This window comes from Amycolatopsis sp. NPDC005003 (genome assembly GCF_053600695.1).
Genome location: NZ_JBSGAI010000031.1, coordinates 57,332 through 112,475 on the forward strand (window position 1 = coordinate 57,332; position 55,144 = coordinate 112,475).

Here is a 55,144-nt window from a genome sequence, read left to right on the forward strand (position 1 = left end):
GACAGCACGCCGATCCGCGGCCACGACTGGCTCAGCCCGCGGGCGCGGGTCAGGTTCACCACCACGCCCATGCCGGCGATGACCTGCACCACCGGCACCCCGCCGGTCATCTGGTAATCGCCGGAGCGCAGGTCCAGGAACGGCGTGACCACCGCGGACACCAGCATGATCCCGGCGAGGCCGAGGAGCGCGTCCGCGGGCCGCCGCGGCGACAGCACCGCGATGACGGCCGCGACTATCGAGCAGAACAGGATCGGGAACCCGCGGGCGGTGTTCGAGTACGTGTAGCCGAACTCGAACAGCAGCGCGAAGGCGAGCAGCCCCATCAGCGGCCACTGGCCCATCGCCAGCTCGTTCGCCCGGCGGAGCAGCCGCGTGCGCGGTGCGCCCTGGGGGCTGCGGTCGCGGGCCGCGATGGCGGGCACCAGCGGGCCGACGAGCAGCAGCAGGCCGAAGAGCAGCGCCTGGAAGCCCGTGCCGCTGTCGATGTCGGCGACACTCCCGTACCGGCCGAAGACGGCGACGAGGCCCGCGAAGACCAGGAAGCCGACCACGCAGAACGCCACGCCCGCCCGCGCCCGGCGGGCCACGAAGTAGACCATCAGCACCCCGGCCACGACCTCGGTGATGGTCACCTTCGGCAGCACGCTGGAGTACGGCGGGATGCGGGCCGCGTGGACGAAGAGGGTGGAGACGATCAGCACCCCGCCGCCGGCCACCCCGGCGACCGCCGCCCGCCTTTGAGCCCAGAGCCCACAGGCGGCCATCGCGAAGATGCCTGGCAGCAGGCCGAAGTCGACGAGGCGCGGGCCGAGCTCGTCGAGCGCCGCCTGCGTCGTGTAGACGATGTCGAAAACCAGCGCGGCGTACAGGACGGCGGAGGGCACGCCGATGCGCCGCACCAGGGCGGCGGCGCGGGTGTAGAGCGTTTTCGGCAGAGGCGCGGCGGGCACAACGTGACGTTACGTGATTCCCCCGCACCCGCACCTTGGCCGAGTGGCCCGCGCTCCCTCGGCCGATCGGCCGAGGCGGGCCCGGGCGTGACTGGCCGTCTGCCCGAAGTGGACGCCCCCTGCTCTCGGCGAGGCTCGTCGGCATCAAGATCCGAACTGAACCGCAGGGGAGATCCTCGTGGACCCGAACACTCCACACGCGACGAACGGCCCGGTGCTCTCCGGCCGCGGGCTGGTGAAGCGCTACGGCAGCCAGTACGCCTTGGCCGGCATCGACATCGACATCCAGCCGCGGGACGCCGTCGCCATCGTCGGGCCGTCCGGCTCGGGCAAGACGTCGCTGCTGCACGTCCTGGCCGGCATCCTCCGCGCCGACGACGGGCAGATCTTCCTGGGCGGGCAGCGGATCGACCACCTCGGCGAGAAGAAGCGCAGCGAGCTGCGCCGCACCGAGTTCGGGTTCGTCTTCCAGTCGGGGATGCTGGTGGCCGAGCTGTCCGCCGAAGAGAACGTGGCGCTGCCGTCGCTGCTCGCCGGGCTCGGGCGCAAGGAGGCCATCGACGCCGGCCGCGTCTGGCTGTCGCGCCTCGGCCTGGCCGGCAAGGAGAGCCGCCGCCCCGGCGAGCTGTCCGGCGGTGAGGCCCAGCGCGTCGCCATCGCGCGGGCGCTGACCCACCGGCCGAAGGTCATCTTCGCCGACGAGCCGACCGGCGCGCTCGACACGCGCACCGGCCGCGAGACGATGGACGCCCTGCTCGGCGCCGCCCACGAGACCGGGGCCGCGGTGATCGTGGTGACGCACGACCGCGAGCTGGCCGAGTCGATGCCGAAGACCGTCGCCATCCGCGACGGCCTGATCGCGACGAGGCTGGCGGCGTGAACTCCCTCCAGATCGCCCTGCGGGTGCTGCGGGTCGACCGGCGGACCCGGACGTCGGCGATCCTCACCGCGATCGGGGTGGCCGTCGCGACCGGGCTGGTGCTGCTGCTGGCGACGCTGCCGTTCGCCACCCAGAACCGGGAGCAGCGCGCCCTCTGGCAGGGCGAGAACTTCTACAGCCACGGCGCCGACGGCCCGGTCAACCTGCTCTTCAACGCGTCGCGGGACTACTTCGACGGCAAGCAGATCGTCCGCGTCGACGTCGCGCTGGCCCCGGGGGCCACGCCCGGGTCGATCCAGCTGCCGCCGGGCGTGCCGCAGCTGCCCGGCCCCGGCGAAACCGTCGTGTCGCCCGCGCTCGGCCGGCTCCTGCAGGCCAACCCGGCCGCGCAGCTCGGCGACCGGTTCGGCAAGCCCGTCGGCGCGCTCGGCGAGGAGGGCCTCCGGTTCCCGGAACAGCTCGTCGCGCTGAGCGGGCACACGCCGGACACGATGCCGGAGCGGGCCGACAAGGTGGCGGGCTTCCCGAGCGGGAAGGCGAGCCCGGACCCGCTGCTGATGCTGCTGTCCTGGGTCGGGATCATCGTGCTGCTGGTGCCGAGCCTGGTGCTCGTCGCGTCGTCGGCGCGGCTGACCGCGGCCCGGCGGGAACGGCGGCTCGCCGCGATCCGGCTGGCCGGGGCGACGCCGGGGCAGGTCACGAACATGGTGGCCGCCGAGACGACGTTGTCGGCCGGGATCGGCGCGCTGCTCGGGCTGCTGATCAGCCCGGCGCTGCACGGCCTCGCGTCGTTCGTGCCGTGGGCCGGCGGCACCTGGCTGGCGGCCGATTTCGCACTGCCGATCGGGCTGACGGTGTTCATCGTCCTGGCCATCCCGGTGCTCGTGGTGCTGGCCGGCGTGCTCGGTCTGCGCCGGGTCCTGAAGAACCCGCTGTTCGCGACCGGTGGGCACACGAAGAAGCCACTGCACTGGTGGCGGCTGCTGGCACTGCCCGCGGCCGGCGCGTTCTTCCTCATCGCCGTGACGACGGTGAAGGAGACCGGCGGCATCGGGCTGGTCATGGCGGGCCTGTTCTTTCTGGTCGGCTCGGCCGCGATCGTCGGGCCGTGGGTGACGTCGGCGGTCGGCGGCACGTTCGTCCGGATCTGGCGTCGCCCGTCCGCGCTGCTCGCCGGCCGTCGCCTGCGTGACGACCCGAAGGGCGCCTACCGCGCGTCCGCCGGGATCGTGCTGGCGGTCTTCGCCGGGTCGATGGCGCTGACCCTGCTGCCGACGTTCGAATCGATGGCCGGCGGCGGCCGGTCCTACGTCGACTCCGTGCTCTACGTCGACGCCAGCGACCAGAACGCGGGCCGGCTCGTCGACCAGACCAACGCGGCCCTGCAGAAGTACGGCCAGCACGAAAAGGCGGTCGCGGTCGGCGAGGTCTACCTGGTCAAGGGCCAGGCACCCAACCGGTACGGCCACCGCGCGCTGGTGATGACCTGCGCCGACGCCGTCAAGCTGACCCGCTACGGGCTCACCCCGGAGAACTGCGCGGGCGGCCCGGCCGTTTTCGGTGACTCGGCGATCGACCTGGCCCAGTACCGGTTCGCCACGAACTGGGAGGGGCAGGCGGTGACCGCGAAGTCCGGGACGCGGGTGGAAGTCGTCCATCCCCGTGACGAGGACCTGACGGACACGCTGATCGTCGATCCGGCCACGTTGCCGGACGGCCTCACGCTGACGGACTACACCGTCGTCGCGCCGACCACCGACGCGAACCGCGAGATCGTCCGGACGGCACTGGCCGGCCCGGCGGCGGGCGCGGAGATCGGCAGCCGCGACCAGTACCTGTACAACCAGCAGACCGAGCTCGGCGACCTGCGCCGGGTCACGGTGATCGGGCTGGTCGCGGCCGGGATCCTGGCCGGCTGCAGTGCCGCGGTCGCGACCGCGGGCTCGGTGATGGACCGGCGCCGCACGTTCGGCGCGCTGATGGCCGCGGGCACGCCGGTGCGGGTGCTGGCCAGGGCGTTGCGGATGGAGGCCGCGCTGCCGGCGCTGGTCGCCACCATCGGGGCGGGAATCGTCGGGGTACTGGTTGGCGTTGGGCTCTACAGCATGGTCGACGAGCGGGGCATCGTGCTCAGCCCGTGGCTGCTGGCGCCGGTGGTGCTCGGGGTCGGGGTGGCCCTGCTCGGTGCGTCGGTCTGCACACCCGCGCTCAAGCGGGTCCAGGCCGAGCCGCTGGCCGACGAATAGGTTTTCGCCCCTCTGTCGGGGGAGGGGCGGATACCGGGGGTAGTGAGCTGAAGGGGACTTTCTCCGCAGGGGATCCGGAGAGAGTCCCCTTCAGCGTCAGCGCTTCTCGAAGATGAGGTCGTGCGAGACGCGGCCTTCGACGTCCGCGCGCTGCTCGAACTTGGTCACCGGCCGCCACCCGGGCCGGGGTGCCCAGCCGTCGTACCGGTTCTTCAACGCCGGCTCCGCCGAGCAGACCTCGAGCATCTGCTCGGCGTAGTTCTCCCAGTCGGTCGCCATGTGGAAGGTGCCGCCGGGCGCGAGCCGCGACGCCACGAGCGCGGCGAACGACGGCGACACGATCCGCCGCTTGTGGTGCTTCTTCTTCGGCCACGGGTCGGGGAAGAACAGCCGCACGCCGTGCAGCGAGTCCGGCTCGACGTGCTCGGTGAGCAGCACGACGGCGTCGCCGTGCAGCAGCCGCAGGTTCTCGACGCCCAGCTTTTCGGCGCGCAGCATCAGCTGGCCGAGGCCCGGGTCGTAGACCTCGGCCGCGACGTAGTTGAGCTCCGGCGCCGCGGCGGCCAGCTGCGACGTCGTCTCGCCCATGCCGGAGCCGATCTCCAGCATCACCGGGGCCTCGCGGCCGAACCACGCGGTGAAGTCGAGCGGCCCCTCGGGCAGCTCGCTCACCGTGCGGCCCAGCCGCGGCCAGTGTTCTTCCCATGCCCGCTGCTGCCCGACGGTCATCCGGCCACCGCGCTTGACGTAACTGACCACGCTGCGCAGCCGACGTCCGTCCTCGTTTTGCACGGACAGAATGTAGCCGGGCGCGCAGCGCCTCCGTTGAGGGTGGTGGCGGGGGCATGGATGGATTAACGAATGGCTTCGATCACCCCGAGACGCGACCGCAGTCCGGCCAGCCCGGCGATGGGGATCGGATCCGGCGTCGGCCCGGTGTGCGCGGGCAGGACGTCGATCCAGCCCGGGTGCCGGTCGGTGTTCATCACCGTCGTGGGAATCGCGTGTCCCGATTTGCCGCGTTCGGACGGCATGAACTCCCAGTAGCCGGATTCGCCGTCCGCGGCCCACGGGACGAATTCCCATCCCGGGCGCCTGCCGAGCAGTTGCGCGATCCGGTCCTCGACGCGGAAACCCTGTTCCCGGGAATCGAGCCTGCCGTCGGCGACCGCGCGCAGCCACCACGGCGCGGGGATCGGGCCCGCCATCCCGGCCGAAGCGCGGTACAGGGCCAGCACGCTGTCTTCGGGCGCGCGGTGCACCCACGCGCGTCTGAGTTCGGACGGCGTCGCTGCCGTCATCGCGGCCTGCGGGAGTTCGATCGCCCGCGACCATTCGAGGTCCAACATGGGTTCGAGCCGGGGAGCGTCGTCTTCGACGCGGGCTCGGGGAATCGTGCCACCCAATTCTTGTCCGGTGTCCACCGTCAAGATTCACCTCCTGGGGGGAGTTCAGACGGGTCCGGCGCTCTCACTTATGAATCTTGCCTGGTCGTAGCAGTATGTCCGGTGCCTGTGATGGAAGCCACAGCTGTTTCACCTTTTGTTAACAAGCTTTTTTGCGGTAATGAGACCGCGGTCACGCTCAGGCGTCGCGCCGTGCCGTGACGAGCACGCCTGCCACGTACAGGGCAACAGCGATCGCCGCGAAGTAACCGAGGTAGCCCCACGGGCCGAGCGGCGGGGACGGCAGCCCGAGCGGTCCCGCGGCGAACCCGCCCGCCCCGACGAACTCGTCGGCGGCGTGGAACGGCATCCACTGGTAGGCGTACTTGCCGAAGCCCGGGATGAAGATCAAGATCCCTTCGAGCACCTGGGTCCAGACGATGACCACCGTCAGCGAGAAGGCGACGCTGCGCAGCAGGAGCGCGACGCCGACCCCCGCCACCGCGGTGAACAGGAAGACCAGGCTCTGGCCGAGCACCGAGCGCCAGTCGGCGCCCGTGTGCAGCGCGAGGTCGGCGTCCGGCCGCACCAGCGTCGCCAGCCCCCAGGAACCGAAGCCGATGACCAGCCCGAGCACGGCGCCCAGCGCGCCGACGACCACGACCTTGGCCAGCAGCGCGGGCACCCGGCTCGGCACCGCCTGGAAGGTCAGGCGCATGGTGCCCCAGTTGAACTCCGACGCGGTCGCCAGCACGGCCAGGACGAGCAGCACGGTCCGGCCGTTGCCGGTCACGAGCTGGGTGTTGCCGACGGTCGGCGGGACCTCCGGGCCGGCCAGCCCGAAGAACACCGCGGTCAAGGCGAGCGACGCGACGATCGCGATGGCCAGGCACCACAGCGGCGCGCGGGTGCTGAAGAGCTTGATGCGCTCGGCGCGGACGAGGTCGTTGGTGATCATCGGGAGGCCTCCGGAGACGGCACCGCGAACTCGACGGCGTCGCGGGTGAGGTCGAGATAGGCCTGCTCGAGCGAGCCGGTGATCGGGCTCAGCTCGTGCAGCGTCGCGCCGGCGTCGAAGGCGAGCTGCCCGATCCGGTCACTGTCCAACCCGGACACCAGGAAGGCGCCGTCGGCTTCGGTGAACTCGGCCTGCCCGGTCAGCGCCGCGCGCAGCTCGTCGGCGTGCGGGGTGCGGACGCGGACGCCGTGTTCACTCGTCTGTGCGATGAAGTCGTCCATGGTGCCCTGGTAGATCAGCCGGCCGCGGCCGATCACCACGAGGTCCTGCGCGGTCTGCGCCATTTCGGGCAGCAGGTGGCTGGACACGAACACGGTCCGGCCGTCGGCGGCCAGCGAGTGCAGCAGCTGGCGGATCCACGCCATGCCCTCGGGGTCGAGGCCGTTCACCGGCTCGTCGAACAGCAACACGCGCGGGTCGCCGAGCAGCGCGGCGGCGATCCCGAGCCGCTGCTGCATGCCCAGCGAGTACTGCAGCACGCGCGTCTTGCCGACGCTGGTCAGGCCGACCAGCGCGAGCACCTCTTCGACCCGCTTGTCCGGGATGCCGTTGGTCGCGGCCAGCCAGCGCAGGTGGTCGCGCCCGTTGCGGCCGGGGTGGCGCCAGGTGGCGTCCAGCATCGCGCCGACCGTCCTCAGTGGATCTTTCAGCTCGCGGTACGGGACGCCGTCGACGAGCACCCGGCCCCGGTCGGGGCTGTCGAGGCCGACGATCAGCCGCATGGTGGTGGACTTGCCCGCCCCGTTCGGGCCGAGGAAGCCGGTGACCCGCCCCGACTTCGCGGTGAACGTCAGTTCGTCGACCGCGGTGGTGGCGCCGTACCGCTTGGTCAGTGCTGTTGCTTCGATCATGGGCTCCCCCGTCCGTCCAGGCGAGCCTACTGCGAAACACCGGATCCGGGTCGCCCCCCGACAGCGCGACCCGGATCCGGTGTTCCCCTGTTTCCCCTCAGGCGTCCCGCTTCTTCGCGACCCCGAGCGCGACGAGCAGGAACACGAGCGCGATGCCGGCGAAGTACGCCAGCGCCCAGCCGGGGCTCAGCGGCGAGTCCGACGGCGCTGGGCCGTCGCCCCCGGCGGCGGCGCCGCGCAGGAACTTGTTCGCCACGTTGAACGGCAGCCACTCGTGGATGTGGTGCCCGACCTTCGGGATGAGCTGCACCAGCTCTTCGACGGCCAAGTAGTAGATCAGCAGCAGGGCGATGGCCCCGGCGCTGTGCCGGACGAGGATGCCGAGCGCCACCGCGAGCACGGCGCTGACCGCGAACACCGGGCCGAGTCCGGCGACGTTCAGCCAGTCCTGCGTCGTGTGCAGGCTGAGGTTGTCCTTCGGGCGCATGAGCACGCCCAGGCCCCAGGCCCCGAACGCGGCGATCTCGCCGAGCACGAGCGCCAGCAGGGCCACGACGACCGCCTTGGCGACCAGTGCCGGCGAGCGGTGCGGCACGGCCTGGAACGTGGTGCGGATGGTGTTGAAGCGGTACTCGGTGGTCACCGCGAGGGCGGCGAGCACCATGACGACGGCGATGCCGAACTGCGAGGCGCCGAACTGGGTGGCGGCGACCGACAGCGATTCGGCCGAATCGGTCGCGCCGGCCACGATGGCGGCGAAGCCGATGGCCAGCGCCAGGGTGATGAGCGCGCACCACCACGGCGAGCGGGTGCTGAACAGTTTGATGCGTTCGACCGCGAGCAGGTTCATGATCTTGGTTTCCCCGGTTACTTGGCGGACTCGAGCACGTGCTGCGCCTCGGCGTCGAGGCCGGTGTGGTACTCGACGGAGTCGCCGGTGATCGACATGAAGGCCTGCTCGAGCGAGCCGGTCTGCGGGCTCAGCTCGTGCAGCACGATCCGGTTGGCGGCGGCGATCTCGCCGATCTTGTCGCTGTCCATCCCGGACACCACGAGCGCGTTCGCTTCCTCGGTGACGCCGGCGCTGGCGCGCTGCAGGACGTCCCGGAGTTCGGCGAGCTGTGGCGAGCGCACCTTGACCGTGTTCTCGGCCGCGCGGGCGACGAACTCTTCGGTGGTCGACTGCGAAATCAGCTGCCCGCGGCCGATCACCACGAGGTTGCTCGCGGTCAGCGCCATCTCCGAAAGCAGATGGCTCGACACGAAAACGGTGCGGCCGTCGTCGGCCAGCCGGTGCATGAACTTCCGGATCCAGAGGATGCCCTCGGGGTCGAGGCCGTTCACCGGCTCGTCGAACAACAGCACCTCGGGGTCGCCGAGCAGGGCGGCCGCGATGCCGAGGCGCTGCGACATGCCGAGGGAGAACCCGCCGGCGCGCTTGTTCGCGACGCTGGTCAGGCCGACCGTCTCGAGCACCTCGTCGACGCGGGTGGCCGGGATGCGGTTGGACTTCGCCATCCACAGCAGGTGGGCCCGCGCCGAGCGGTTCGGGTGCACCCACTTCGCGTCGAGCAGCGCGCCGACGGTGCGCAGCGGCTCCTTGAGGTCGTGGTACTTCTTGCCCCCGATGGTGACCTGGCCGCCCGTCGGGTTGTCCAGGCCCAGGATCATCCGCATGGTGGTGGACTTGCCCGCCCCGTTCGGACCGAGGAAGCCGGTGACCTGCCCCGCGGACACGGAGAAGGACAGGTTGTTCACCGCCAGTGTCTTTCCGTACCGTTTGGTGAGGCCGGTTGCCTCGATCATGACTGCTCCTCTTCCGCCCCTCGCTTACGACGCGTTCATCGTCGCGGGTCGGGGATGGTTTGCGCGTCACCCTGGAGGCCGAACCGCTCCCCCTACCTGAGTAGTACCTTGCTGGCTCTTCGGCCGATGCGCGATCCGTGATGACCCTGAGTCAACCCTGATTCGACGCCATTAATGAACTGTGGTTCAATAATTGAGTGGCCCGGCCGAGGAGCATCACCGACGAGCGGCTGCTGGGCGCGGCGGAGACCGTGATCGGCCGCTGCGGCCCGGGTTTCACGCTCGCGCAGGTGGCCGCGGAGGCCGGGGTTTCGGTCGGCACGGTCGCGCAGCGGTTCGGCTCGAAGAGCGGCCTGCTGCAGGCGATGAGCCGGCGGGCCACGCGGCAGGCGGTCGAGCAGATGCGGGAGTGCGCCGAGCGAGCGGACGACCCGGTCGACGGCCTGCGCGCCGCGGCGGTGGCGGTCTACGCGGTGCTCGGTGACGCCGAAGAGGCGGCGAACCACCTGGGCCAGCTCGGCGTGGACATCGGCGACCCGGTGCTGCGGTCGCTGCTGGGCGAGCACTTCACGGCGGTGGAAGAAGAACTGCGGCGGCTGGTGCGGGCGGCGGCTTCGTCGCTGCCGCACGCGCCGAGCGTGCCGCGGGCGGCCCGGGTCGTGCTCGACGTGATCAACGGAGTGTCGATCGACTGGTCGATCCGGCCGCACGGGCGGCTGGCCGACCGGCTGGCGGAGGACGTCGACGCGGTGCTGTCCGCGTGGCGGGGACGGGAGGATCCATGAGCTTGCAGGGCAAGGTGGCGGTCGTGACCGGGGCGACCCGGGGCTGTGGCCGCGCGATCGCGGTGGAGCTCGGCCGCGCGGGCGCGACGGTGTACGTCACCGGCCGCACGACGCGCGAAACGGTGTCGCCGATGAAGCGCCCGGAGACGATCGAAGAGACGGGCGAACTGGTCGAGGCGGCCGGCGGCAAGGCGGTCGTCGTCCGCTGCGACTTCACCTCCGTGTCCGATGTGGACGCAGTGAAGGCCCGCATCGAGTCCGAAGTGGACGGAATCGACATCCTGGTCGACGACGTCTGGGGCGGCGACATGTACTTCCACTTCGACGCGCCCTTCTGGGAGACGCCACTGGAAGACGCGCTCCACCTGACGCACAACGCGCTGGACACGCACCTCATCGCGCTCCACAAGCTCCTGCCGCTGGTGGTCGCCCGGCGCGGGCTCGTCCTCGAGGTGACCGACGGCGACAACGACGACTACGTCGGCGCGGGCCTCCCCTACTACCTGGCCAAGTGCGGCATCCGCGCGCTCGGCCGGGCGCTGGGTGTGGAGCTGAAGAAGAACGACTGCGTCGGCCTCGCCGTCACGCCGGGGTTCCTGCGCTCGGAGTCGATGCTCGACCACTTCGAAGTCACCGAAGACAACTGGCGCGACGCGGTCGGCAAGCTCGCCCCGGTCGACTTCAAGATCTCCGAGACGCCGTACCTGCTGGCCCGCGGTGTCGCGGCCCTGGCACAGGATCCCGAGGTCGCCCGCTTCGCGGGGCAGACGCTGGCGTCCTGGACGCTGATGAAGGAGTACGGCTACACGGACATCGACGGCGACCGCCCGGACTTCGGCCGCTGGCTCACCGAAGTCCGCAACGCGGGCAAGGACCCGGCCACCACCCCGCCGGACGACTTCCGCTGATTCGTCACCAGGGCACCTGCCCGGCGTCGTCGAACAGCCCGCCGGTCGGGCCGTCGTCGGGCAGGGTGGCGAGCCGGACGGCGATCTTGGCGCCGTCGGCGGGGGTGCTGGTGCCGTGGAAGCCGTTCAGGTCGGTCGCGACGTAGCCGGGGCAGGCGTTGTAGTCCGCAACCTGACCCAGCTCTTCCAGCTGATCGGGCTCGGCCGGACCACCGTCGTGATGCCCGAGTCCAGCCGCGCGAACCTGCAGGAGGGCCTGGCCGCCGTGCCGGTTCCGGACGCGCCGGCCGTCACGACGGTCATCGCCTGGCCGCCCGACAGCCGCTCCCGCGCACTCGCCGATCTGGTCCGCGTGGCCACCCGGCGGTGAGGGGCGCGGCTCAGGCGAGGCCGGGGCGCGCGAGACCGGTTTCGTAGGCCAGCACCACGGCCTGCACCCGGTCCCGCAGCTCCAGCTTCGCCAGGATCCGCCCGACGTGCGTCTTCACCGTCGCCTCGGAGAGGAACAGCGCTTCGGCGATCTCCAGGTTCGACATGCCCTTGGCGATCAGCACGAGCACCTCGCGCTCGCGTTCGGTGAGCACGTCCAGCTCGGCGGTGTCCCGCATCGGCGGGCCGCCGGTGCCGACGAACCGGTCCAGGAGCCGGCGGGTCACCGACGGCGACACCACCGCATCACCCGAGGCGACCGCGCGCAGCGCCGACACCAGGTGATCGGGCTGGGTGTCCTTGAGCAGGAACCCGCTCGCCCCGCCCTGCAGCGCCGCGTAGACGTACTCGTCGAGGTCGAACGTCGTCATCACCAGCACGCGCGCGGTGCCGGCGGCGACGATCCGCTTCGTCGCCTCGACGCCGTCGAGCACCGGCATCCGGACGTCCATCAGCACGACGTCGGGACGCAGCCGCTCGGCCAGCTCGATCGCCTGCGCGCCGTCACCGGCCTCGCCGACGACGTCGATGTCGGCCTGCGCACCCAGCACCATCCGGAACCCGACGCGCATCAGTTCCTGGTCGTCGACGACCACCACCCGGATCACTTGTCCAACCTAACCGGCAGGGCCGCACGGACCTGCCATCCACCGGCCGGAGCCGGGCCCACGTCCAACGTTCCGCCGTACACGTGCGCGCGCTCGCGCATGCCGATCAAGCCGTTGCCGCCCGGCAGCCGGGGGTTGCGCCCGCCGGCCGGGACCAGCTGCCCGGCGCCGGCGCCGTCGTCGGACACCAGCACCTCCACCAGGTCGCCGGTGCGGTGCACCCGCACCGAAGCGGTCGCGCCGCGCCCGGCGTGCTTGAGCGTGTTCGTCAGCGACTCCTGCACGATCCGGTAAATGCCCAGCGAGACGCCGGCCGGCAGGTCGCCGAGCTCGCCGAGCTCCAGGTCCACCGGCACCCCGGCGGTGCGCATCCGGTCGGCCAGCTCGGCGAGCGCGTGCGCGTCCGGCTGCGGCACCCGGGGTTCACCGTCCGCGTCGTCGCTGCGGAGCACGTCGAGCAGGCGCCGTAGTTCGCCCAGCGCACCGCGGCCGGTTTCGGAAATCGTCTGCAGCGCCCGCTGGGCGAGCTCGGGGTTGGTCCGGAGCGCGTAGGACGCGCCGTCGGCCTGCACGACCATGACGCTCACCGCGTGCGCGACGACGTCGTGCAGCTCGCGCGCGATCCGGCCGCGCTCCTCGGCCACCGCGATCCGGGTGGCCTGGTCGCGTTCGGTCTCGAGCAGGTGCAACCTGGCCTCCACTTCCACGTCGTAGGCGCGCCGGGCCCCGACGAATTCGCCGAGGGTCCAGCACAGGGCGATCCCGAACGCGAGGAACAGCGCCGAGAGGATGACCTCGGACGCCGGGCCCAGCGCCAGCATCAGAGCCGAGCCGGCCACGACCGCGCCGACGTACACCAGGCCCTGCCGCCGCCCGGCGTAGACGACGACCGAGTAGATGCTCATCGCGAGGCCGGCGATGCTCGCGATGCCCAGCTCCAGCGTCGCGTGCACGACGCCGATCACCAGCACGACGTAGGCCGACCACAGCGGTGACTTCCGCCGGAACACCAGCGGCAGGACCATCGCGAGTTCCACCGGCAGGGTGACGTACCAGGGCGGCAGCCCGGTGGCCTCGTCCAGGCCGCCGGCGGCGAACACCAGCAGGTCGAACAGGCCGAGCAGGACGGCGAGCACCGAGTCGCCCGCCATGGGGTGGGCACGCATCCAGAGGCTCAGCCGTCGCACCACACAACACTAGGTCGCGTGGCGGGGGCCGCGCGTCGGTCGCCGGTAGCACCTTCGGTGCGACCTGCGGATGACCTACATGGCACGATTCAGGGGTTGTCCGTATGACGGGGAGGGGGGCCGTGACGTCACCGGAGCAGGGCCGGCTCGCGGGTCCGCTGTCGATGTCGGTGGCCAACCTGTGCCACCGCCTGCAGCCGCAGGTCTCCGCGCGCACCGCGGCCGGGTTCGCCGAGGTGCTGCGCCGGCTCGGGGCGCCGCTGCAGGTGGCCGTGGCCGGCCGGATCAAGTCGGGCAAGTCCACGCTGGTCAACGCGCTGATCGGGCGCCGGGTCGCGCCGACCGACATCGGTGAGTGCACCCGGCTGGTGACCCGGTTCCAGTACGGCACGGTCGACCGCGTCGAGATCGTCTTCACCGACGGCCGCAAGCAGGTGCTCCCGTTCGCCTCCGACGGCATGATCCCCGCCGAGCTGGGCGTCGACATCGAACAGGTGTCGCACATCGAGGCGTACCTGACCAACGCCGTCCTCCAGGGCATGACGGTGATCGACACCCCGGGCCTCGGCTCGCTCGACGCCGCCTCGGTGTCCCGCACCGAGCAGCTGCTGGGCGCGGCGAAGCACCGCAAAGAAGAGGACGAAGAGGGCTCGGACGAGCTCGACGACACCTCGCGCAACGCGGTCGCCGGCGCGGAAGCCGTGCTGTACGTCGTCACCCAAGGCGTACGCGCGGACGACCAGCAGGCCCTCGCCGCCTTCACCGCGGCCACCGCGAGCCGCGAAGCCGGCCCGGTCAACGCGATCGCCGTGCTCAACAAGGCCGACACCATCGCGCCGGAGTCCGTCGAAGGTTCCGGCGGCGACGTCTGGAAGGCCGCGACGCTGCTCGCCGAGAAGCAGGCTTCGACGTTGAAGCCGCGGGTCGCCGACGTGCTGCCGGTGATCGGGCTGATCGCCGAGTCCGCCGAGTCCGGCGGGTTCACCTCCGCCGATGCCGAGGCGTTGCGGCAGCTCGCCGAGCTCGACGACGACGTCCTGCAGACCATGCTGATCTCGGCCGACATCTTCACCAGCTGGGAGTGCGACGTCCCGGCCGGCACCCGGCTGCGGCTGCTGGAGAAGCTCGACCTGTTCGGCATCTCGCACGCCGTCGAAGCCATCCGCAAGGATCCGGAGCTCACGGCGGGCGCGCTGCGGCGGACGCTGCTCGACGCGTCCGGCCTCGAAGCCGTCCGGCAGCGGCTTTCGATCGTGTTCGCCGCCCGCGCCGACGGCATCAAGGCGGCCGCGGCACTGGCCTCGGTGACCGCGCTCGCGCACGCCTCGGCCGATCCGGCGGAGCGCCAGCGCGTCCACGACGCCATCGAGGTGCTGCTCGCCAAGCCCGAGGCCCACCAGCTGCGGCTGCTCGAGGCGCTGACGCTGGTCGCCTCCGGCGCGGTCGACATGCCGGAGGACCTGTCCGAAGAGGTGCTGCGGGTCGGCAGCAACGCCGACATCGGCGCCCAGCTCGGCAAGCCCGGCGCCCCGCGGCCGGAGCTGGCCGCGCACGCCCTCGAGCGCGCGGGCTGGTGGCGGTCGTTCGCGTCCTTCGGCGCGACGCCGGCGCAGAGCCGCGTGGCGCACGTCGTCCACCGCGCGTACTTCTTGATCTGGCAACAGGTCCGCGAAGCGTGAGTTTGTTTCTGCTTGCCGACTTCCGCTGGTAGGGCCCCTTCTTCCGCGTACTGTTGAGTCGTGCGCCTAGAAAACACGACATCCTGGCGAGCCGGCTGGAGCAGCGAGACCGAGGTCGACGTCGCGCTGTACATCCGTGACGCCCTGGCACTGTCCGTTTCCGAGGGACAGGTGCTGCCGCCGGTGGAGCCGCAGGTCCCGGTGCACGTCCCGCCCGGGCTCGACCGGGCGGCCGTCCAGGCGCAGTGGGCCGACTGGTGGGTCGACCTGCTGGCCTTCCTCCGCAACCGCGAGGATCCGGACCCGCGCAGCACGCGCTCCCGCTACGGCAGGCCGGCGCTCGCGCAGGGGTCGGCGATGCGGCAGGCGCTCGACTTCTTCGGCCAGGCCGCGGCCCGCCACTTCGCGAACGCCCGCGGCCCCGCCCTGCGCGGGGCGAACGAGCCGTCCGGCACCACCCCGTGGGCCCCCGGCTTCTACCGCCGCCAGATCGTGGCCGGCGAGCGGCTCGGCCAGCTGGTGCGCGAGGCCGAGGTGCGGCAGGGCCGCCGCGCCTACCCCTTCCGCCTGAACGTCATCGAGATCTCGGTCGCCGGCTCGATCTGGCTGCGCACGGCCGAAGACCAGCTGCTGGTCTCCTCCCGCCTCGCCGAAAACGGCCCCGGCCTGGAAGCCGTCCTCCGCGAGGTCATCGACGAACTCGTCTGACCCGTGATGCCCCTCCAATCACGCGAGATCCGCCTCCGATCACGCGAGTTCCGCCCCGGCGCACCATAAACCGAGCGCTCGGTCTGATAATGGCGGCATGGAGACGACCGTCGACGAGCCGTCGTGGCTGCGCACCGGGTCCTGGGTCGGCTGCCCGCTCATCGGGGGCGCGCTCGGCGTGGGCGTCTGGGCCGTCGCCGCCTGGGTGAGCGACCTGCCCGCCTTCCCGTTCCAGGGCGTGTTCAAGGTGCTCACGAAGCTGCCGCAACCGTGGGCGACGCTGGCTGCGGTCGCCGGCGGGCTCGTGCTCGGCCTGGTGTTCGCCGTGATCTGGGCCCACGAACGGCTGGTCGTCACGGTGTCGCCGACCCGGGTCACCCTGGTCCGCGGCGACCGGACCCGCCGCATCGAGGCCGACCTCGAAGCCGTCTACCTCGACGGCAAGGAGCTGGTCCTGCGCACCGCGGACGGCCGGGAGATCGCCCGCGAGAAGACCGACCTCACGGCCCGCGAGCTGGCCCCGGCCTTCGCCGAACACGGCTACCCCTGGCAGGACGAGCCGGTCGAACGATGAGGACGGTCGACCCCGCCAAGCACGCGGCCAAGCGCCGCACGATCCTCGACGCCGCCGCCGGGTGCTTCGCCGAAAAGGGCTTCGAACGGACGACGACGGCCGACATCTGCCGGGCGGCGGGCATCAGCTCCGGCAGCCTCTTCCACTACTTCCCCAGCAAGCGCGCGGTGTTCACAGCGATCTTCACCGACGACGCCGCCGAGACGGCCGGCCGCCTTGAAGCCGCCGCGAAGACGGCCGATCCGCTGACCGCACTGCTCGACGTCGTCGCCGAGCTGGCCGGCCAGGTCGCGCACCCCGCGATCGCGCGGCTCGTGCTCGAAGCCGCCGCGCAGGCCGCCCGCGACGACGGCTTCGCCGAGCTGATCCGCCGCAACGACCACGCGCTGCGGGACGGCTTGGCCGTGCTGGTCGCCCGCGCCGCCGTCGCCGGGCTGATCGACCCGGGCGTCGCCCCGCGCGCGGCCGCGGGGTGGGTCGCCGGGCTGATCGACGCGATGATCTCGCGGGCCTGTCTCGATCCGGACCTCGATCTGCCTGCCGAACAGGCGATCCTCCGGACGATCCTGATCCGGTTCCTTCGCCCGGTTTCGCCACCGACGGGCGGCTGAGTCCGCCAAGATTGAACCTTATTCTGGTTAGGCCGGCGCTACGGACCGCAGCCCGCGGAGTTTCGGTGAGTGTTGCGCCGGCCGACGGCTGAATAAGGTTCACTGGGCTCATGGCGTGGTTTCGCAAGGAGGGAACCGACGGCGGCGCGGCCGCGTCGGACACCGATGTGCACCCCTTGCAGCAGGTGAGTGACCTGGAGCGGGCCCTCGCGGACCGCCAGGCGCTGATCCAGATGTGCCTGTACGCCCTGGACCGCGCCCGCAGCGGCGGCGTCGTCGAACGCCTGGAAGAGGGGCTCGCCGCGATCGGCGTGCAGGCCCTGCGGCCCGACGGCGAGCGGTTCGACCCGGCCCGCCACGAAGCCGGGGGCGCGGTCCCGACCGAGGACCCGGCGCTCGACGGCATCGTCGCGGAAACCGAGGTCACCGGCTTCGCCGACCACGACCGCCTGCTGCGCGCCCCGATCGTCACCGTCTACGCGAAGAAGAACCCGTGAGCGCACCGACCGCGCCGAGCCTGCCCACGCAGGTCGCCGCGACCCGAGACCAGCTGCTGACCGTCGTCCGTGACGCCGATCCGGACGCCGCGAAGTGGGTCGAGGAAATCCGGAAGGCCCGGCCGAAGAAGCCGGCCGTCGTGGTCGTCGGCGAGACGAACCGCGGGAAGAGTTCGCTGGTCAACGCCCTGCTCGCGATGCCGGGCCTGTCCCCGGTGGACGCCGACGTCGCCACCGCGACCTACCTGGTGTTCGACCACGCGGACACCTGGAGCGCGCGGGCCTGCTACCCCGGCCAGCTGGCCCCGGTGCCGATCGACCTCGGCCAGCTGATCAACTGGGTGTCCGCCGCGCACGAGCTGCCGCCCGGGCAGATCCCGCCGCGGTACGTCGAGGTCACCGGGCCGGTGCCGCTGCTGGACCGGCTTTCGCTGGTCGACACGCCGGGCGTCGGCGGGCTCGACTCGATGCACGGCGAGCTCGCCAAGGAAGCCGCCGCGGGCGCCACCGCGCTGCTGTTCGTCGTCGACGCCTCGGCGCCGTTCACCTCGACCGAGCTGCAGTTCCTGCGTGACGTCGGCGAGCGCGTCGAGACCGTCGTCTTCGCGCTGACCAAGGTGGACATGTTCCGCGGCTGGCGCGAGGTCATGGAGGCCGACAAGCAGCTGCTGCGCGAGCACGCGCCCCGTTTCGCCGACGCGGTGTTCCACCCGGTCTCGGCGCGGATGTTCGAGACCGCGGCGAAGGCGCCCAACGAGCAGATGGCCGCGATGCTGCGGGAGAAGTCGGGGGTCGCGGCGATCCAGACGGCGCTGCAGGAGCTGCTCGTCGGCCGCTCGGCGATGCTCGGCGAGGCGAACACGCTGCGCGCGCTCTCCAGCGCGCTGGGCGAGCTCAAAGCAAAACTGCAGGCCGAGAGCCGGGCGCTGTCCGCCGGCGAAGCCGAGGCCGAGCAGCTGCGCGAACGCCGTGACCAGCTGCAGGCCGAACGCCGGACCTCGACCCGCGGCTGGCAGCTGAAGCTGCGCGGCGAGGTGCAGCGCACCCGCGTCGAGGTCGGCCACGAGAGCAGCCGGCAGATGCGGGACGCGCAGACCCACTTCCGCCAGCTGATCGACGCGGCCAAGCGTGACGAGCTGGCCGCGCTGCCCCAGCAGGTCGACATCGCGCTGCAGACGACGTCGCAGCGCATCTCCATGCTGCTCTCGCAGCGCCTGAACCAGGTCACCAACGTCTCGCTGTCGGAGCTGTTCTCCCCCGAAGAGCTCGACGTCATCCGCGCCCAGTTCGCCCGGGCGGGCGGCCCGCCGGTGGTGCTGCGCCCACCGGACAAGAAGCCGCCGACGGCCGAGGACAAGCTGCTCGTCTTCATGGGCATCTCCGGTGGCGTCGGGGCCGGGAAAGTCGCCGCGCTGCCGCTGGCCGGCGTCGCGATCCTCAACCCGGTCGTGCTGCCCGCGACGATCATCATCGGCCTCGGTGCGGGCTGGTGGATGGCCCGCACGCGCAAGCACGCGGCCGACAAGCAGCACATGAAGCAGTGGCTGGTCGAGGCCATCGCGGACGCCCGCTCGACGCTCGACCAGCTCGTCGCCGAGCAGCTCATCGAGGCCGAGCAGCAGCTGTCGATGGCCCTGGACGAGGCGCTCGGCCGCCGCATCGACGCCATCGAGGCGGAGCTGAAGGAAGTCGACAAGACGATCAAGATGGGTGCGCAGGAGCGGGCCAAGAAGATCGCGATCGTGTCGAAGCGGCTCAAGGAGGTCAGCGACGGCCGCGAGCGCGCCGAAGCCTTCCTGACGCGGATCCGGGCGCTGCGGGACAAAACCGCCTGAGCACCGGTCCGGTTGTGGAGCGGAACCGAACGGGCCTACGGTGAGTCATACCCTCAGACAGCAGGTCGGAGCGTGTTACCCGGTTCGAAGGGGGAAGTGCCATGTGGGTCGACGAGAGCGGCGGCAGCGACACCGACGCGAGCAGCCCGGACGCGATGACCGTCCACGTCGACGGCCAGGAGTACCAGGCCGAGGTCAACTACGACGTGAACGAAGACGGGGTGAACGACACCGCGATCATCGAGCACGAAGACGGCTCGGCCCAGGCGTTCATCGACACGAACCACGACGGCGAGGCCGACCACTACGCCGTGCTGGACGAAAACGGGAAGGTCGTCGAGCAGGCGGTCTACGACGAGGCCAGCGGCCAGTGGGTGCACGACGGCTCCGGCGGCGGCCACGACGACTCCGGCACCGGCCGCGACGACAGCTCCGGCGGCCACATCCACGCCGACCTGCCGGACGGCGAGGTGGACGCGGGCGTCGCGACCATCGACACCGACCACGACGGCCACAACGACACCGCCGTCGTCGAGACGAAGAGCGGCGGCACCATCGCCTTCACCGACAAGGACGGCGACGGCGAAGCGGACATCGCGGTGCAAACCGAGTCCGACGGCACCACCACGACGTTCGAGCACTCCGGCCCTGGTCAGTGGACCGAAGTCTCCAGTGGACTGATGAACTCCGGAACCGACGGCGACCCGGCCGCCGACGCCGCGTGGGGCGAGGCAGGCACGCAGACGCTGGAGGGCGTCGCGCGCATCGACTCCGGCACGGGACAGTGGATTTCGCCGAACTGAAAGTGACCCAGGTCATAGTTTGAAAGCCCGAGGCTCCGGCCTCGGGCTTTCTTCATGTCGTTAATGAAAACGGCCAGGTCACGGGTGTGTCCCGGGCCACCGGAAGATTTTCAGCGAATACACCGATCAAGTGACATCTGAATCGATTCCCTTATCGTTCTTGTGAGAGAACCTACACGTCAGCTCTCGGTTACTCGCCGGTCATGCGGCTACTCTCGGGGAATCCCAAAACATCCACACCGGTTCGCCAGCCGGTGTGCGAAGCCATTCGGTCGCCGGCAATGACGCCCGCACCGGGACAACGTCGTTCCGGTGCGGGCGCATTTGTCGTCGGAAGTCAGGAGTAGAGATGACCGCAGTCGCCATCCCCGGACTGGACACCGCGCCGACGACGCACAGTGGCGTGCTGGCCTTCGTCCGGGAGGTCGCCGAGCTGACCACCCCGGACCGCGTGGTGTGGGTCGACGGGTCTGACGAAGAAGCCGCCCGGATCAACCAGGAGCTGGTCGAGGCGGGCACGTTCGTGCAGCTCAAGTCGAAGCCGAACTCCTTCTGGGCCACTTCCGACCCGGACGACGTCGCCCGCGTCGAAGACCGGACCTTCATCTGTTCGGAGCGTCCCGAGGACGCCGGTCCGACCAACAACTGGATGGACCCGGCCGAGATGAAGGCCACCATGACCGAGCTGTTCCGCGGCTCGATGCGCGGCCGCACGATGTACGTCATCCCGTTCTGCATGGGCCCGCTCGGCGACGAGAATCCCAAGCTGGGTATCGAAATCACCGATTTCGCGTACGTCGTCGCCTCGATGCGCGTGATGACCCGCGCCGGCCGGGCGGCCCTCGAGAAGTTCATCGCGCCGGACGGCGGCGAGCGCGAATTCGTGCCCGCGCTGCACTCGGTCGGCAGGCCGCTCGAACCGGGCGAGAAGGACGTTTCCTGGCCCTGCAACGAAACGAAGTACATTTCGCACTTCCCCGAAGAGCGCGCGATCTGGAGCTACGGCTCGGGTTACGGCGGCAACTCCTTGCTGGGCAAGAAGTGCTACTCGCTGCGCATCGCTTCGGTGATGGCCCGTGACGAGGGCTGGCTCGCCGAGCACATGCTGATCCTCAAGCTGATCTCGCCCGAGGACAAGGTCCACTACGTCGCGGCCGCGTTCCCCAGCGCCTGCGGCAAGACCAACCTCGCCATGCTGCAGCCGACCATCCCGGGCTGGCGCGCCGAGACCCTGGGCGACGACATCGCGTGGATGCGCTTCGGCGAAGACGGCCGCCTGTATGCGGTGAACCCCGAGTTCGGCTTCTTCGGCGTCGCGCCGGGCACCGACTGGCACACCAACCCGAACGCCATGCGCACGATCGAGAAGGGCAACACGGTCTTCACGAACGTCGCCCTGACCGACGACGGCGACATCTGGTGGGAGGGCATGGAGAACAAGCCCGCCCACGCCACCTCGTGGAAGGGCCAGGACTGGACGCCGGACTCGGACGAGAAGGCCGCCCACCCGAACTCGCGCTACTGCACGCCGATGTCGCAGTGCCCGATCCTCGCGCCGGAGTGGGACGACCCGAAGGGCGTGCCGATCTCGGCGATCCTGTTCGGCGGCCGCCGCAAGACGACGGTGCCGCTGGTGAACGAGGCCCGCGACTGGCAGCACGGCGTGTTCATGGGCGCCACCATGTCGTCGGAGACCACTGCCGCGGCAGCCGGCGCGGTCGGCAACGTCCGCCGCGACCCGATGGCGATGCTGCCGTTCCTCGGCTACCACGCCGGTGACTACTTCAAGCACTGGCTGAACCTCGGCAAGAACGCCGACGCGAACAAGCTGCCGAAGATCTTCTACGTCAACTGGTTCCGCCGCGGCGACGACGGCCGGTTCCTGTGGCCGGGCTTCGGCGAGAACTCGCGGATCCTGAAGTGGGTCATCGAGCGCGTCGAGGGCAAGGGCAACGCCGTCGAGACGCCCGTCGGCTTCGTGCCGCGGGCCGAGGACCTCGACACCGAGGGCCTGACCGAGCCGATCGAGGACATCCAGGCCGCCCTGGACGTCAAGCCCGAGGAGTGGCGCGAGGAGCTGCCGCTGATCGAGGAGTGGTTCGACAAGATCGGCGACAAGGTCCCGACGTCGCTGCGTGACGAGCTCGACGCGCTGGCCCAGCGCCTCGCGTAGTCACCCTGACCAGAAGGGGACGCCTCCCGGCCGCATCCGGGAGGCGTCCCCTTCTTTGTTTCTGGGTACCTTCGCGATCATGAGACCGTTGCGCTTCGGAGTGGCGTTGTACGTGCCCGGTTCGCGGGCCGAGTGGCTGGCGAAATGCCGCCGGGCCGAGGACCTCGGCTACGACGTCGTCGGCGTGGTCGACCACCTCGGCCGGGTCGCGCCGGTGCCCGCGCTGCTCCTCGCCGCCGAGGCCACCGAGCGGATCCGGCTGACCACCTACGTCCTCAACGCGAGCTTCCACAACCCGGCGGTACTGGCCCGCGACCTGGCGGCGCTCGACGAGTTCACCGGCGGCCGGGTGGAGATCGGGATCGGCGCCGGGTACGTCCGCGACGAGTTCGAAGCCGCCGGGATCGACTGGGGCACGCCCGGCGACCGGTTCCGGCGGCTCGTCGACGTGGTCGCCGAGGTCGAGCGCGCGTTCACCGATCGGCCGCGGCCGCCGCTGCTGCTCGGCGGCCGGGGCGACCGGATGCTGACCTTCGCCGCCGCGCACGCCGACACCATCGCCCTCACCGGCACCGCGCCCGGTGCGGCCGAGGGGCGGCTGGCCCTGGCCGGCGCCGACGCGCTGGCCGAGCGCGCCGACTTCGTCAAGCGGGTGCTCGACGGCCGGGACACCGAGCTGAACCTGATGGTCCACTTCGTCCGGATCACCGACGACCGGCGGGCGGCACTGGAGGAGGCCCACCAGCTCGTGCCGCACCTCGGCGTCGAGGAGCTCGGCGAGCTCGCCACGGTTGTCGCCGGCTCGGCCGGAGCGGCGGCCGAGCAGCTGCTGCGCACCCGCGAGACCCTCGGCGTCAGCTACTTCACGGTGCTCGAAGACGACCTGACCAGGCTCGCTCCGGTAATCGAGAAGCTGAGTACGTTGTCGGTATGACTGGGGATTTCCGTTTCGGTGTCAACATGGTGGTGCCGGACAGCCGCGCCGCCTGGGTCGAGAAGTGCCGCAAGGCCGAAGGCCTCGGCTACGACGTCCTGTCGGCGGCCGACCACCTGGGCATGGCGCCGCCGTTCCCGGCGCTCGTGCTGGCCGGCGAGGTCACCTCGCGCGTCAAGCTGAACACCTTCGTGCTCAACGCGCCCTTCTACAACCCGGTGCTGCTCGCCCGGGACGTCACGGGCACCGACCAGTTCACCGACGGGCGGCTGGAGCTCGGCCTCGGCGCCGGGTACGTCAAGGAGGAGTTCGAGGCCGCCGGGATGCCGTTCCCGTCCGCCCGCGAGCGCGTCGACCACCTCGAGCGGACGATCATCGAGCTCAAGCGGCTGTACGCCGACCCGGAGCACAAGCCCGCTCCGGTCCGCCCGGAAGGACCTCCCCTGCTGCTGGGCGGCCGCGGCGACCGGGTGCTGGGCCTGGCCGTCGAACACGCCGACATCATCGGCTTCACCGGGACCACCAAGACGCCCGACGGCTCGCCCCTGGCCGCGGCCGCGCCCGAGGAGGTCGACGAGCGCGTGGCGTTCGTGCGGGCGAAGCTCGGCGAGCGCGCGTCTTCGGTCGAGTTCAACCTGCTCTGCCAGTTCGTGAAGGTCACGAACGACCGCGCGGCCGGCCTGGCCGAGCTGGAGCAGCTGGTGGGCGGCCGCCTGAGCGCCGCGGAGCTCGGCGAGCTGCCGGTCGCCCTCGTCGGCACCGCCGCGCAGATCGCCGACCAGCTCCGGGGGCACCGCGAGCGGTTCGGGTTCAGCTACTTCACCATCCTCGAGCCGTTCCTCGACGAGTTCGCGCCGGTGCTCGAAGTCCTCCGATGATCGACGCGAAGGCGCTCGGCGTCCGGGCCGGCGAGCTGTGGCTGTTCGACGACCTGGACTTTTCCGTCGATCCCGGGGAGTGCGCCGCGATCGTCGGACCCAACGGAGTCGGCAAGTCGACACTGATGCGGTGCTTCTACGGCATGCAGAAGCCGCAGCGGGGCCGGGTGCTGGTGGACGGCAAGGTGCCGGACGAGCGGGACGTCGAGTTCCGGCGCAAGGTGTCGGTGCTCTTCGACGACTCCGACTTCTTCGCCGAGCTGACGCCGCTGCAGCACCTCGAGCTGCTGTCCGGCTCGTTCGGCGCCGACCTCGGCGACCACGAAGAGCTGCTGCGGGACGCGGGCCTGGGTGAACGCATGCGCGTGACGTCCGGGCACTTCTCCGCGGGCCAGCGCCGCCGCCTGCTCCTGCTCGGCGTCACCGCGCGCCCGCACCGGGTGCTGCTGCTGGACGAGCCGGAACGTGCGCTGGACACCGCGGGCAAGGAATGGCTGGTCGAGGTGATCGCCCGGTCGACGGCGGCCGGCGCGGCGGTCGTGGTGGCCACCCACCACCCGCCGCTGCTCGAAGCCGCGGACAGTGTGCTCGAACTGTGGTGACAACAGCTCCGCGCAGGATGCGGATCCCGGGCCGCAAGCGGTTCGGCGGGATCTTCAGCGGGGACACGGCCACCTTCGTCTTCCTGTTCGGCTTCGGGTTCCTGTTCACCGCGTTCTTCCACGTCGACGGCTGGCGGCCCGCGCTCTACGGCTCGTCCACTCCTGCCTTCCCGGCGGTGCTCGGGCTGCTGACGCTCTGCTGCGCGGTGGGCTGGCGCGGCCTGCTGCGCCGCGGCTTCGCGTGGGTCGAACCGGCGCAGCTGACCTGGCTCGACTTCGCCCCGGTCGACCGCGGCCGCGTCGTCACGCTGCGGCTGCTCGGCGCGTGGACCGGCGTGGTCGCGGTGACCGGCTACCTGGCCGCGCTGCTGCTCGCCGTCGGCGGCGCCGGGCTCGACCAGTGGCGGGCGGCCGTGGCCATCGTCGTCGCGACCGGCGTGGCGGCCTTCGCGTCGGCGCGGCGGACGTCGTTGCGCATCGACGCCCTCGGCCCGCTGGCGCTCGCGGTCCTCGGCCTGGGGATCGCCGCGCGCGGCCTCGGCCCGGTGACGATCCAGTTCGTCGCGGCCGGGGTGCTGGCCGCGGCGGTGCCGCTGGCCTTCGGCGGCGAACCGGTGTCGCGCGCGGGCCGGGCGGCGTTGCTGGCCGGGTGGGACGGCCGGGTGCTGCGCTCGGTCGCCGTCACGTTCCTCGACCCGATGATGCTGCTTCCGCCGTCCGCGCCGACCGGCGGGCTTTCCCTGCGCCGCCCGACACCGCTGCGGCTGGCCTGGGCGGGCACCCTCGGCCGGGCGCGGTACGCGGGTGCGGCGCTGCTGGTCGGCCTCGCGGTGGTCGTCGCGCACATCGCGGTGCCGACCGTGCCGGGCGCGGTCCTGATCGGCATCGGCGCGTATGTCGCGTTGACGCCGTTCGCCGGCGGGCTCGGCGAGCTGTGGCGCAATCCGGGCCGCCGTCGGTGGCTGGGTTCGGGCAACCGCGACCTCGTGCTGGCCCACGGCCTGGTGCTCGCCGGAGTGGGTCTCGTCTGGTGGACAGTGCTTTTCGCGGTCACCCTCGCGGGTGGGACGTCGTTCGCCGCGACGGCGTGGCTCGCCGTGCCGCTGTCGGTGCTGTCGATCCTGCGCACGGTCACCCGGACCGCCGTTGACTACGCGAATCCCGGGTTCGTCGACACCCCGATGGGCCCGATGCCCGCCAACCTCACCCGGCAGCTCTTCCGCGGTCTCGATCTCCAGCTGGTCGGCATCGTGCTGCTCGCCGCCTCCGTTTGACCTACGCTCGGTGCGACGAAGGGAGCAGCCAGTGGGCGGCGGGCACGCACCGGGCGTCGGGCGGAGGGCGACCAGCGAATTCCCGGCCGGCTGGACCGACGAGCAGATCATCTCCGTGGTCAAGGACGTCGCGAACGACCCCAGCGAGGCCCGGCGGCAGCAGCGCAACGGCCGTTGGCGCTGCGCCGGCGAGCGGTTCAACGTGCACCTGATCGTGCTGGTGGAGGACAACGGGCACGTGCACACCGCCTACCCGGTGGCCGGGCCGGGCGTGATCCGCAACCCGGACACCGCGCGCGATCCGGCGAACCCGACGGTCGCCGACCTCAAGGGCAACCGGATCAGCTTCTTCGCCGACAGCGTGCTGACCACGATCGGCAACCGGCTCTCCCCGGAGGACTACACGCACTACCGGACGCTGCTCTGGGCCGGTGAGTGGGAGGAGCTGGCCGACGTGCTGGCCGCGCACGCCTACCGGGTCGGCTTCGGCTTCTCCGCCGACGAGTTTTCGGACTTCGAGAAGCTGCTCAACAGCTACGACCTGCCGGTGCCCGGCTGCGCGTTCCTCAACGACCGCGAGCACATCCTCAAGCAGCTGCGCCCGGTCTAACTGGCCTGCGAAAGCGGGGGCGACGCGGCGGGCGTGACGGCCGCGCGCAGCTGTTCCAGCGGCAGGCCGACGGCATCGGCGATGGCCGCGACCGTGAAGAACGCCGGCGTCGGGATGCGGCCGGTTTCGATCTTGCGGAGCGTCTCGACCGAGATCCCCGCCTCGGCGGCGACGTCGACCATGCTGCGGCCGGCCCGCGCCGCCCGCAGCGCCTGGCCGAGGCGTTCGCCCCGTTCGCGCTCTTCGTCCGTCAGCGGTACTCGAACCATGGAGCCGATTCTAATACCGGTAGTTGTCCACGGCCTGTGGATAACTCTGTGCACAGGTGTGGAAAAGGCCCCACCGAACCGGAGTTCGGCGGGGCCCCACCACATCTGGTGCCCTCAGGCGCCCGCGGGCACCGGAAGTGGCATGCCGGGCAGGCTCTGGTCGTTCGGCACCACGCCGTCGACGAGGTAGGCCTCCACGACCTTGTCCACACCCGCGTTGCCGCCGGCGTAGATGCCGTGGTCACCCTCGCCGGTGATCGTCAGCATCCGCGAACCCGCGAACGCCTTGTGCGCGCGCCGCGCGCCCTCGATCGGCGTCGCCGGGTCGTGCTCCGACTCGACGATCAGCACCGGCGGGACACCCTTGCCGTCCAGCACCGGGAGCGGGGACGGCGGCTTCTTCCAGAACAGGCACGGCTGGATGAACCAGCCGGCACCCAGGAGCGGCAGCTGCTGGTCGATCAGCCTCTGCGAGTCCCGGATGGCGCTGTTGGGCGAGCCGGTCCACGGACCCTCGTTGCACGGGATGGTCCAGAAGCTGGCGTCGTAGGAGTCACCGTCGGTCGGGACCATCAGCGGCTGGGCACCGGAGGTCTCGGTGCTCTTGTCGGTGGCCTTGACCTTCTGCGCGGCCGCGGACTTGGCCTGGGCCGAGGCGGTGCCCTGGGTCAGCGTGCGGACGCTGACCAGGTAGTCGGCCAGGCCGGGGAAGGCGCGCTTCGAGTAGATCTGCGACGCGATGGCCGAGTCGAGGCCGTTGGCTGACACGGTCGAGCCGTCGGGCAGGGTGACCGCGCCCTGGGTCAGGGCGTAGCGGACCTGCTCGTAGGTCTGGCGGGCCGCCTCGCCGGTGGTGCCGAAGTGGTAGAGCTTGTCGTACTTCGCCACCCACGGGAGGAAGTCCTGCCGGAAGCGGCGCTCGAAGCCGAGCGGCTGCCAGTCGAACGACTTCTGCCAGGTCGTGGTGAACTCGGTGGCCGAGTCGAGCACGAACCGGCCGGTGCGCGTCGGGTAGGCCTGCGCGTAGTGCGCGCCCATCCAGGTGCCCGCCGAGTAGCCGACCCAGTTGATCTTGTCGCGACCGAGCAGCACGCGCAGCAGGTCGATGTCCTTGACCGTCTGGTCGGTGTTGATCAGCGGGCCCAGCTCGCCGGACTTCTGCTGGCAGGACAGCGCCGCGTACTTCGTCGCCTGCAGGATCAGGTTCAGGTTGCCGCGGTCGCGGTCACGCGGGTCCAGGTCCGAGCCGGTCCCGATCGCGCCGCCGCAGGTGATGTTGGTGCTCTTGCCGGTGCCGCGCGGGTCGAAGCCGACGATCTCCTGGTGCTCGCGCAGCTTGGTCTGGTTGCGCAGGCGGGCCGGGAAGTTGCGGCCGGGCGCGCCGGGGCCACCGGGGTTGGTGACGACGCTGGCGGTCGCGTCCGACTTCGCCTTCAGGCGGCTGACCGCGATGGTCAGGTCGATCTGGGCGTTCGCCTGGTACCAGTTGCGCGGGGTCTTGTAGGTCGCGCACTCCATGTCCTCGGCGCCCGCGGGCGGGGCCGTCGGCAGCTCGGAGGGGACAGCGCACTTGTGCCAGTCCAGCTTCTGGTTCGCGTACTGCGCCGGGATGTTCGTGGAGTTCAGCGGCTGTTTACCGGCCGCGACCTCCTGACCTGCGAACGCAGGAGTGAACCCGGCCAGCAGGGTGCCGGCAATGGCCGGGATCACCACCGCGTAGCGGAGTCGTGTCATACGGTTGCCCCTTTTGGGTTTTGCGCGTGCGGAGTCGGGCTATTGATATCGGGCTCACCGGAGTGGGGCAACCGACGTTGGTCGGCATCGGCGACCGGGGCGATCAAATCGATATCGGACAGACGTGACTCGCTGTCACGGAGGTCTTAAGGTCAGGCGGTCGGTTACGGGAGTGTTAGGTGAGGTCGATGTCGACTGTGAAGCACGACGGAAAGGTGCGCGGGCTTCAGTTCAGCCCGTGGAACCTGCTCCTGATCGTCCCGCTGCTGGTCCTGGTGACGCCATTGTTCAACATGGACGGACCGCGGTTGTTCGGGATGCCGTTCTTTTACTGGTTCCAGTTCCTGATGGTCGGCGTCGGGGTGCTGAGCACCTGGATCGTCTACATGATGACGCGGGACAAGCCGACCGCTGACGCGCCGGACAAGCTGAGCGTCGACGACCTGGACGAGGGGGACGCTCGATGAGCAACCTGCAGTGGCCCGAGCTGATCATCTTCACGCTCCTGTTCGCCCTGGTCACCGTGCTCGGCTTCATGGCCTCGCGCTGGCAGCGCGGCAGCACGCTGGACCACCTGGACGAATGGGGCCTCGGCGGTCGCAAGTTCGGCTCGTGGATCACCTGGTTCCTGCTCGGCGGTGACCTCTACACGGCGTACACGTTCGTCGCGGTGCCCGCGCTGGTCTTCAGCGCCGGCGCGCTCGGCCTGTACGCGCTGCCGTACACGATCGTCGTCTACCCGATCGTGCTGCTCCCGGCGTTGCGGATGTGGTCGGTCTCGCGGGTCCGCGGCTACGTGACCCCGGCCGACTTCGTGCGCGGCCGGTTCGGCTCGCCGATCCTGGCGCTGCTGGTGGCGATCACCGGCATCGTCGCGACCATGCCGTACATCGCGCTGCAGCTGGTCGGCCTCGAAGCCGTGCTGCGGACGATGGGCATCAACGGCTCCGGCTTCGTCGGGCACCTGCCGCTGCTGGTCGCCTTCGTCATCCTGGCCTTCTACACGTACCAGTCCGGCCTGCGGGCGCCCGCGCTGATCGCGTTCGTCAAGGACATCCTGATCTACGTCGTGATCCTGGTGGCGATCATCTACCTGCCCTCGAAGCTCGGCGGCTGGTCGCACATCTTCGACACCGCGAAGGCGAACTTGGGGCAGCCCAACCCGGCCACCAAGCAGCCGAAGGGCTCGATCCTGCTCACGGCCAACAACCAGCTGCAGTACGCGACCCTGGCCCTGGGTTCGGCGCTCGCGCTGTTCCTGTACCCGCACTCGCTGACCAGCGTGCTGGCCTCGCGCGGTCGCAGCGTGATCAAGCGGAACATGGTGGCGCTGCCGGCGTACTCGCTGGTGCTCGGCCTGCTGGCGCTGCTCGGCTACGTGGCGATCACCGCCGGCGTCAAGCCGCTGACGAACGCGGCGACCGGCAAGGCGGACACGAACACGATCGTCCCGGTGCTGTTCGACACCCAGTTCTCGTCCTGGTTCGCGGGCATCGCGTTCGCCGCGATCGGCATCGGCGCCCTGGTGCCGGCCGCGATCATGTCGATCGCCGCGGCCAACCTGTGGACGCGCAACATCTACAAGGAGTACATCCGGAAGGACGCCACTCCACAGCAGGAAGCGAAGCAGGCGAAGCTCGCTTCGCTGGTCGTCAAGCTCGGCGCGGTCGCCGCGATCATCCTGCTGGACCTGCAGTACGCCATCGACCTCCAGCTCATCGGCGGCGTGCTGATCCTGCAGACGCTGCCGGCGGTGGCGTTGGCGCTGTACACGCGCTGGTTCCACCGGTGGGGCCTGATCGCGGGCTGGGTCGTCGGCATCGGCTGGGGCCTGATCATGCTGTACGGGATTCCCGGGGCCAACGGCAAGCAGCACTTCGGTGGTTCGGCGCTGCCACTGGGCAAACTGTCGCTGTTCGGCTGGCACCCGTTCGCGGGCTCGGCGGTCCAGATCTACGTCGGTTTCGTGGCGCTGATCGGCAACCTGGTGGTCGCGGCGATCGTCACGGTGGTCGCCCGTCGGATGAAGGTGTTCAACGGCACCGACGACACGGAGCCCGAGGACTACCACACCGACGAGCACGACAAGAACCTGCGGCCTATCGGCGTCCACTAAGTCCACTGAGGACGATCGTTCGGGAAACCAGGTAGAGCACCACGCCGTTGAGCAGGTGCCAGAGGAAATGCGTGCCGACCGGGACGTAGTCGCATACGTCCCGGTCGAGCGTGCGCAGGCTCAGTGAGAGCGCGAAAACGGCGCCTGCCACGGCGAAGTGCGTCCAGTACGCGTCGCGCTGGAAAGCGAGCACCACGGCGAAGACGCCGAGACCGATCAGCGCGGAGAGGTAAAGGCCTCCGCCCAGCAACGCGGTGGCCGCGGTCAGCACGAGGAACGCCGGCGCGGCAACCCACGCCCACCGCCGGCTCCAGTACTCCCGGACGAACACCACGGCGGACACCAGCACGAAGACGAGGATGGCGCCCGAGTCCGCAACGGCCGCCCACCGCGTCGCGACCAGGTGGAAGACGGTGCTCGCGACGAAAACGAGCCCGATCAGCCCGGCGAGCACCCGACCGGTCCGGTTCCCCGCGGCCAGCCGCCACACGAGCACGGCGGCAATGAGAAAGGCGAGGTTGCTGAGGCTGTTGAGCGGCTCACCCCAGAGCCCGGGCGCAACGCGTTCGCAGTACCCGTCGACGTAGTCCGTCACGCACCCACCCAACCACGGCTCGTCCGCTAGAACTCCAGGCGCCAGGTCTCGTCGGTGAGCGCGCGCCCCCAGTCGTCGAAGTCCTTCTCGGCGACGAGCTCGAACCCGGCCGCGCGGTAGATCGAGCGGGCGGCGTCGAGGATGGAGACCGTCGACAGCTCCATCGCCCGGTAGCCGTGGGCCCTCGCGAAGGAAACGCACTCGGTGACCAGCCGCTTGCCGACGCCGTGGCCCCGTGCCGACGGCTCGAGCAGCAGCAGCCGGAGCTTCGCGGTGTCCGCGTCCGGCCCGCGGCCGCAGCCGATGCTGCCCACCCGCTCGCCGTCGAGCTCGGCGATCCAGAACGCCTGCCGCGGATTGTCGCTGTTGTCGAGGAACTCCGCGGCGAGCCGGGCGACGAGCGCCTCGAACCGGGCGTCGAAGCCGTACTCGCGGGCGTACAACGCACCGTGGCGTTCCACCACCCAACCGAGGTCACCCGGTCGTGGCGGGCGGAGGACGAGGGCCGGGTCGCGGCGGCGGTCGCCGACCAGGTCGCCGATCGTGCGCATCGCGGCCAGCAGGCGCTGCTGGTCTTCGTCGGCGAACCGGCGCAGCAGGCCGCCGATCTGCTCGGTGGAGCGGCGGTTCAACACGGCGAAGGCGTCCCGGCCCGCGTCGGTCGGGCGGACGAGCTGGCGGCGGGCGTCCTCCTCGGACCGTTCGCGCACGACCAGCCCGCGCGACTCGAGGCGCGCGAGCAGCCTGCTGGCGTAGCCGGCGTCGAGGTCGAGGCGTTTCCGCAGCTCCGTGACCGGCATCGGGTCCTGGTGGGCGAGCTCGAAGAGCACGCGGGCTTCCGGCAGCGAGTACTCGGCGTCCGCCGGCCCTTCGTCGAGCACACCGATGACCCCGGTGTAGAGCCGGTTGAAGGCGCGGACCGCGGCGACCCGGTCGGCGAGCGAAGCGGGGTTCATTGACCACCTCAACAAGTTCGTTGACGAAGTCAAATATTACTGCGGACCGCGCCGCCGGCAAGGGGTTTTCCGGGGAAATGGGAAACCCCGCGATGCTGCCAGGTCGGGGGTCCGCCAGCATCACGGGGTCGTACTGGGTATCGACGCCCCTCCGGGCGGCGTTACACCGTGAGCACGATGTGGCCTAGGTCACTCGAATGGGCGACCGCCACGGGGTGAGAGATCAGCGCATGTAGCCCGAGCGAGCCTGCGCGATCGCGATGAGTTCCTGACGGACCGTCGCGGTGGCGGCGGTGTCGATCGCCCGGTTCAGCGCCCGGCGAGTGCGAGCCTCGGCGCGACGAGCCCGGAGCTTGGCGGCGATGTTGTTCATCGGTTTCTGCATCCCCTTCGAGGGTCTTGGTGGCTTGTAGGTCTAGTATGCGCCTTTTTTCACAAGGACGCCAATGAATATCCGGTGATGTGGCGCACTCGCCGATGAATCATCGGCAAACCTGGGTATGCGCCGGAGAGATTTGGGGTGGCGGCGGTCACGACGGAGCAACCCACTACGGCTTTCTAGCCTTGTCTAGGAAAAATCAAAGATACTGTTAGCCGCGCTCATAGACCGCGAGACAGCGGTAAAAGCCCAGGTCAGTCGCGTCCGAGGAGGTAGTGGCCGAAGTGCGGCACGGTGAAGGCGATCTGTCCCCGCTCGGCGGAGTAGACGAGGCCCTTCTTCATCAGGCTGTCGCGCGCCGGCGACAGCGACGAAGGCTTCCGCCCGAGGAACACGGCGACGTCGGCGGTGCCGGCGGGTTCGTCGCGGCCCTGGGTCAGTGAGGCCATCGCCTGCAGGTACTCCCGCTCGGCGGGCGTCGCGCGCTCGTAGCGCGAACCGAAGAAGCCGACTGCCAGTTCGGACTCCGCCTCGGGCGCCGCGACCTGCACGTCCTTGACCGTGATCGGGTCGGACGGCGCCGCGTCCCAGGCCGCCTTGCCGTAGGCCTGGATGAAGTAGGGGTAGCCGCCGGACGCGTCGAAGAGCGCGTCGAGGGCTTCCGGCTCGATGCCGGCGTCCTCCCGCTCGATCGGCGCCATCACGGCGAAGTCGGCGTCCTCGCGGCTGAGCCGGTCGATGCGCGCGTACCGGAAGAGCCGCTCGGAGTAGGACTTCGACGCCGAGAGCACCGCGGGCACGTGCGGCAGCCCGGCTCCGACGACGACGAGCGGCGCACCGGACTGGGACAGCTCGTGGCAGGCCGCGCACAACGCCGAGACGTCGTCCGGCTGCAGGTCCTGGATCTCGTCGATGAGCAGCGCGACGCCGGTGCCGACGTCCGCGGCCAGCTCGGCGACGTCGGTGAACAGCTCGACGAGGTCGATCTCGATGTCCCCGGAGTCGGCCCGCCCCTGCGCGGCGGGCACGTCGATGCCCGGCTGCCACCGGTCGCGCAGCTTGGCGTCGGGCTTGTTGGCCCGCAGCGCAAACGCTTTCAGGACCCCGAGCACCTCTTCGACCCGGTCCGGCGCGCGATGCCGCACGGCCAGGTCCCGGATCGCCCGGTGCAGCGCGGCCGACAGCGGCCGCCGCAGCTCGGCGTCCGGCCGGGCCTCGATCTTCCCGGCCCCCCACTTGTGCCGCACGGCCATCGCCCGCAGCTCCCCGAGCAGGACGGTCTTCCCGACCCCGCGCAGCCCGGTCAGCACGAGACTGCGTTCGGGTCTCCCCCGCGCAACCCGCTCCAGCACCACTTCGAACGCCTTGAGCTCACGCTCACGCCCGGCCAGCTCCGGCGGCCGCTGCCCGGCGCCCGGTGCGAAGGGGTTGCGGATGGGGTCCACTCTGCCAAGCTATCGGCGTTTCTAGCGTGAGCCCGATATTCCGCCATAGACGGCTAGCGCGTGTCGCCGAGGTTCGACCGGATGGCCGAACCAGCCGGTTCCCTACACTTCGGAGGTGAACTGGATCACTCCGATAGTGGCGCTCGTGGGGACATTCCTGGGTGCCGTCATCACGTGGTGGACCGAACGGCGGCGGTGGCGCCGGGAACAGGACGCCAAGCGCATCGAGCTTCGCCGCGTGGTGTACGGCGAGTACCTCGCCGCACTGCACGCTGCCAGCGAAGGGATTCGGGACGTTTCGGAGGCCGTCGAGCCCGACCCCGCCAAGGCCCGTGCGGCGTTCCGCGCGGGCAACATCTACGCCGCGCGGGAACAAGTCGGGCTGCTGGCGCCGGCAGAGGTCGTCAAAGTCGCGAAGCTGGCGTTCAGGCAGCTCCGAGAACTGCGCGACCTCGCCGCTGCTGATGCGCCGCGGAAAGCCCGGCACTACGACTCGGTGCTCGTGGAGTACGGCGTCACCTTGGACCGGCTGCGTGAGTGCATGCGTGAAGACCTCGGCATCCGACCGGCCGGGCGGAAGCTCCAAGCGAGTACATAGAGACGAACAGGTCTGCAGCCCTGCTCGTCTCTACCCCCAGTGCGCTCTTACGACGCGTCACTGGTCGTTCAGGTTCCGTTCCGCGTAGATCTTCATCGCGTCCCGGACGAATTCCGCCGTCGCGCCTTCGAGCCCGTACCGCGGATCGTCCACATACAACTGCCCGAGGCCCGCGAAGTACCCCGCGGACACCGACGAGACCGCCGGGCGCAACCACTCGTGCAGCCGCCGCGTGATCGCCTGGACGTCGTCGCTGTCACAAGCAAGGCCCGAAGCGCGCGCCGTGCCGAACGCCGCCGCGATGTCGAGCTGCTCCTGCTGGTGCGCCTTCTTCTCGTCCGCCGAGAGCGAGCGCCACCACCGGTCTCCGCGCTGGTACGCGTCGGCGCCCCAGCGCTCGGTGACCTCCTTCTCGTACTTCGTGTGGTCGAAGCCGTCGAAGACTTCTTCTGCCATCAGTCGTTCACCTCCCTTCAGTTTGCGGAGGGTCGTGCGGACCGACTCGATCTGCCGTCCGATCCGCCGCTGCTCCTCTTTGAGCAGTTCCAGGTGGGTTTCGAGGGCCGCGGCGCTGTCGCGCTGGCCGTCGAGCACCTCGGCGATGGCCGGCAGCCCGAGGCCGAGCTCGCGTAGCAGCAGGATCCGCTGCAGCCGGACGAGCGCCTGCTCGTCGTAGTAGCGGTAGCCGTTGCCGCCGATCCGGCTGGGCTCGAGCAGGCCGACCGCGCCGTAGTGGCGCAGCGTCCGGCTCGTGGTCCCCGCCGAGCGGGCGATGTCCTGGATCGACCACTCCATGCCGACGACGATAGAAGTTGACGCGGCGTCAAGGTCAACCGCTAAGCCCTTATAACCCTATATAGGAACAGCACTATAAAAAGCCAGAAAGCCCGATGAGGATTCGAGCACGGGCCGAGCGGGCATCCACGGAGTAGGTTCGACCAGGCAGCGGCCCGTACGAGGAAGGCTATGACCGTGATACTCCGTCGAGTGGCACGTCCCCTGCTCGCCACGATCTTCGTGACGGGCGGGATCAATGCGCTGAGGCAGGCCGAGGGGCACGCCAAGGCGGCGGAACCGTTCCTCAACAGCACGCTCGAGAAGTTCGGCGACAAACTCCCGGAGCAGATCCCGCGGGACCCGGTGACGCTCGTCCGGATCGACGCCGCGGTGAAGATCGGCGCCGGTCTCGCGCTCGCGTCCGGCAAGGCGCCGCGGCTTGCGGCGGGGCTGCTGCTCGGCAGCCTGGTGCCCACGACGCTGTCGACGCACAGCTTCTGGACCATCAAGGACCCGGGCGAGCGCCAGCAGCAGCAGGTCCAGTTCTTCAAGAACGCGAGCCTGGCCGGTGGCCTGCTGCTCGCGGTCGCCGACACGCACGGGAAGCCGTCGGCGGCTTGGCGCGCGAAGCACGCCGCGAAGGACGTCGGAGCTGCGGCGGGGAAGCTGAGCCGCAAGGCCGAGAAGCGCGCGAACAAGCTCGCGAAGCGGGCCCAGAAGGCCCTCCCCAACTGACCCTATGCGTAAGTGCCACCCTCGGGTGGCACTTACGCATAGGAGCTACTTCTCCAGGATCGCGGTGACGCCCTGGCCGCCGGCCGCGCAGATCGAGATCAGGCCGCGGCCGGATCCCTTCTCGTGCAGCAGCTTCGCCAGCGTGGCCACGATCCGGCCGCCGGTCGCGGCGAACGGGTGCCCGGCCGCCAGCGACGAACCGTTGACGTTCAGCTTCGCCCGGTCGATCGCGCCGAGCGGCTCGTCCAGGTCCAGCTTCTCCTTGGCGAACGCCGGGTCCTCCCACGCCTTGAGCGTGGCCAGCACCTGCGACGCGAACGCCTCGTGGATCTCGTAGAAGTCGAAGTCCTGCAGCGAAAGCCCGGCGCGCGCGAGCATTCGCGGCACGGCGTACGCGGGCGCCATCAGCAGGCCCTCGTCCCCGTGCACGTAGTCGACAGCCGCGGTCTGCGAGAACGTCAGGTAGGCCAGCACCGGCAGCTTGTGCGCCTTCGCCCACTCGTCGGTGGCGAGCAGGACCGTCGACGCGCCGTCGGTCAGCGGCGTTGAGTTGCCCGCCGTCATCGTGCCGTCCGGGCCGCCGAAGGCCGGCTTGAGCTTGGCGAGCTTCTCCGCGGTCGAGTCCGGCCGCAGGTTCTGGTCGCGCGCGAGCTTGAGGAACGGCGTCACGAGGTCGTCGAAGAACCCGCGGTCGTAGGCGGCGGCGAGTTTCTGGTGGCTGCTCGCGGCCAGCTCGTCCTGCGCCTCGCGGGTGATCTCCCAGACCTTGGCCGTCAGCGCGGCGTGCTCACCCATCGACAGGCCGGTGCGCGGCTCCTCGTTGCGCGGGATGGCCGGGACGATGTGCCCGGGCCGGATCTTCGCGACGAGCTTGAGGCGGTCGCCGAGCGTCTTCGCGGCGTTGAGCTGGATGAGGATCTGGCGCAGGTCCTCGTTGACGGCGAGCGGCGCGTCGCTGGTGGTGTCGACGCCACCGGCGATGGCCGAGTCGATCTGGCCGAGCGCGATCTTGTTGGCGACGTTGACGATCGCCTGCAGGCCGGTGCCGCACGCCATCTGGACGTCGGACGCGGGTGTCGCGGGCGAAAGCTTGCTGCCCAGGACGCTCTCGCGGGCCAGGTTAAAGTCCTTCGAGTGCTTGAGCACGGCGCCGGCGGCGACCTCGCCGATCACTTCGCCCTGCAGCGAGAAGCGGCTGACCAGACCGTCGAGGGCGGCGGTGAACATGTCCTGGTTCGACGCCTTCGCGTACGGGCCGTTGGACCGCGCGAAGGGGATCCGGTTGCCCCCGATGATCGCGACCTTGCGTACAGCTGGCGTCTTCTTCGGTGGCATGACTTCACCTCTCTGGTCGTGTCCCTCACACTGTAACCTACTAGCGAGTAGGTTAGACTGCGACGTGACGCAGACTGCACGGGAGGCAACTGATGGCTGACAGGTACCAGCAGTTCACGAAAACCCCGCTGGGGAAGTTCGTGGTGCCGAAGCTCGGCCTGCCGAACCCCGCGACACTGCGCCGCTACCAGCCCGGGCAACCTGCCCTCGAGGGTCCCGCACTGCTGGGCGCCGCGCCGGGCGGACGACTGGAGAAGACCCTTCGCGACCAGCTGGCCGACGCGGGCATCGAGGTCATCGCCACGGCCGCCGACCGGCACGCGGCGCTGGTCTTCGACGCCACCGGCGTCACCGATCCCACGCGTCTGCGCGAGGTCTACGACTTCTTCCACCCGGTGATCCGCAGCGTCGGGCCGTCCGGCCGGGTCGTCGTGCTGGGCACCCCGCCGGAGCAGGTCGAGGGCCGCGAGCGGATCGCCCAGCGCGCGCTCGAAGGTTTCATCCGTTCGGTGGGCAAGGAGCTGAAGCGCGGCGCTACCGCTCAACTCGTGTACGTCGCCGAAGGTGCCGAAGAGGCCACGGACTCGACGCTGCGCTTCCTGCTCTCGGCGAAGTCGGCGTTCGTCGACGCGCAAGTGATCCGGATCGGCGCCGAGGGCAAGACGGCCACTCCGCCGGCCAGCTGGGAAAAGCCCCTGGACGGCAAGGTCGCGCTGGTCACCGGCGCGTCCCGCGGCATCGGCGCGGCGATCGCCGAGGTGCTGGCCCGCGACGGCGCGCACGTCGTCGCGCTCGACATCCCCGCCCAGGGCGGCGACCTGTCGAAGGTGGCGAACAAGGTCGGCGGCTCGTCGCTGCAGCTCGACATCACTTCGCCGAGCGCGCCCGCGAAGCTCGCTGAGTACCTGAAGGAGCGGCACGACGGCGTCGACATCGTGGTGCACAACGCGGGCATCACGCGTGACAAGACGCTGGGCAACATGAGCGAAAGCGCGTGGGACTCGGTGATCGCCGTCAACCTCGCTTCGCAGCTCGCGGTGAACGACAAGCTGCTCGCGGATCGGGTGCTGAACGAGAACGGCCGCATCATCGGCGTCTCGTCGATCGCGGGTATCGCCGGCAATGTCGGCCAGACGAACTACGCGACGTCGAAGGCGGGCGTGATCGGCATGGTGAACGTCGGCGCGCCGCAGCTCGCGGCCTACGGCGGCACGATCAACGCCGTCGCGCCCGGGTTCATCGAGACCAAGATGACGGCCGCGGTGCCGCTGTTCATCCGCGAGGCCGGGCGGCGGCTGTCCAGCCTCGGCCAGGGCGGCCTGCCGGTGGACGTCGCCGAGACGATCGCCTGGTACGCGAACCCGGCGTCGGCCGCGGTGAACGGCAACGTGGTCCGCGTCTGCGGCCAGGCCCTGCTGGGGGCGTGACGTGGCGATCCGCGAACTCGACAGCACGCCGAACCTGGCGACGCTGTACCCGAAGGCGCTGCTCGGCTTTCGCAAATCGGGCTCATCGCTGCCCGACACCGAGCTGGTGCGCACGGGTGTCGTCGTCGACCCGGCGCACCTCGCCGCGTACAACACGGTGTGCGGCTTCCGGCTGAGCGACGAGCTGCCGGCGACGTACCCGCACATGCTGGCGTTCCCGCTGCAGATGGCGCTGATGACCGAGCCGGGGTTCCCGTTCCCGCTGCTCGGCATGGTGCACGTGGCCAACCGGATCACCCAGCACCGCGCGCTGCGCGTGAGCGAGCCGCTCACCGTGCGCGTGCGGGCGGAGAACCTGCGCCCGCACGAGAAGGGCCGTCAGTTCGACGTCGTCAGCGAGGCTTGGGTCGGTGATTACCTCGTCTGGTCCGACGTCAGCACGTACCTGCGTCGCGGCTCTTCGTCGGGCCCTGCCGGCCGCCGGGACCAGCTGGCCCCGCCGACCCCGGACGCGCTCTGGCGCGTCCCGGCCGACATCGGGCGGCGCTACGCGGAGGTCTCGGGCGACCGCAACCCGATCCACCTGCACCCGCTGACGGCCCGCCTGTTCGGCTTCCCCCGCGCGATCGCCCACGGCATGTGGACGAAGGCCCACGCGCTGGCGGCGTTCGAAGGCCGGCTGCCGGAGGCGTTCACGGTGGACGTCCGCTTCAAGCAGCCGGTGCTGCTGCCGGCCAAGGCGGGCTTCACGTCGTGGTCGGTGGACGACGGCTGGGCGTTCGAGCTGTGGAGCAAGTCGAAGCCGCACCTGGAGGGCACGATCAGCTCACTCTGACGGCTTCCAGACCGCGCCTTCGATGAGGTCGTTGAAGCCGAGCCAGACGAGGTTCATCAGCCACGAGGCGAGCACGCCGTCGGAGATGTCGGGGTGGTCGAGGGCCCAGTCGGCCAGCGACTCGGCCCCTCCGACCAGGGACGCGGCCAGGCCTTCGCCGGAGAACTCGGCCTGCTCGCCGACGCCCTTGCGGGTGCCGGCGGACACCACGAGCGCGGCGACGAGCTGGATCGCGCGCGCCCGCATGTCGGTGATCTCCGCGGCGAAGGCCCCGCCGACGGTGAGGGCCTGGCGGTGCAGGACCGTCCACGACTCGCGGTACTCGGCGACGAAGCGGTAGAAGGACCGCAGGCCGTGCCAGAGCTGCATGTCCGGGGGCAGGTCGGGCTGCACGCCGGCCTGGATGGCCTCGAGCAGGCGCGTCGCCTCGCGGCGGATGCACGCGCCGAAGAGGTCCTCTTTGGAGCCGAGGTAGGTGTAGATCATCGGCTTCGAGACACCGGCGACGTCGGAGATCTCGTCCATCGACGCGGCGTGGTAGCCGTGCCGCGAGAAGACCTGGACGGCCGCGTCCAGGATCTGCCGCTCGCGCACCGCACGCGGCAGCCGCCTGGCCCGTTCGGGCGGACGCTGATCTTCCTCTGACACGCTGGACCTCCTTGTTGCTGCCCGGAGACGGTACCGGGCGTTGCCACGCGCGGGTGATTTCGGCACGCTTGCCCGCCTACCTACTGGCAAGTAGTATTACCCTTCAGTAACTGGGAGAGGGGTGACCATGGCCGAAAACGCCGGGATGACCAGCGCCGATCGGATCGCGGAGCTCCGCGGGGCAGCGCTCCTCGACGCACTGGAGCGGCTCGACCCGCTGGGCCCGGAGGCCCACACCCTCGACGTCAACGCGCTCACGGAGGCCCTCGACCCGGGCGAGCTCCGCAAGGACGACTTCCGCCGCTTCCTGAAGGCCCTGCTCACGCTGGCTTCGCGCGCCCCGGCGTTCGACTTGAGCAAGGTCGAGCCGGCCCGCTTCGCGTCGCTAGTGGCCTCGGCGTCCCGCGCGCAGCTGGAGAGCGTCGTCGCGGACAGGTCTTTGAGAGAGCGCGTACTGGACGAGATCTTCGCCCGCATGGGCGCGCACATCAGGCCGGATCGCGCCCGCGACCTGCAGGCGGTGGTCCACTGGCGCCTGTCGGGAGGAGCCGGAGAGGGCGGCTTCGACCGCTACGAGACAGCGATCTCGCACGGCTCGTGCACAGTGAGCCGCGAGATGCACTCACCTGCTCGAGTCACGATCACGATCGCCCCGGCCGACTTCTTCAGGTTGATAACCCACCAGGCAACCCCGGCGGTGTTGTTCGTCACGGGAAGAATCAAAGTCAAAGGCGACCTGGCCTTCGCGGCCGGCTTGATCGGTTTCTTCGACCTACCGAAGCCCGTATAGTCCGCTCGTGCCCCGAAACGCGAAATGGCGTCTCCACCGCCCCCACCGTGCCCGCGGCGGCCACGTGGTGAACGCGTTCGCGGACAAGCTGGTCATCGCTCGGTTGACGTCCGAGCAGTTCATTCAGGTCCTGGAAACCCTGCACATGCTGGGAGAGGCGGGAGCAGGCATCGAGCTGAGCTCCCTGTCGACAGACGTCCTGGTGGACGTGGTCCGCCGCGCATCCCGCGACCAGCTGAAGGCGATCGCTTCTCATTCAGAGCTGCGTGCAGTATTCCTGGACGAGATATTCCGGCGCATGTCCGAGCATTTCTCGCCGACCCGCGCCCGTCACGTGGATTTCGTGGTTTCTTGGCGCTTTTCAGAAGGTTCAGGCGAGGACGGCTACGACCGCTTCCAGACGGTGATCGAGGACGGGGTGTGCGTCTCGTCGACGGACCTGTCCCGAACGCCGGACACGACGATCACCCTGTCCGTGGACGACTTCATCCGGATGGCCACGGGCAACGCAGCGGTGGCAGCGATGTTCGTAACGGGCCGGGTGAAGGTCAAGGGCGAGTACGCCCCGGCGGTCCGGTTCTCGAGCTACTTCGACATCCCTAAGCCATCCGTGGACTAGCTGTCGCAGCTCACCGAACTTTTCGCTACCCTCACGTCCGGGCTGTAGGCGAATGCTTACGGAGGGGTGAATGGCTCAGTTGACGGTCGATTTTTCCGTTTTGCGAACATTGGTGAACGATATCGGTGCCCACATCGACCGAACGGACCAAAATCTCGATGACCTGGGGAAGGTCGTCGCCGATCTGGCGACTTCCTGGGAGGGCGGGGGGCACGACGCGTTTCACGAGGCAATCACCGAGTGGTTCGCGGCCGCCCGTGATTTGCGGGATCAGCTGCACTGGATTCGCGCTGTCGTAGTGAACGCACACGACAACCATGCCGCCGCAGTTGACGCGAATGTCCGGATTTGGCGGGTCTGAGCCATGGTGGTGCTCGAACGCGGGCCGGACGGCGGCCCGAGCAATCCGGTGCGAGTCGAGTTGTCGGACTTCCACGTCGTGGCGGCGCAATTCGTCGACGCGCAGGACAGCCTCGATCGCATCCGGCGGGACTTGGTCGACCGCCTCGACCAGGCGGCCGGCGCGGCCGGCGCGAGCGACGGCGCCCAAAAGTACCAGGACGGCTGGGCAGCCGCCCTGGACTGCATCCTGAACGACGGCTTCCGCACGGCTTTCGACCTGCTCGGCGCGATCGGCAAGGGCATCGACGCCTCCGCCCTCAACCATGCGAACGCCGACCGGAACAGCGTGCCCGGCGAGTCCGGTGGGGCTCATCCCTGGCCGCCCGTCGTGCCCCACGCTTGGCCCGGCAACACGGACTTCGTGACTTTGACCGGTGATTCACCGTGGTGGATGCCCGACTTCCTGGAGAAGTACATACCCACTGCGGACACCGGCCGCATCGATGGGGCCGCGCAGGCGTGCCGCGATGCGGCCGGTGCCGTTCGCGGGCTCGTCAGCGACCTGCACGCACGGTTGCAAGGGCTGGTCGGCAACAACACTTCGGACGACTTGGCCGAGCTGGAGCAGTTCTGGCTGCGCGCCGCCGGTGAGCGTTCGGTCCTCTTCGGGTTGCCCCAGGTGCTGGACGACGTCGCGAACAGCCTCGTCGACTTCCGGATCTGGAACAACGACACCCAGGACAAGATCAAGGACAAGATCAAGTCGATCATCGACGACCTGAGCATCGTGGGCCTGGTCCTCGTGATCGGCAGCGTCCTCACCGACGGCGGGCTGGACGTGCTCATCGTGGGCGTGATCGAAGCGCTCGACTTCTTCGGTGTCGAGGCCGGAGCCACCCTGGCCATTCCCATCGCCGAGGTCGCCGCCACCGCGGAGGCCATGCTCATCACCGCGGGTGGGGCGGTCGCGATCACCCAGGGTGTGATCCCGGCGATGCAGGTCGCCATGAGCGGCACGCCGAGCCCGGAGGTCGAAGGAGTCGACGCCGGGAAGATCAGCGACGAGATCAGCGGCCACACCGAACCGTCCCGCGTTCCGGATCCCGAGGCGGCTCCCGGTGGTCATCCGACCAACATCCCGAAAGGAGCTGACCCGGAGACCGCGCGCTCGCTTCAGCGTGAGAACGAATCAGCCACCACCCTCGCTCGGGCGGGCTACGATGTCGAGCAGAACCCGTCGACGCTGCCGAACGGCAGGAACCCCGACTACCGCATCGACGGCAAGGTGTTCGACAACTACGCGCCGTCGACCGGCCGTGCCCGCAACATCGCGGACGAAATGGCAAAGAAGGTCGCGAAGGAGCAAACGGACCGGATCGTCCTCAACTTGGCCGACAGTCCGGTCGACCTCAACGCGATGCGCGCGCAACTCCACGATTGGCCGATCAGCGGGCTCAAGGAAGCCATCGCGATCGACAAGCAAGGCAATATACTTCACCTTTACCCCTGATACAGCACGCGAGGACTAGCTCGAATGGCCATCTCTTACGATCTCGAAATAGCGACATCGTCGTCGCCGAAGCAGGTCGCGCGCGCACTGCTCGACTTCGCGCGCCCGTCGGAGCTGTTCGAGGGATCGGTCACGCCTGAGCAGGTGTCCCGTGACGGCGCGGTAACCCCACTCCGCATGTGGGTTCGAGTCTACGAACGCAGCCCGGCGCCTTGGTCACCAGTGGTCACGGACTTCGGAATCACCCCGACGGTGGCCATCGGATTCAGTATCTACAAACACGAGCGGATCCCGGAACAACAGGACGACCTGGTCCGACTGGCCGCGGGGGTGTTGAACAGAGTCGCCGGCGACGCGGTGCTTTCCGGAATGGACACGATCTGGCTCATGCGCCGCGACGGTGAGTTGATCCTGAACGAGCGGGACGACATCTGGCCCGAGCACCGCCTCGCCACCCTGCGCCGGCCCTACCGACGGAAGGCCCTCGCCTTCTCCGAGGAGGAGTAGCAAGTAGTCGAGCTCTTGTGTCGGGCGTCGGGTCACCCGCGGGTGTGCTCAAGGGCGTGCCGAGGTCGACGTTCCGTGTGAAACGCCTGCAGAGAGTCATGAGCTGCGCGACGCACTTCGGCGTTGAGCTCCTCGTCGTGGAGTGTCTCGAAAGACATGAAGGCACCGAGTCGCAACAAGCGCTTCAAGAAATCCTTGAGCAGCTCGGTCTCGTTCAGTCCGCCGGTGTCGATTTCATGCCAAACGTGCAGGATCGAACGAACCAGTTGAGGACTGCCGCCCAGCGCACGTCGACGTGCGTAGATCTGGTCGAAGGCGCCTTCGCCGAGGATGTTCAGTGCGGCGTACGGATCGGGGCCGTCGGTGTCGTGGACCAGGTGGGCTCGCCACCAGAGGCGACCGAACACATGCCGGGTCAGATCCTTGGCGAGGAAGCGCTCGTCGGTCCGCTTTTCGAATCGCCAGAACGAGATGTCCGGCAGCACGACGAGGGCGAGGAACACCCAGATGTCACGAGCGGCTGCTTCGGCGGGAGCCAGCCCCGTCGTGCGGTGGAGCAGTTCGGCGACCGTCCGATCGAATTCGTTCTTGGTCGCGGGTGTCGATCGGTTCGGGAAGCCGGCCTCGCGAGCCACGGCGACGATCGTCTGCCGCAGCCGGTCGAGGTCCTTCTCCCGAACGCGATCACCACCCGTGGCGGCGTAAACGGCAGAGTCGTGGCGCAACGCTGCGCGCAGTTCGAGCTCCTCGATGGTCAGCGACTTGTACTCCTCGTACAGCTTGTGGGCTTGTCGAGGCAGCAGACGCGGGAACAAGAGGCTCATCAGGACTCCTCGAAGATCCGAACAGCGTGCTGGAGGTCGGTCGCGAACGAGGTGGGTGATTGCGCCTGCTGCCTGCGGAGGTGGGCCAGGCTCTGGCCTGGAAAGAAGCGACCGACGAGCGCTTGGAGCGTGCTGCCGATGGTCTCTTCGCCGTAGTCGACTTCGAGGGTGAAGTCCGGGTCGTTCAGCGCGTGCTCCACCAAGGTGCGAGCGACGTCCGCGTGCACGCTGGACAACACCACGCGGTCGACTGGGCGCGGCTTGCCTGCGTTGCGCATGGCGTCGACCAGTATTCGTTTGCGTTCGTTGATCAACAAAAGCAACGCACCCATGGTGGCCGTTTCGAGGTCGCCACCGATCTCCACGTGCCAGCCGGCATCCTCGGGGTATTGGGTCTTGGCGAAGTCGACGACGGCGATGGGGAACAGCGGCGCGTCGCCCTGAAGACGGGTTTCGTACTTGCCCGTCCACAGGATCGACCCGGCTCGGCGGGGCGAGGCCAAGTCGCCGTCTTCGGAGAACTCGGCGAGTACCAAGGTGGTTTCCAAGCCCAGGACGCCACCGAGTTGGTCACCGGACAACACCGCGGTCAGGTCCACGTTCGCGATGCCCGACTTCGGCAGGGCAACGCGGTCCCCCGCGGCTTTCAGCCCCGAACCGGACGCGGTCCAGATCATGGCCAGTGTCAACTTCGCGGTCGGGGAAAGCCCGGTGGCCCGCCGAACGAGATCGACGTCGATGGTCACCGTCTGTCGCAAGGACAAATCCATCCGGTAGTCCCAGTCGCTCAGGGCATCCGGCAGCTCAGTGGGGACGTCATCGATGAGCCACTGCCACGGCCCGGCCACCACTGACCCCGCCGGGGCCGTGCGATAGGGCGGTGCTTGCATGCTCATCGCGGTGTCTCCTCGCGCTGGGCGTGCACCGCGATCTCGGTCGTCGTGTCGGGTGCCGGGCGGACGAGAACGCGCCAGACGTCTTCGCCACCTTCGAGAGTCTGTGTCGGATCAGTGTGGAGCGCGCCGTCGGGACTCTCCCACCCGAAGAAAAGCGGTTCGTGGGCGCCTCGCGGCGGGTCGGTTTCCCTGCTGCTGGTTCCGGCCAACGCGACGCCGAGGTCGGCGGTGCAGCGGTGCATACCGAGAGCGGAGACGCGGAACGCCTGGATCAGCAGGACTTGGCCCGCGCGGATCTCATAGTACGGCGCCTCCGGGTACTCCACCCGCGGCCGGCGTCCGCCCGGTCGATCGGCCGCCGGGCCGGTCCCGTCCTGCGGTGAGGAGGTTGCGCCTTCGCCGGCGTCGTAGAGGTCCCCGGACACATGGACAGTCCCGGCGGCCGGTGTCGGCTTCACCGGTTTGAACGCTGGTCGGTAGTCGGACGCCCCGCCGAGACCCGAGGCACCCGCCACGAGATCGGAGAACGACCGGCTGGCGGCGCCCAACGAGATGTCCGATGAGCTGGTCCGGACTCGGCCGTCGATTTCGATCAGGCCCTCGATCGATTCTTTGATCCGGGTGAACGCCATCTTGACGAATCGCTTGTCCCGACCTTCGAGGGATTGCCAGTTCCAAGCGTCGTGAGTCGGCGGTTCGGAGGACGCGAACGCACTGTCGAGTTCGACGTTCGCGCGGAAGACACCGGCGTAGGACACGTACTCGGCTGCCGGCTTCGGTCCGGCGTGGTAGGTGACCACGAGTTCTGCCGTCCGCATGAGACAGACGTGGTGAACGGTGTTGCCGATACCTGCCGTTTCGGCTGCGGGAGTCTCGGTGAACGGCGGAAGGAAGCTTTTCTCGAGGCCGAGCACCCCGAGCTTCGTCCTGGGGTGACCCAGGTACCAGAGCTCCTCGGCGTCCTCGTTCGATCGCATCGCCTCGTACGCGGTGACGAACATGTTCAGAGGAGTCGTCTCGCGTGGGTCCGGCACAGGCACTGTGATGCCGTCACACTGCACGGAAAACCGCATCGGAGGAGAATCCTCTCCAGGGGCGGCCAGCATCTTGGGCCAGAGGTTCCAGGCTATCGTCTCGGCCAGGTAGCTTCCGGCGTCCTGGATCTCCCGTTCGCCGAGGTCGGGGTCGATGACCACGACTGTCGTGCCGGTTTCCTCCGGACCGAAGCCACGCAAGCCCAGTCGCTCCGCGGTGGCGTCAGCTTCGGCGCCGATCAGAGGCTCGACCACTCCGTCCGCCGAATGAGTGCCCCACCAATGCCGTCCGGTGTACCTGCGACCGGACAGTCCTTCACCCTCGGCGTAGCTCTTCCAGAGCGCACACCCCATCAGCCGGGTCTCGAACCCGCCGGCGACCCGACACCGCGTGTGCACGAGCACGGTCCCGGGCTTGCTCAACAGGTAGAAGATCCCCTTGCCGAAACCGTAGGTGCCCCCGCCGAGTTCGGTGTCCCTCGGTTCGCCGATGTTCCTGATGAAGGACACGAAGTCGTGGTTTTCGACCACCGCGTTGTCTGCGCGGGTAGGTCCGCCCAGACCGGTGGTCCCGCGGTCGGAGACGGTCAGGACACGGATGACTGGACTCGAGATCGACTGACGCAGCGGTAATTGCTCGTGGGCGGGTACGTTGCGGGTGAGCAGTTCCCGCCACGCCGGCGCGTGCGCCGGGCTGACGACTCTCAGATCGAGGTGGTAGTCCAGCGCCGTCTCGTCGGTACGTGCGTCCCAGCTGTTCTGGGCAGACTCGCGGACGAGGATCGTCAGCAGATCCAGCTCGGGCCTGCCGAGTTGGTTGCGGATCCCCTCGGCCGCGCTCGCCCCTTCGGGCGGGAACATCTGTGAGTGCCAGGCCGGTGCGGTCACTTGCGCTCCTGGGTGATCCGGGCGATCCGATCACGGATGTCCTGGGTTTCAGTGACCTCTGGCTGCTCCTGGTCCAGGTCTACGGTGTAGTCGAGGTCGGATATTCCGGAGGGAACCGATGAAGGCGCGATGCGGGGAAAGGCGTCGTCCACCTCGTACCACCGTTGCTCGCGAACCGCGAACCGCACGTCCTGGTACAGGTCCGCATCGGCCGGCCGGTAACCGGCTTCGGCGAGTCTGAAAAGCAACCCGGTGTCGTCGTCGCCGATTCGACGCGCGCGATCGACCAGATCGGGTACCGTGCTGCCCTGTTCGCGGACCCGCTCCACGCGAATCCACACCAGATCCAGGGTTCCGTGCGGCGGTGGCTGGAGCTGCTCCACACCGTGGACGCGGACCTTCCGACCGGTCGCCGCGGCGGAGGTCTTCACCTCGATCCCCCACGTGCCGACGGTGAAGTCGTGACGATGTCCGGAGGGACCCGTCCAGAAGTCGACAGCCGTGCTCTCTCGGGCGAGCAGTTCGTTCAGCACCACCAGCTCGCCGAACAGGCCCGCCAAGCGATCGGGGCTCAGCGGTGCCGGTGAATGCTGGAACAGCGCACGCCATTGGCTGACCACGTTGTACAGCGCTTTCAGCGGGCGATCGGGGGCTCGCCCGACCGCGTCGAGCACGTCGACGACGAGTCCGGTGAACACGCCGTCGAGATCTCGCCTGTCGCAGCCCAGGTCGGCGTACCGCTCGTAGACCTGCTCGTTCTCGAGCGGTCGTTCACGCACGGTCAGCGCTGCGCCGCCACGATCGAGCCGGACGTGTTGATGAGCTGTGAGAGGCACGAGGAGATGGCGGTTTCCCGCGTGATCCACGGCCGCGAGCAGCGGCCCGATCGGAGTCGCAACCGGTAGATCCGAGGTGCGCACCCTTTGCGGGCTTGACACTTGCTCTTCTTCGAGGCGTCCCCAATGGTCGTCGACGACCTTGCGTAGCTGTGCAGTCATCAGTCATCCACCGCGTCGAGACCGCTCAGGTCCTCTTCCTCGATCCGAACCTTCGCCAGATTGGTGGCCACGTACTGCCACTCCACCGCCGAATCGTCGGACGAAGGCGGCGGGAAGACGAGGCCCACGCCGATGACGTCTTCTGAGGCGTTCAGGGGGCGACGCTTGTCTTCTCGATGGGCCTCCGGCTTCGAGTCCTTGTCGATGGCATAGAGCGCCAGAAGCGCGGTCTCGGGGCTCTGCCGGAGTCGAAGTCCCTTGATCTTCTCTTCGGTCAGTTCACCCTGCACTGCTGAGATGTCGAGATCGATCGCGGCGTCCCGGCGGCTCATCAGGGTCTTGATGTCGACAGTGTCGGTGTCGTCGCCGGGCAGCGCCGACCGAGTGGCCATGCGGACGGTGTACCCGTCCGCGAAGGTGAACTTCCTCGGGGCGTCCTTGCCCGCCGAGCCACCGATGATGGCGACGTTCCAACCACGCAGTGCGCCGGACTTGTCGATGCGCCTGGCGATGTAGTCGGTCAACAGCTTGGAATCGCATTCCTGCGACTTCTCGTGGAATCGATAGTCGCGGAGGAATTCCGTGATGAGCTGATGCGGGACTCCGCGGATCAGCTTGTTGCCGTCTTGCCTGTCGGACTCCGGACTGCCCTCGACTGCAGCCCTCTCGATGAGCCTCCGAGCCGCCGCTTGGTTGTCTGCGAGCCAGTCGTGATCGGTGCGGAAGTAGCGCGTCTGCACGCGCTGGCCGCCATACGCCGATGCTGAGGGGATGGCGTTGGTCATCTTGGCGGCCGCCGTCACACGAAGGGCCGGGTGCGTGCGCAGCCGGACGGCGAAAGTCATCGGGTTCTTGTCCTCGACCATGTACACGTCGATGTCGCGGCGCATCTCGCTCTCGACCGTCGCGATGTGGCGGAACCAGTCCCTGAGCTCGTCGGTCATCCAGATGCGGGGCAGGTCGGCGTAGCCGTTGCGGAAGCCGAACCATCGGCCCATCTGGAGCAGCGTGTCGTATGCGGAGACGGAACGCACGAAGAAGCTGACCGTCAGGCCCTCGAGCGTCAGGCCACGGGACAAGGTATTGCCACCGACGGCGATGGCGACTACCGGACCGTTCTCGTAGTCGAGGCGGTCCTTGCTTCCGGAGTTGTCCATGATTATCCGGCAATCGCGCAGAACGCTGGGAAGGAGCGGCGCCAGCTCGTCGAAAGTCACCTTCTGTTCGTCGAACAGATCCGCAGGCACGCTCGCCGTCTCGCTGTCCCAGAGCTCGCGGAGCTCGGTCAGAAGTTCGGTGTCGCCCGTCCGCAGCAGGGCCTCGCTTTCGTTGCGAAGCTTGGTGAGGGGGTGCTTGAAACTGTTGTGGACGGAAGTGTTGACGCTGGTATGCACCAGCATCGTCGAGTGCGGATTGCCCGTTTTGCGTACTCGACGCGCGGCGGTGCTGAGCCAGAAGTACCGGATCGCCGTCCGGAGTGTGTCCGTCAACACGGGGTGGAAGCCGTCGACGTCGGCACGCGATCTCGGGCGCACGAGGTCTACTTCGGATTCGGGAACCTGGCGGATCATGTCGTAACCGTCGAAGGCTTCTTCCGGATCCTCGCCGTCCATCACGTCACGGCCGAACAGCACCTCGGTCCCGAAGTGATTCTTCGGCTTGGGAAGGTTGACGATGAAGTGCTCAGGATACAGATCCTTCACCGAGGGGTCGATCAGCAGGTTCGCGAACGGGGTCGCGGTATAGCCCACATAGGCGGACTTCGGCAGGCGTCCGAGGATTTCGATGATCAACGGATTGATCGTTTCGGTGGCGACCGTTGCCTGGTCGGCCTCGTCATCGATGATCAACGCCGGGCAATCCGCGAGGTACTCCGAAGCCGTCTCGAGCCACGCCGAGAACTTCTCCAGGACGCGAGGGTTCTTCTTGATCACGCACAGGACGTGCTGCTTGTTGTTCTTGGCCAGGTAGGCGGCCGCATTGGCGGGCGGTGTGAAGTCCTTGTCGGGGTCGGTGAGCTGAAGCCAGCGCGACGGGTTCGGCTTGACCAGCTGATCGACGAGGCGAAGTTGCGTCTGACGGCGAAGACCGTTGTGGATGCCGGCAAGCACGATGAAAAGCTTGTAACCTCGATCGGCCGCCTTCGCCGTCACGGCCGTGAAGTTGGTCGTCTTTCCGGACTGGACATAGCCTACGACCAGGCCCTTCGTCGAGAACTTGGGCACGTGCGGGTGACTCAGCAGGGAGACGACCTTGGTCGACGCGCCGTCGAGGTCGTCAAGGCTCGGTTCCGACCAGCCGGACTTCCGCAGGAGTTCTTCGAGCGCCGGCCAGTACCTGTCGCGCGGCCGGGGGCCGGTGTACCAGGTGTAGCGGTTGTCGAGGATGACGCTGCGCGGTTCCTCGCGCTCTCTGATCCTGATGGTTTCGCGCTCGTGCCGCTCGGCGATCCGCTGGAGCAGTTCGTCCTCGGCGCCGAAGAGTTCCATCCTCTTGATGGCGCTTTCCGGGGTTCCAGTGTCCACCAAGTCGAGAAACGCGGCGTACTGCTGGTCGAACTTGTCGGTCACCGATCCTCCAACTCCGTGTCCGGGCACATCGACGGCCGGGCTTCCCCGACTCGCCCCACGGTAGGTGCTGCCCGCCTCACCGTCAGGTGCCTCGAACGAGTGAACCCCCGATGGGCGCGAGGCTCAATGGATGCAACCCTCTCCGTGATCGATCACGTCGCGCGGACGGCCGCTTCCGTTACTCCATGTGGTCACAAACCCGTCACGTCGGCATGAGCACCGAGTGATCCGTCCGCCGGCGTGTCGGTTCGGAGCGTCGCACCCGGCTTATAGACTCCCGTCCCATGACCGACGGACAGTTGGCCTTGCCGCTACCGGCACAGGTCGAGATGGTGGACCTCTTCGCCGGTCCGGGCGGTCTCGACGTCGCCGCTCATTGGCTCGGCGTGTCCGTCATCGGCATCGAATGGGACGACGATGCCTGCGTGACCCGAGAGCGGGCCGAACTGCACACCAAGCACGGCGATGTTCGGCTTTCCAAGCCGGCCGACTACCCGAAGGCCCGGTTCTTGACCGGGGGCCCACCGTGCCAGACGTACACGGTCGCCGGCCAAGGGGCTGGACGACGAGCTCTGGATCGGGTGCTCTCCTTGGTCGATGTCGTCGCCGACAATGACCTCAGCGAAGAAGACCTCGCTGAGCTGGAGGACGAACGCACAGGCCTGGTGCTGGAACCCCTGAGGTGGGCGGTGGAGGCCGGTCTTCCGTACGAGGCCATTGTTCTCGAACAGGTTCCCGCCGTGCTGCCGGTGTGGCAAGCGTATGCACGCGTCCTCGAAGGACGTGGGTACAGCGTCGATTGTGGAATCCTCCACACCGAGGAATTCGGAGTCCCGCAGACGCGTCGGCGGGCGATCCTGATCGCCCGCCGTGACGGCGAGGCGAAGCTGCCCAAGCCCACGCACCGGCGTTATCGGAAGGGAGCGGCGCGAGGCGAAGGTGATCCACGTTTGCTTCCGTGGAAGACGATGGGAGAAGCGCTCGGCTGGTCGGAGCAGTTCACGGTCAGGTCCAACTACGGCACCGGTGGTGACCCGAAGGCGCGTGGCGAACGGTTGTCGACCGAGCCGGCTTTCACTGTCACCGGCAAGGTCTCTCGCAACCGCCTGATCGATCGACCGAAGGGGCGGTCCGACCGCTTCACCGACCACGAGGCAGGCAGGTTGCAGACCTTCCCGCATGACTACCCGTGGTCCGGTCGGGGCATCGCTCAACAGATCGGCAATGCGATCCCTCCGCGGTTGGCTGCCCACGTCCTGGCCGCGGCCATGGGCAAGGAGCTCGACACCGCCAAGCTGGACCGGTGCGTCAGGCAGAGCTGGAAGGACACCCGCTACGGAGTCAAAGGGCTACTGAAGGACGCCTGATGGTCGGCGGCGTTCCCGGACTGCCATGATGACGCGGTCGGTGGCGACCTCGACGGACTCGTGCTCCCAGATCCGGACGGCGAGCCAGCCGGCTTCGCCGAGTCGGGTGTCCGTGTCGGCGTCCCGCCTGCGGTTGGTCTCGATCTTTTCGCGCCAGAAGTCCGCGTTGTTCTTGGGCCACGTAGCGTGCTCGGGGCAACCGTGCCAGAAGCAGCCGTCGACGAAGACAGCGACGCGAGCGGGCCCGAAGACCAAGTCCGCTTCACGGCGGACGCCTTCGACCGGACGGCGGTGAACGCGGTACCGGAGGCCGGCGCGGTGCAGAGCCTTGCGCAGGGCCATCTCGATTCCGGTGTTCCGGGACTTCTGCTTGCTCATCCGGATCCGCACCGCGGACGTGGTATTCAGACGCTCCACGCGCTCATTGTGGCAAGACTCGAGGCTCCAGGCCGAGCGTGGATCAGCCCTCGATGACGCGACCCTCGATCACCGTCGGGTGGTCACGGCGGGGCTCAGCCGAAGGCGACACCACCTCGCTGTCCACCACCATCACCGGCCCGCGGCGCTGGTTGGCGAACCGCACCGCCCGCTTCTCCATCCGCTTCAACCACAGCCGACGCGCCACCGCCCGTGACGGCGGCAGGATCAGCAGCAAGCCGAGCACGTCGCTGACGAAGCCGGGCACCAGGATCAGCACCCCACCGAGCCCGACCAGCATCCCGTCGGTCAGTTCCTTCTCCGCCGACCGCCCGGAGCGGGCCGCGGAAGTGAAGGCCCGCATCGCCTTGCCGCCCTCGCGGCGGGCCAGCCACGAGCCCAGGAACGCGCCGGCCAGGAGGAGGGCCAGCGTGCCGAGCACGCCGACCGCCGAGCCCACCGCCCAGATCGCGGCGATCTCGGCGAAGACGTAAAGCAGGAACGCGACAGCCATACCGGGTCAACGAACGACCTGTCCGATTTGCTCCCGGCCCCGCCGGCCAGCGGCTAGTCTCACCCTTCGTGTCCGACTGGCTCCGCTGGCTCCTGATCGTGTTATGCCTGTTCGTGGCCTTGCTCGTGGTGCGGCTCGGTTCCCGTCGGCGCTTCGCGTTCCGCGGTGTCGTCTGGACCCGGCCGAAGCGGCAGCCGGCACCCTGGCGGCGCGGGATGGCCATGTCCGTCCTCGGTTGGCTGTTCGTCGCCTTGCTCGTCGCCGGGACGACCGGGGGTGGCCTGCTCTGGTTCCTCGGTTGGCCGCGGCTTCCCAGCGCCGGGGCCTTCGACGTCGGGCAGCTGCTCGACCTGCTGAAGATCGCCCTTTCCGTCGTCGCCGGGTTCGGTGGGGTCGTGCTGCTCGCCGTCGGCTACCGGAAGCAGCGGGTGGCCGAGGACGAACACGCCCTTGCCGTCCAGCGCGCCGAACGGGAAGTCGTCCAGAAGTTCAACGAACGCTTCGGAAGCGCCGCCGAGCAGCTCGCCAACGAGAGTCCCGCCGTGCGGCTCGCCGGCGTCTACGCGATGGCCGGACTCGCCGACGACTGGGCCGACAAGCGCCAGGTCTGCGTCGACGTCCTCTGCGGTTACCTACGGATCCGCCAGGAGCGCGACGGCGAGACCGAGGTGCGCGAGGCGATCCTGCGCATGGTGCGCGACCACACCCGGGCGTCGGCGAGGACGTCGTGGTCCGGCCTTGACTTCGACTTCACCGGCGTGACTTTGGAAAACGCCGACTTCGCGCGACTGGAGTTCGGCGGCGAGGTGCTGTTCGACGGGGCGGAGTTCGTGGGCGGGGTGGCGTCCTTCGCGGGCGCCCAGTTCGGGAAGCTGGCCAGCTTCCACGGCGCTCGCTTCACCGCGGCCGAGACGAACTTCGCCGGGCTCACCCTCACCACGGGCAAAGCCGAATTCGTCGGCGCGGAGTTCGCCGGCGAAAAGGTGGACTTCGCCGACGCGCTCTTCCAGTCCTCGTCGATGGCCTTCTTCCGCTGCCGCTTCGCCGCGCCCGTGATCGACTTTCGCAGCTGGACTTCCTCTTCGGCCGGGTGGTGTTCGACCGCTGCGACTTCGCGGACCTCGAGCTCGACCTTTCGAGCAAGCACGGCTACGACACCGACGCCATGCCGGTGACCGCCGAGAACTGCCGGTTCGAGCGGTGCCGCCTCGAGCTCAGCCGGGTCGCCGGACGAGTCCGGCTCCTCGACTGCGTGCTGGACACCGTGACCGTCGTCGACCGGCACGACGACGAGGTGGCCCTCCCGTGGCAGCGGGTCGAACTGCGCGGTGGCACCCTGCTGCCGCCGCACCTCGTCACGGCCTGATCAGCGCAGCAGCGTCGCGATCATCGACCGCAGGCCCGCGGCCAGCCGGTCCGTCTCGCCCGTCCTCAAAAACCGCACCATCAGATCGCTGTGCAACGACCCCAGCAGCAAGTGCGCCACCAGGTCGGCGTCGAGCGAAGGTGACGCCGAGGCGAGCAGCCCCGACACGTGTGCGTGCCACGCCAGGTAGATCGGGCTGTTCAGCCGGTCCGTCGACGCCTGCTCGAACGCCGCCATCACCTTGACGTTCTTCGAAGCCAGCTCGACCACGGCGTCGAAGAACGCCGCCAGGCGCTCGGCCGGTGGTGCGCCCGGGCCCAGCGGAGGCGGTCCCGAAGCCACGGCGAGAGACAGCGACTCGATCCGCGACTCCACCAGCGCCCGCATCAAGCCTTCGCGGTTGCCGAAGCGGTGGAACA

58 protein-coding genes and 1 pseudogene (2 of these 59 cut by a window edge) are annotated in these 55,144 nt (G+C 69.3%); 32 read left to right on the forward strand and 27 right to left on the reverse strand.

Annotated elements, in window-relative coordinates; translation table 11 throughout:
- On the reverse strand, window positions 1–953 hold the 5' portion of the coding sequence (locus tag ACWED2_RS31155) for a sensor histidine kinase (protein ID WP_449694073.1). 847 nt of this gene lie to the left of the window's left edge; the window shows 953 of its 1,800 coding nt (coding positions 1–953); its start codon is at window positions 951–953; the stop codon falls past the left edge of the window.
- 178 nt (window positions 954–1,131) lie between these two features.
- Between ACWED2_RS31155 and ACWED2_RS31160 the strand changes: the two genes are divergently transcribed.
- Both ACWED2_RS31160 and ACWED2_RS31165 read left to right on the forward strand, forming a co-directional pair.
- Entirely contained in the window at window positions 1,132–1,833 is a 702-nt protein-coding gene (locus tag ACWED2_RS31160; RefSeq protein ID WP_449694074.1) for an ABC transporter ATP-binding protein, read from the forward strand.
- Entirely contained in the window at window positions 1,830–4,079 is a 2,250-nt protein-coding gene (locus tag ACWED2_RS31165) for an FtsX-like permease family protein (RefSeq protein WP_449694075.1), read from the forward strand. The genes ACWED2_RS31160 and ACWED2_RS31165 overlap by 4 nt, the downstream gene beginning before the upstream one ends.
- Before the next feature lie 96 nt (window positions 4,080–4,175).
- On the opposite strand, the gene trmB is transcribed toward ACWED2_RS31165, so the two are convergent.
- The 6 genes from trmB to ACWED2_RS31195 form a co-directional block, all read right to left on the reverse strand.
- The gene (gene trmB, locus ACWED2_RS31170) at window positions 4,176–4,808 is read right to left on the reverse strand and encodes a tRNA (guanosine(46)-N7)-methyltransferase TrmB (RefSeq protein ID WP_449694138.1); all 633 of its coding nucleotides are present in this window, start codon (window positions 4,806–4,808) and stop codon (window positions 4,176–4,178) included.
- Window positions 4,809–4,933: 125 nt separating this feature from the next.
- Window positions 4,934–5,485: a hypothetical protein gene (locus tag ACWED2_RS31175; protein WP_449694139.1), complete on the reverse strand. Its 552-nt coding sequence runs from the start codon at window positions 5,483–5,485 to the stop codon at window positions 4,934–4,936.
- Between the two features lie 178 nt (window positions 5,486–5,663).
- Window positions 5,664–6,422, reverse strand: a complete 759-nt coding sequence (locus tag ACWED2_RS31180; RefSeq protein WP_449694076.1) for a hypothetical protein — start codon at window positions 6,420–6,422, stop codon at window positions 5,664–5,666.
- A complete protein-coding gene (locus ACWED2_RS31185; RefSeq protein WP_449694077.1) occupies window positions 6,419–7,333 on the reverse strand; it encodes an ABC transporter ATP-binding protein in 915 nt (304 codons plus the stop codon). Before ACWED2_RS31185 ends, ACWED2_RS31180 begins: the two co-directional genes overlap by 4 nt.
- Window positions 7,334–7,430: 97 nt before the next feature.
- A complete protein-coding gene (locus ACWED2_RS31190) occupies window positions 7,431–8,183 on the reverse strand; it encodes an ABC transporter permease (protein ID WP_449694078.1) in 753 nt (250 codons plus the stop codon).
- Between the two features lie 17 nt (window positions 8,184–8,200).
- Window positions 8,201–9,139, reverse strand: coding sequence for an ABC transporter ATP-binding protein (locus tag ACWED2_RS31195; RefSeq protein WP_449694079.1), 939 nt, complete (start codon window positions 9,137–9,139; stop codon window positions 8,201–8,203).
- A 197-nt stretch (window positions 9,140–9,336) separates the two neighbouring features.
- Here ACWED2_RS31195 and ACWED2_RS31200 point away from each other — a divergent pair, with 197 nt between their 5' ends.
- Window positions 9,337–9,924 (forward strand): TetR/AcrR family transcriptional regulator, encoded by a 588-nt coding sequence (locus tag ACWED2_RS31200; RefSeq protein WP_449694080.1) that lies wholly within the window; start codon window positions 9,337–9,339, stop codon window positions 9,922–9,924.
- Window positions 9,921–10,832 (forward strand): SDR family NAD(P)-dependent oxidoreductase, encoded by a 912-nt coding sequence (locus tag ACWED2_RS31205; RefSeq protein WP_449694081.1) that lies wholly within the window; start codon window positions 9,921–9,923, stop codon window positions 10,830–10,832. Before ACWED2_RS31200 ends, ACWED2_RS31205 begins: the two co-directional genes overlap by 4 nt.
- Before the next feature lie 4 nt (window positions 10,833–10,836).
- On the opposite strand, the pseudogene ACWED2_RS31210 reads toward ACWED2_RS31205, so the two are convergent.
- Window positions 10,837–10,989: pseudogene (locus ACWED2_RS31210) on the reverse strand (dehydrogenase); the annotation flags it as partial.
- On the opposite strand from ACWED2_RS31210, the gene ACWED2_RS31215 reads away from it, so the two are divergent.
- Complete coding sequence (locus ACWED2_RS31215) at window positions 10,948–11,202, forward strand: hypothetical protein (protein ID WP_449694082.1); 255 nt, start codon at window positions 10,948–10,950, stop codon at window positions 11,200–11,202. The pseudogene ACWED2_RS31210 and the gene ACWED2_RS31215 sit on opposite strands and share 42 nt — an antisense overlap.
- 10 nt (window positions 11,203–11,212) lie before the next feature.
- Here ACWED2_RS31215 and ACWED2_RS31220 read toward each other — a convergent pair whose 3' ends face one another.
- Both ACWED2_RS31220 and ACWED2_RS31225 read right to left on the reverse strand, forming a co-directional pair.
- Window positions 11,213–11,869 (reverse strand): response regulator, encoded by a 657-nt coding sequence (locus tag ACWED2_RS31220; RefSeq protein WP_449694083.1) that lies wholly within the window; start codon window positions 11,867–11,869, stop codon window positions 11,213–11,215.
- Window positions 11,866–13,035 carry a sensor histidine kinase gene (locus tag ACWED2_RS31225; protein WP_449694140.1) on the reverse strand — a complete coding sequence of 390 codons (1,170 nt, stop codon included), beginning with the start codon at window positions 13,033–13,035 and terminating at the stop codon, window positions 11,866–11,868. Before ACWED2_RS31225 ends, ACWED2_RS31220 begins: the two co-directional genes overlap by 4 nt.
- 125 nt (window positions 13,036–13,160) lie before the next feature.
- Here ACWED2_RS31225 and ACWED2_RS31230 point away from each other — a divergent pair, with 125 nt between their 5' ends.
- The 13 genes from ACWED2_RS31230 to ACWED2_RS31290 all read left to right on the forward strand — a co-directional run bounded on the left by ACWED2_RS31230 (window position 13,161) and on the right by ACWED2_RS31290 (window position 26,234).
- Window positions 13,161–14,735 (forward strand): dynamin family protein, encoded by a 1,575-nt coding sequence (locus ACWED2_RS31230; RefSeq protein ID WP_449694084.1) that lies wholly within the window; start codon window positions 13,161–13,163, stop codon window positions 14,733–14,735.
- A gap of 60 nt (window positions 14,736–14,795) precedes the next feature.
- On the forward strand, window positions 14,796–15,443 hold the full coding sequence (locus ACWED2_RS31235) for a hypothetical protein (protein ID WP_449694085.1): 648 nt from the start codon (window positions 14,796–14,798) through the stop codon (window positions 15,441–15,443).
- Between the two features lie 97 nt (window positions 15,444–15,540).
- Complete coding sequence (locus ACWED2_RS31240; RefSeq protein ID WP_449694086.1) at window positions 15,541–16,017, forward strand: YqeB family protein; 477 nt, start codon at window positions 15,541–15,543, stop codon at window positions 16,015–16,017.
- Window positions 16,014–16,628, forward strand: a complete 615-nt coding sequence (locus ACWED2_RS31245) for a TetR/AcrR family transcriptional regulator (protein WP_449694087.1) — start codon at window positions 16,014–16,016, stop codon at window positions 16,626–16,628. The genes ACWED2_RS31240 and ACWED2_RS31245 overlap by 4 nt, the downstream gene beginning before the upstream one ends.
- Before the next feature lie 110 nt (window positions 16,629–16,738).
- The gene (locus ACWED2_RS31250; protein ID WP_449683967.1) at window positions 16,739–17,125 is read left to right on the forward strand and encodes a nucleotide exchange factor GrpE; all 387 of its coding nucleotides are present in this window, start codon (window positions 16,739–16,741) and stop codon (window positions 17,123–17,125) included.
- Window positions 17,122–18,960 (forward strand): dynamin family protein, encoded by a 1,839-nt coding sequence (locus tag ACWED2_RS31255; RefSeq protein WP_449694088.1) that lies wholly within the window; start codon window positions 17,122–17,124, stop codon window positions 18,958–18,960. Before ACWED2_RS31250 ends, ACWED2_RS31255 begins: the two co-directional genes overlap by 4 nt.
- A gap of 101 nt (window positions 18,961–19,061) precedes the next feature.
- On the forward strand, window positions 19,062–19,763 hold the full coding sequence (locus tag ACWED2_RS31260; protein WP_449694089.1) for a hypothetical protein: 702 nt from the start codon (window positions 19,062–19,064) through the stop codon (window positions 19,761–19,763).
- 349 nt (window positions 19,764–20,112) lie between these two features.
- Window positions 20,113–21,936 carry a phosphoenolpyruvate carboxykinase (GTP) gene (locus ACWED2_RS31265; protein ID WP_449694090.1) on the forward strand — a complete coding sequence of 608 codons (1,824 nt, stop codon included), beginning with the start codon at window positions 20,113–20,115 and terminating at the stop codon, window positions 21,934–21,936.
- A 79-nt stretch (window positions 21,937–22,015) separates the two neighbouring features.
- On the forward strand, window positions 22,016–22,870 hold the full coding sequence (locus ACWED2_RS31270; protein ID WP_449694091.1) for a TIGR03621 family F420-dependent LLM class oxidoreductase: 855 nt from the start codon (window positions 22,016–22,018) through the stop codon (window positions 22,868–22,870).
- Window positions 22,867–23,748, forward strand: a complete 882-nt coding sequence (locus tag ACWED2_RS31275) for an LLM class F420-dependent oxidoreductase (RefSeq protein ID WP_449694092.1) — start codon at window positions 22,867–22,869, stop codon at window positions 23,746–23,748. The genes ACWED2_RS31270 and ACWED2_RS31275 overlap by 4 nt, the downstream gene beginning before the upstream one ends.
- On the forward strand, window positions 23,745–24,350 hold the full coding sequence (locus ACWED2_RS31280; protein ID WP_449694093.1) for an ABC transporter ATP-binding protein: 606 nt from the start codon (window positions 23,745–23,747) through the stop codon (window positions 24,348–24,350). Before ACWED2_RS31275 ends, ACWED2_RS31280 begins: the two co-directional genes overlap by 4 nt.
- Window positions 24,344–25,624, forward strand: coding sequence for a hypothetical protein (locus ACWED2_RS31285; protein ID WP_449694094.1), 1,281 nt, complete (start codon window positions 24,344–24,346; stop codon window positions 25,622–25,624). Before ACWED2_RS31280 ends, ACWED2_RS31285 begins: the two co-directional genes overlap by 7 nt.
- 31 nt (window positions 25,625–25,655) lie before the next feature.
- Window positions 25,656–26,234: an EndoU domain-containing protein gene (locus ACWED2_RS31290; protein WP_086843762.1), complete on the forward strand. Its 579-nt coding sequence runs from the start codon at window positions 25,656–25,658 to the stop codon at window positions 26,232–26,234.
- Here the strand turns inward: ACWED2_RS31290 and ACWED2_RS31295 are convergent.
- Window positions 26,231–26,503, reverse strand: coding sequence for a helix-turn-helix domain-containing protein (locus ACWED2_RS31295; RefSeq protein ID WP_449694095.1), 273 nt, complete (start codon window positions 26,501–26,503; stop codon window positions 26,231–26,233). The two genes, ACWED2_RS31290 and ACWED2_RS31295, sit on opposite strands and share 4 nt — an antisense overlap.
- Window positions 26,504–26,617: 114 nt before the next feature.
- Complete coding sequence (locus ACWED2_RS31300; RefSeq protein WP_449694096.1) at window positions 26,618–28,237, reverse strand: alpha/beta hydrolase; 1,620 nt, start codon at window positions 28,235–28,237, stop codon at window positions 26,618–26,620.
- Between the two features lie 188 nt (window positions 28,238–28,425).
- Between ACWED2_RS31300 and ACWED2_RS31305 the strand changes: the two genes are divergently transcribed.
- Both ACWED2_RS31305 and mctP read left to right on the forward strand, forming a co-directional pair.
- Window positions 28,426–28,704: a DUF3311 domain-containing protein gene (locus tag ACWED2_RS31305; RefSeq protein WP_449694097.1), complete on the forward strand. Its 279-nt coding sequence runs from the start codon at window positions 28,426–28,428 to the stop codon at window positions 28,702–28,704.
- Window positions 28,701–30,353 (forward strand): monocarboxylate uptake permease MctP, encoded by a 1,653-nt coding sequence (mctP, locus tag ACWED2_RS31310; protein WP_449694098.1) that lies wholly within the window; start codon window positions 28,701–28,703, stop codon window positions 30,351–30,353. The genes ACWED2_RS31305 and mctP overlap by 4 nt, the downstream gene beginning before the upstream one ends.
- Here mctP and ACWED2_RS31315 read toward each other — a convergent pair.
- From ACWED2_RS31315 to ACWED2_RS31330, 4 genes are all read right to left on the reverse strand, one after another.
- Window positions 30,337–30,948 carry a hypothetical protein gene (locus tag ACWED2_RS31315; protein ID WP_449694099.1) on the reverse strand — a complete coding sequence of 204 codons (612 nt, stop codon included), beginning with the start codon at window positions 30,946–30,948 and terminating at the stop codon, window positions 30,337–30,339. The two genes, mctP and ACWED2_RS31315, sit on opposite strands and share 17 nt — an antisense overlap.
- A gap of 26 nt (window positions 30,949–30,974) precedes the next feature.
- The gene (locus ACWED2_RS31320; RefSeq protein ID WP_449694100.1) at window positions 30,975–31,904 is read right to left on the reverse strand and encodes a bifunctional helix-turn-helix transcriptional regulator/GNAT family N-acetyltransferase; all 930 of its coding nucleotides are present in this window, start codon (window positions 31,902–31,904) and stop codon (window positions 30,975–30,977) included.
- A 223-nt stretch (window positions 31,905–32,127) separates the two neighbouring features.
- Window positions 32,128–32,277, reverse strand: coding sequence for a hypothetical protein (locus tag ACWED2_RS31325; RefSeq protein ID WP_167344411.1), 150 nt, complete (start codon window positions 32,275–32,277; stop codon window positions 32,128–32,130).
- Between the two features lie 260 nt (window positions 32,278–32,537).
- A complete protein-coding gene (locus ACWED2_RS31330; RefSeq protein WP_003058004.1) occupies window positions 32,538–33,728 on the reverse strand; it encodes an ATP-binding protein in 1,191 nt (396 codons plus the stop codon).
- A gap of 115 nt (window positions 33,729–33,843) precedes the next feature.
- Between ACWED2_RS31330 and ACWED2_RS31335 the strand changes: the two genes are divergently transcribed.
- Window positions 33,844–34,326 carry a hypothetical protein gene (locus ACWED2_RS31335; protein ID WP_449694101.1) on the forward strand — a complete coding sequence of 161 codons (483 nt, stop codon included), beginning with the start codon at window positions 33,844–33,846 and terminating at the stop codon, window positions 34,324–34,326.
- A 57-nt stretch (window positions 34,327–34,383) separates the two neighbouring features.
- Here ACWED2_RS31335 and ACWED2_RS31340 read toward each other — a convergent pair whose 3' ends face one another.
- Complete coding sequence (locus tag ACWED2_RS31340; protein ID WP_449694102.1) at window positions 34,384–35,121, reverse strand: MerR family transcriptional regulator; 738 nt, start codon at window positions 35,119–35,121, stop codon at window positions 34,384–34,386.
- Window positions 35,122–35,292: 171 nt separating this feature from the next.
- Between ACWED2_RS31340 and ACWED2_RS31345 the strand changes: the two genes are divergently transcribed.
- On the forward strand, window positions 35,293–35,838 hold the full coding sequence (locus ACWED2_RS31345; protein WP_449694103.1) for a DoxX family protein: 546 nt from the start codon (window positions 35,293–35,295) through the stop codon (window positions 35,836–35,838).
- Between the two features lie 45 nt (window positions 35,839–35,883).
- Here the strand turns inward: ACWED2_RS31345 and ACWED2_RS31350 are convergent, their stop codons facing one another.
- The gene (locus tag ACWED2_RS31350; protein ID WP_449694104.1) at window positions 35,884–37,173 is read right to left on the reverse strand and encodes an acetyl-CoA C-acetyltransferase; all 1,290 of its coding nucleotides are present in this window, start codon (window positions 37,171–37,173) and stop codon (window positions 35,884–35,886) included.
- Between the two features lie 92 nt (window positions 37,174–37,265).
- Between ACWED2_RS31350 and ACWED2_RS31355 the strand changes: the two genes are divergently transcribed.
- Both ACWED2_RS31355 and ACWED2_RS31360 read left to right on the forward strand, forming a co-directional pair.
- Window positions 37,266–38,600, forward strand: coding sequence for a 3-oxoacyl-ACP reductase (locus tag ACWED2_RS31355; RefSeq protein WP_449694105.1), 1,335 nt, complete (start codon window positions 37,266–37,268; stop codon window positions 38,598–38,600).
- A 1-nt stretch (window position 38,601) separates the two neighbouring features.
- Window positions 38,602–39,435, forward strand: a complete 834-nt coding sequence (locus ACWED2_RS31360) for a MaoC family dehydratase (protein ID WP_449694106.1) — start codon at window positions 38,602–38,604, stop codon at window positions 39,433–39,435.
- Here the strand turns inward: ACWED2_RS31360 and ACWED2_RS31365 are convergent.
- Complete coding sequence (locus ACWED2_RS31365) at window positions 39,427–40,083, reverse strand: TetR/AcrR family transcriptional regulator (protein ID WP_043787198.1); 657 nt, start codon at window positions 40,081–40,083, stop codon at window positions 39,427–39,429. The genes ACWED2_RS31360 and ACWED2_RS31365 overlap by 9 nt on opposite strands.
- A 127-nt stretch (window positions 40,084–40,210) precedes the next feature.
- Between ACWED2_RS31365 and ACWED2_RS31370 the strand changes: the two genes are divergently transcribed.
- From ACWED2_RS31370 to ACWED2_RS31390, 5 genes are all read left to right on the forward strand, one after another.
- Window positions 40,211–40,873 carry an SCP2 sterol-binding domain-containing protein gene (locus ACWED2_RS31370; protein ID WP_449694107.1) on the forward strand — a complete coding sequence of 221 codons (663 nt, stop codon included), beginning with the start codon at window positions 40,211–40,213 and terminating at the stop codon, window positions 40,871–40,873.
- A gap of 67 nt (window positions 40,874–40,940) precedes the next feature.
- On the forward strand, window positions 40,941–41,492 hold the full coding sequence (locus ACWED2_RS31375) for an SCP2 sterol-binding domain-containing protein (RefSeq protein WP_449694141.1): 552 nt from the start codon (window positions 40,941–40,943) through the stop codon (window positions 41,490–41,492).
- A gap of 70 nt (window positions 41,493–41,562) precedes the next feature.
- On the forward strand, window positions 41,563–41,853 hold the full coding sequence (locus tag ACWED2_RS31380; RefSeq protein ID WP_449694108.1) for a WXG100 family type VII secretion target: 291 nt from the start codon (window positions 41,563–41,565) through the stop codon (window positions 41,851–41,853).
- Between the two features lie 3 nt (window positions 41,854–41,856).
- Complete coding sequence (locus tag ACWED2_RS31385) at window positions 41,857–43,344, forward strand: CdiA C-terminal domain-containing protein (protein WP_449694109.1); 1,488 nt, start codon at window positions 41,857–41,859, stop codon at window positions 43,342–43,344.
- A gap of 24 nt (window positions 43,345–43,368) precedes the next feature.
- A complete protein-coding gene (locus tag ACWED2_RS31390; protein WP_449694110.1) occupies window positions 43,369–43,851 on the forward strand; it encodes a SitI3 family protein in 483 nt (160 codons plus the stop codon).
- Between the two features lie 32 nt (window positions 43,852–43,883).
- On the opposite strand, the gene ACWED2_RS31395 is transcribed toward ACWED2_RS31390, so the two are convergent.
- The 5 genes from ACWED2_RS31395 to ACWED2_RS31415 are packed head-to-tail and all read right to left on the reverse strand — an operon-like array spanning window position 43,884 to window position 51,061.
- Window positions 43,884–44,675 carry a DUF6339 family protein gene (locus tag ACWED2_RS31395; RefSeq protein WP_449694111.1) on the reverse strand — a complete coding sequence of 264 codons (792 nt, stop codon included), beginning with the start codon at window positions 44,673–44,675 and terminating at the stop codon, window positions 43,884–43,886.
- Window positions 44,675–45,571 (reverse strand): hypothetical protein, encoded by an 897-nt coding sequence (locus tag ACWED2_RS31400; RefSeq protein WP_449694112.1) that lies wholly within the window; start codon window positions 45,569–45,571, stop codon window positions 44,675–44,677. The genes ACWED2_RS31395 and ACWED2_RS31400 overlap by 1 nt, the downstream gene beginning before the upstream one ends.
- Window positions 45,568–47,493 carry a hypothetical protein gene (locus tag ACWED2_RS31405; RefSeq protein ID WP_449694113.1) on the reverse strand — a complete coding sequence of 642 codons (1,926 nt, stop codon included), beginning with the start codon at window positions 47,491–47,493 and terminating at the stop codon, window positions 45,568–45,570. The genes ACWED2_RS31400 and ACWED2_RS31405 overlap by 4 nt, the downstream gene beginning before the upstream one ends.
- Entirely contained in the window at window positions 47,490–48,491 is a 1,002-nt protein-coding gene (locus ACWED2_RS31410; protein ID WP_449694114.1) for a PD-(D/E)XK motif protein, read from the reverse strand. The genes ACWED2_RS31405 and ACWED2_RS31410 overlap by 4 nt, the downstream gene beginning before the upstream one ends.
- A complete protein-coding gene (locus ACWED2_RS31415) occupies window positions 48,491–51,061 on the reverse strand; it encodes a Z1 domain-containing protein (protein WP_449694115.1) in 2,571 nt (856 codons plus the stop codon). The genes ACWED2_RS31410 and ACWED2_RS31415 overlap by 1 nt, the downstream gene beginning before the upstream one ends.
- Before the next feature lie 284 nt (window positions 51,062–51,345).
- Between ACWED2_RS31415 and ACWED2_RS31420 the strand changes: the two genes are divergently transcribed.
- Window positions 51,346–52,428, forward strand: a complete 1,083-nt coding sequence (locus ACWED2_RS31420; RefSeq protein WP_449694116.1) for a DNA cytosine methyltransferase — start codon at window positions 51,346–51,348, stop codon at window positions 52,426–52,428.
- Here ACWED2_RS31420 and ACWED2_RS31425 read toward each other — a convergent pair.
- Entirely contained in the window at window positions 52,411–52,806 is a 396-nt protein-coding gene (locus ACWED2_RS31425; protein WP_449694142.1) for a very short patch repair endonuclease, read from the reverse strand. The two genes, ACWED2_RS31420 and ACWED2_RS31425, sit on opposite strands and share 18 nt — an antisense overlap.
- Window positions 52,807–52,888: 82 nt before the next feature.
- Entirely contained in the window at window positions 52,889–53,359 is a 471-nt protein-coding gene (locus ACWED2_RS31430; protein WP_449694117.1) for an FxsA family protein, read from the reverse strand.
- A gap of 68 nt (window positions 53,360–53,427) precedes the next feature.
- Here ACWED2_RS31430 and ACWED2_RS31435 point away from each other — a divergent pair, with 68 nt between their 5' ends.
- Window positions 53,428–54,534 carry a pentapeptide repeat-containing protein gene (locus tag ACWED2_RS31435; protein ID WP_449694118.1) on the forward strand — a complete coding sequence of 369 codons (1,107 nt, stop codon included), beginning with the start codon at window positions 53,428–53,430 and terminating at the stop codon, window positions 54,532–54,534.
- Window positions 54,525–54,725 (forward strand): hypothetical protein, encoded by a 201-nt coding sequence (locus ACWED2_RS31440; protein WP_449694119.1) that lies wholly within the window; start codon window positions 54,525–54,527, stop codon window positions 54,723–54,725. Before ACWED2_RS31435 ends, ACWED2_RS31440 begins: the two co-directional genes overlap by 10 nt.
- Here ACWED2_RS31440 and ACWED2_RS31445 read toward each other — a convergent pair whose 3' ends face one another.
- Window positions 54,726–55,144, reverse strand: partial view of a TetR/AcrR family transcriptional regulator gene (locus tag ACWED2_RS31445; RefSeq protein WP_449694120.1) — the 3' portion only. 133 nt of this gene lie beyond the right edge of the window; only the last 419 of its 552 coding nucleotides appear in the window; its start codon lies beyond the right edge, outside the window — the gene reads right to left on this strand; its stop codon occupies window positions 54,726–54,728.

Coding starts and splice junctions, on each gene's coding strand:
- trmB (WP_449694138.1), bottom strand. CDS start 4,808: ATGACCGTCGGGCAGCAGCGGGCATGGGAAGAACACTGGCCGCGGCTG.
- ACWED2_RS31180 (WP_449694076.1), bottom strand. CDS start 6,422: ATGATCACCAACGACCTCGTCCGCGCCGAGCGCATCAAGCTCTTCAGC.
- ACWED2_RS31185 (WP_449694077.1), bottom strand. CDS start 7,333: ATGATCGAAGCAACAGCACTGACCAAGCGGTACGGCGCCACCACCGCG.
- ACWED2_RS31190 (WP_449694078.1), bottom strand. CDS start 8,183: ATGAACCTGCTCGCGGTCGAACGCATCAAACTGTTCAGCACCCGCTCG.
- ACWED2_RS31195 (WP_449694079.1), bottom strand. CDS start 9,139: ATGATCGAGGCAACCGGCCTCACCAAACGGTACGGAAAGACACTGGCG.
- ACWED2_RS31205 (WP_449694081.1), top strand. CDS start 9,921: ATGAGCTTGCAGGGCAAGGTGGCGGTCGTGACCGGGGCGACCCGGGGC.
- ACWED2_RS31225 (WP_449694140.1), bottom strand. CDS start 13,035: ATGCGTGCCCACCCCATGGCGGGCGACTCGGTGCTCGCCGTCCTGCTC.
- ACWED2_RS31230 (WP_449694084.1), top strand. CDS start 13,161: ATGACGGGGAGGGGGGCCGTGACGTCACCGGAGCAGGGCCGGCTCGCG.
- ACWED2_RS31240 (WP_449694086.1), top strand. CDS start 15,541: ATGGAGACGACCGTCGACGAGCCGTCGTGGCTGCGCACCGGGTCCTGG.
- ACWED2_RS31245 (WP_449694087.1), top strand. CDS start 16,014: ATGAGGACGGTCGACCCCGCCAAGCACGCGGCCAAGCGCCGCACGATC.
- ACWED2_RS31250 (WP_449683967.1), top strand. CDS start 16,739: ATGGCGTGGTTTCGCAAGGAGGGAACCGACGGCGGCGCGGCCGCGTCG.
- ACWED2_RS31260 (WP_449694089.1), top strand. CDS start 19,062: ATGTGGGTCGACGAGAGCGGCGGCAGCGACACCGACGCGAGCAGCCCG.
- ACWED2_RS31265 (WP_449694090.1), top strand. CDS start 20,113: ATGACCGCAGTCGCCATCCCCGGACTGGACACCGCGCCGACGACGCAC.
- ACWED2_RS31270 (WP_449694091.1), top strand. CDS start 22,016: ATGAGACCGTTGCGCTTCGGAGTGGCGTTGTACGTGCCCGGTTCGCGG.
- ACWED2_RS31275 (WP_449694092.1), top strand. CDS start 22,867: ATGACTGGGGATTTCCGTTTCGGTGTCAACATGGTGGTGCCGGACAGC.
- ACWED2_RS31280 (WP_449694093.1), top strand. CDS start 23,745: ATGATCGACGCGAAGGCGCTCGGCGTCCGGGCCGGCGAGCTGTGGCTG.
- ACWED2_RS31295 (WP_449694095.1), bottom strand. CDS start 26,503: ATGGTTCGAGTACCGCTGACGGACGAAGAGCGCGAACGGGGCGAACGC.
- ACWED2_RS31300 (WP_449694096.1), bottom strand. CDS start 28,237: ATGACACGACTCCGCTACGCGGTGGTGATCCCGGCCATTGCCGGCACC.
- ACWED2_RS31305 (WP_449694097.1), top strand. CDS start 28,426: ATGTCGACTGTGAAGCACGACGGAAAGGTGCGCGGGCTTCAGTTCAGC.
- mctP (WP_449694098.1), top strand. CDS start 28,701: ATGAGCAACCTGCAGTGGCCCGAGCTGATCATCTTCACGCTCCTGTTC.
- ACWED2_RS31320 (WP_449694100.1), bottom strand. CDS start 31,904: ATGAACCCCGCTTCGCTCGCCGACCGGGTCGCCGCGGTCCGCGCCTTC.
- ACWED2_RS31325 (WP_167344411.1), bottom strand. CDS start 32,277: ATGAACAACATCGCCGCCAAGCTCCGGGCTCGTCGCGCCGAGGCTCGC.
- ACWED2_RS31340 (WP_449694102.1), bottom strand. CDS start 35,121: ATGGAGTGGTCGATCCAGGACATCGCCCGCTCGGCGGGGACCACGAGC.
- ACWED2_RS31345 (WP_449694103.1), top strand. CDS start 35,293: ATGACCGTGATACTCCGTCGAGTGGCACGTCCCCTGCTCGCCACGATC.
- ACWED2_RS31350 (WP_449694104.1), bottom strand. CDS start 37,173: ATGCCACCGAAGAAGACGCCAGCTGTACGCAAGGTCGCGATCATCGGG.
- ACWED2_RS31355 (WP_449694105.1), top strand. CDS start 37,266: ATGGCTGACAGGTACCAGCAGTTCACGAAAACCCCGCTGGGGAAGTTC.
- ACWED2_RS31370 (WP_449694107.1), top strand. CDS start 40,211: ATGGCCGAAAACGCCGGGATGACCAGCGCCGATCGGATCGCGGAGCTC.
- ACWED2_RS31380 (WP_449694108.1), top strand. CDS start 41,563: ATGGCTCAGTTGACGGTCGATTTTTCCGTTTTGCGAACATTGGTGAAC.
- ACWED2_RS31385 (WP_449694109.1), top strand. CDS start 41,857: ATGGTGGTGCTCGAACGCGGGCCGGACGGCGGCCCGAGCAATCCGGTG.
- ACWED2_RS31390 (WP_449694110.1), top strand. CDS start 43,369: ATGGCCATCTCTTACGATCTCGAAATAGCGACATCGTCGTCGCCGAAG.
- ACWED2_RS31395 (WP_449694111.1), bottom strand. CDS start 44,675: ATGAGCCTCTTGTTCCCGCGTCTGCTGCCTCGACAAGCCCACAAGCTG.
- ACWED2_RS31400 (WP_449694112.1), bottom strand. CDS start 45,571: ATGAGCATGCAAGCACCGCCCTATCGCACGGCCCCGGCGGGGTCAGTG.
- ACWED2_RS31410 (WP_449694114.1), bottom strand. CDS start 48,491: ATGACTGCACAGCTACGCAAGGTCGTCGACGACCATTGGGGACGCCTC.
- ACWED2_RS31420 (WP_449694116.1), top strand. CDS start 51,346: ATGACCGACGGACAGTTGGCCTTGCCGCTACCGGCACAGGTCGAGATG.
- ACWED2_RS31425 (WP_449694142.1), bottom strand. CDS start 52,806: ATGAGCAAGCAGAAGTCCCGGAACACCGGAATCGAGATGGCCCTGCGC.
- ACWED2_RS31430 (WP_449694117.1), bottom strand. CDS start 53,359: ATGGCTGTCGCGTTCCTGCTTTACGTCTTCGCCGAGATCGCCGCGATC.
- ACWED2_RS31440 (WP_449694119.1), top strand. CDS start 54,525: ATGCCGGTGACCGCCGAGAACTGCCGGTTCGAGCGGTGCCGCCTCGAG.